This window comes from Embleya sp. NPDC020630, from assembly GCF_044334985.1.
Classification (GTDB): Bacteria; Actinomycetota; Actinomycetes; order Streptomycetales; family Streptomycetaceae; genus Embleya.
In genome coordinates this window covers 1-57,671 of sequence record NZ_JBIRUB010000015.1, presented here as the reverse complement: position 1 = coordinate 57,671, position 57,671 = coordinate 1, and the positions used below count along the sequence as shown (strand labels likewise).

44 protein-coding genes and 1 pseudogene (1 of these 45 running past the window's edge) are annotated in these 57,671 nt (G+C 71.4%); 31 read left to right on the top strand and 14 right to left on the bottom strand.

Features of this window, described 5'->3' with window-relative positions; all coding sequences use genetic code 11:
• From ACH4XV_RS35875 to ACH4XV_RS35865, 3 genes are all read right to left on the bottom strand, one after another.
• Positions 1-7, bottom strand: partial view of a hypothetical protein gene (locus ACH4XV_RS35875; protein WP_395796636.1) — the start only. The gene continues 1,109 nt to the left of window position 1, outside the view; 7 of the gene's 1,116 nt are visible here — the first part of the coding sequence; it begins with the start codon at positions 5-7; the stop codon falls past the left edge of the window.
• Positions 8-150: 143 nt separating this feature from the next.
• Complete coding sequence (locus ACH4XV_RS35870; RefSeq protein ID WP_380000404.1) at positions 151-510, bottom strand: hypothetical protein; 360 nt, start codon at positions 508-510, stop codon at positions 151-153.
• Between the two features lie 37 nt (positions 511-547).
• Positions 548-928, bottom strand: coding sequence for a hypothetical protein (locus ACH4XV_RS35865; RefSeq protein ID WP_395796634.1), 381 nt, complete (start codon positions 926-928; stop codon positions 548-550).
• Positions 929-1,396: 468 nt separating this feature from the next.
• Here ACH4XV_RS35865 and ACH4XV_RS35860 point away from each other — a divergent pair, with 468 nt between their 5' ends.
• The 7 genes from ACH4XV_RS35860 (at position 1,397) to ACH4XV_RS35830 (ending at position 13,822) form a co-directional block, all read left to right on the top strand.
• Positions 1,397-3,703 carry a TOMM precursor leader peptide-binding protein gene (locus ACH4XV_RS35860; RefSeq protein ID WP_395796632.1) on the top strand — a complete coding sequence of 769 codons (2,307 nt, stop codon included), beginning with the start codon at positions 1,397-1,399 and terminating at the stop codon, positions 3,701-3,703.
• Between the two features lie 183 nt (positions 3,704-3,886).
• Positions 3,887-5,353: a SagB family peptide dehydrogenase gene (locus ACH4XV_RS35855; protein WP_395796630.1), complete on the top strand. Its 1,467-nt coding sequence runs from the start codon at positions 3,887-3,889 to the stop codon at positions 5,351-5,353.
• Entirely contained in the window at positions 5,350-6,165 is an 816-nt protein-coding gene (locus tag ACH4XV_RS35850) for an HlyD family efflux transporter periplasmic adaptor subunit (protein ID WP_078978916.1), read from the top strand. The genes ACH4XV_RS35855 and ACH4XV_RS35850 overlap by 4 nt, the downstream gene beginning before the upstream one ends.
• Positions 6,162-8,423, top strand: a complete 2,262-nt coding sequence (locus ACH4XV_RS35845; protein ID WP_395796628.1) for an NHLP family bacteriocin export ABC transporter peptidase/permease/ATPase subunit — start codon at positions 6,162-6,164, stop codon at positions 8,421-8,423. The genes ACH4XV_RS35850 and ACH4XV_RS35845 overlap by 4 nt, the downstream gene beginning before the upstream one ends.
• A 113-nt stretch (positions 8,424-8,536) precedes the next feature.
• Positions 8,537-11,524 carry an NHLP bacteriocin export ABC transporter permease/ATPase subunit gene (locus ACH4XV_RS35840; RefSeq protein WP_395796627.1) on the top strand — a complete coding sequence of 996 codons (2,988 nt, stop codon included), beginning with the start codon at positions 8,537-8,539 and terminating at the stop codon, positions 11,522-11,524.
• A 79-nt stretch (positions 11,525-11,603) separates the two neighbouring features.
• Positions 11,604-12,989 carry a cytochrome P450 gene (locus tag ACH4XV_RS35835; protein ID WP_395796625.1) on the top strand — a complete coding sequence of 462 codons (1,386 nt, stop codon included), beginning with the start codon at positions 11,604-11,606 and terminating at the stop codon, positions 12,987-12,989.
• A complete protein-coding gene (locus tag ACH4XV_RS35830) occupies positions 12,986-13,822 on the top strand; it encodes a class I SAM-dependent methyltransferase (protein ID WP_395796623.1) in 837 nt (278 codons plus the stop codon). Before ACH4XV_RS35835 ends, ACH4XV_RS35830 begins: the two co-directional genes overlap by 4 nt.
• Before the next feature lie 43 nt (positions 13,823-13,865).
• On the opposite strand, the gene ACH4XV_RS35825 is transcribed toward ACH4XV_RS35830, so the two are convergent.
• A complete protein-coding gene (locus ACH4XV_RS35825; RefSeq protein WP_395796621.1) occupies positions 13,866-17,096 on the bottom strand; it encodes a LuxR C-terminal-related transcriptional regulator in 3,231 nt (1,076 codons plus the stop codon).
• Between the two features lie 214 nt (positions 17,097-17,310).
• Here ACH4XV_RS35825 and ACH4XV_RS35820 point away from each other — a divergent pair, with 214 nt between their 5' ends.
• Together ACH4XV_RS35820 and ACH4XV_RS35815 are read left to right on the top strand one after the other, a co-directional pair.
• Complete coding sequence (locus ACH4XV_RS35820) at positions 17,311-17,544, top strand: DUF397 domain-containing protein (RefSeq protein WP_395796619.1); 234 nt, start codon at positions 17,311-17,313, stop codon at positions 17,542-17,544.
• Positions 17,545-17,659: 115 nt separating this feature from the next.
• Positions 17,660-18,586: a helix-turn-helix domain-containing protein gene (locus ACH4XV_RS35815; protein ID WP_395796617.1), complete on the top strand. Its 927-nt coding sequence runs from the start codon at positions 17,660-17,662 to the stop codon at positions 18,584-18,586.
• A 19-nt stretch (positions 18,587-18,605) separates the two neighbouring features.
• Here the strand turns inward: ACH4XV_RS35815 and ACH4XV_RS35810 are convergent, their stop codons facing one another.
• The 3 genes from ACH4XV_RS35810 to ACH4XV_RS35800 form a co-directional block, all read right to left on the bottom strand.
• Positions 18,606-19,418, bottom strand: a complete 813-nt coding sequence (locus ACH4XV_RS35810; protein ID WP_395796615.1) for an SAM-dependent methyltransferase — start codon at positions 19,416-19,418, stop codon at positions 18,606-18,608.
• A 201-nt stretch (positions 19,419-19,619) separates the two neighbouring features.
• Positions 19,620-20,228, bottom strand: a complete 609-nt coding sequence (locus tag ACH4XV_RS35805; protein ID WP_395796613.1) for a hypothetical protein — start codon at positions 20,226-20,228, stop codon at positions 19,620-19,622.
• Positions 20,218-21,246 carry a helix-turn-helix domain-containing protein gene (locus ACH4XV_RS35800; RefSeq protein WP_395796611.1) on the bottom strand — a complete coding sequence of 343 codons (1,029 nt, stop codon included), beginning with the start codon at positions 21,244-21,246 and terminating at the stop codon, positions 20,218-20,220. Before ACH4XV_RS35800 ends, ACH4XV_RS35805 begins: the two co-directional genes overlap by 11 nt.
• Positions 21,247-22,193: 947 nt before the next feature.
• On the opposite strand from ACH4XV_RS35800, the gene ACH4XV_RS35795 reads away from it, so the two are divergent.
• The 10 genes from ACH4XV_RS35795 (at position 22,194) to ACH4XV_RS35750 (ending at position 36,302) form a co-directional block, all read left to right on the top strand.
• Entirely contained in the window at positions 22,194-22,712 is a 519-nt protein-coding gene (locus tag ACH4XV_RS35795; protein ID WP_395796609.1) for a hypothetical protein, read from the top strand.
• A gap of 121 nt (positions 22,713-22,833) precedes the next feature.
• Complete coding sequence (locus tag ACH4XV_RS35790) at positions 22,834-23,370, top strand: hypothetical protein (RefSeq protein ID WP_395796607.1); 537 nt, start codon at positions 22,834-22,836, stop codon at positions 23,368-23,370.
• A 1,068-nt stretch (positions 23,371-24,438) separates the two neighbouring features.
• On the top strand, positions 24,439-29,664 hold the full coding sequence (locus ACH4XV_RS35785; RefSeq protein ID WP_395796605.1) for an SDR family NAD(P)-dependent oxidoreductase: 5,226 nt from the start codon (positions 24,439-24,441) through the stop codon (positions 29,662-29,664).
• Position 29,665: 1 nt separating this feature from the next.
• Positions 29,666-30,646 carry a spirocyclase AveC family protein gene (locus tag ACH4XV_RS35780; protein WP_395796603.1) on the top strand — a complete coding sequence of 327 codons (981 nt, stop codon included), beginning with the start codon at positions 29,666-29,668 and terminating at the stop codon, positions 30,644-30,646.
• 24 nt (positions 30,647-30,670) lie between these two features.
• Entirely contained in the window at positions 30,671-32,071 is a 1,401-nt protein-coding gene (locus ACH4XV_RS35775; protein ID WP_395796601.1) for an FAD-dependent oxidoreductase, read from the top strand.
• A gap of 229 nt (positions 32,072-32,300) precedes the next feature.
• A complete protein-coding gene (locus ACH4XV_RS35770; protein WP_395796599.1) occupies positions 32,301-32,744 on the top strand; it encodes a hypothetical protein in 444 nt (147 codons plus the stop codon).
• A gap of 453 nt (positions 32,745-33,197) precedes the next feature.
• Positions 33,198-33,641 (top strand): DUF6325 family protein, encoded by a 444-nt coding sequence (locus ACH4XV_RS35765; RefSeq protein WP_395796597.1) that lies wholly within the window; start codon positions 33,198-33,200, stop codon positions 33,639-33,641.
• Between the two features lie 42 nt (positions 33,642-33,683).
• Positions 33,684-33,968, top strand: a complete 285-nt coding sequence (locus ACH4XV_RS35760; protein ID WP_395796595.1) for an SHOCT domain-containing protein — start codon at positions 33,684-33,686, stop codon at positions 33,966-33,968.
• A 291-nt stretch (positions 33,969-34,259) separates the two neighbouring features.
• Positions 34,260-35,504 (top strand): hypothetical protein, encoded by a 1,245-nt coding sequence (locus ACH4XV_RS35755; RefSeq protein WP_395796593.1) that lies wholly within the window; start codon positions 34,260-34,262, stop codon positions 35,502-35,504.
• Positions 35,505-35,918: 414 nt separating this feature from the next.
• The gene (locus ACH4XV_RS35750) at positions 35,919-36,302 is read left to right on the top strand and encodes an SHOCT domain-containing protein (RefSeq protein ID WP_395796591.1); all 384 of its coding nucleotides are present in this window, start codon (positions 35,919-35,921) and stop codon (positions 36,300-36,302) included.
• 57 nt (positions 36,303-36,359) lie between these two features.
• Here the strand turns inward: ACH4XV_RS35750 and ACH4XV_RS35745 are convergent, their stop codons facing one another.
• Positions 36,360-37,976 carry an MFS transporter gene (locus ACH4XV_RS35745; protein WP_395796589.1) on the bottom strand — a complete coding sequence of 539 codons (1,617 nt, stop codon included), beginning with the start codon at positions 37,974-37,976 and terminating at the stop codon, positions 36,360-36,362.
• 160 nt (positions 37,977-38,136) lie between these two features.
• Between ACH4XV_RS35745 and ACH4XV_RS35740 the strand changes: the two genes are divergently transcribed.
• The 11 genes and pseudogenes from ACH4XV_RS35740 (at position 38,137) to ACH4XV_RS35690 (ending at position 47,872) form a co-directional block, all read left to right on the top strand.
• Entirely contained in the window at positions 38,137-38,802 is a 666-nt protein-coding gene (locus tag ACH4XV_RS35740) for a GAP family protein (RefSeq protein WP_395796587.1), read from the top strand.
• Positions 38,803-38,988: 186 nt separating this feature from the next.
• Positions 38,989-39,405, top strand: coding sequence for a hypothetical protein (locus tag ACH4XV_RS35735; RefSeq protein WP_395796585.1), 417 nt, complete (start codon positions 38,989-38,991; stop codon positions 39,403-39,405).
• Between the two features lie 193 nt (positions 39,406-39,598).
• Positions 39,599-41,002, top strand: coding sequence for a diacylglycerol/lipid kinase family protein (locus tag ACH4XV_RS35730; protein WP_395796583.1), 1,404 nt, complete (start codon positions 39,599-39,601; stop codon positions 41,000-41,002).
• A gap of 482 nt (positions 41,003-41,484) precedes the next feature.
• On the top strand, positions 41,485-42,858 hold the full coding sequence (locus ACH4XV_RS35725) for a rhodanese-like domain-containing protein (protein WP_395796582.1): 1,374 nt from the start codon (positions 41,485-41,487) through the stop codon (positions 42,856-42,858).
• Between the two features lie 41 nt (positions 42,859-42,899).
• Entirely contained in the window at positions 42,900-43,259 is a 360-nt protein-coding gene (locus tag ACH4XV_RS35720; RefSeq protein ID WP_395796580.1) for a rhodanese-like domain-containing protein, read from the top strand.
• On the top strand, positions 43,256-44,002 hold the full coding sequence (locus ACH4XV_RS35715) for a sulfite exporter TauE/SafE family protein (RefSeq protein ID WP_395796578.1): 747 nt from the start codon (positions 43,256-43,258) through the stop codon (positions 44,000-44,002). Before ACH4XV_RS35720 ends, ACH4XV_RS35715 begins: the two co-directional genes overlap by 4 nt.
• A gap of 87 nt (positions 44,003-44,089) precedes the next feature.
• A pseudogene (locus tag ACH4XV_RS35710) lies at positions 44,090-44,328 on the top strand (rhodanese-like domain-containing protein); the annotation flags it as partial.
• A gap of 82 nt (positions 44,329-44,410) precedes the next feature.
• The gene (locus ACH4XV_RS35705; protein ID WP_395796576.1) at positions 44,411-44,677 is read left to right on the top strand and encodes a metal-sensitive transcriptional regulator; all 267 of its coding nucleotides are present in this window, start codon (positions 44,411-44,413) and stop codon (positions 44,675-44,677) included.
• A 379-nt stretch (positions 44,678-45,056) separates the two neighbouring features.
• A complete protein-coding gene (locus ACH4XV_RS35700) occupies positions 45,057-46,640 on the top strand; it encodes a hypothetical protein (protein WP_395796574.1) in 1,584 nt (527 codons plus the stop codon).
• 54 nt (positions 46,641-46,694) lie between these two features.
• Positions 46,695-47,081 (top strand): hypothetical protein, encoded by a 387-nt coding sequence (locus tag ACH4XV_RS35695; RefSeq protein ID WP_395796572.1) that lies wholly within the window; start codon positions 46,695-46,697, stop codon positions 47,079-47,081.
• Between the two features lie 212 nt (positions 47,082-47,293).
• A complete protein-coding gene (locus ACH4XV_RS35690; RefSeq protein ID WP_395796570.1) occupies positions 47,294-47,872 on the top strand; it encodes a hypothetical protein in 579 nt (192 codons plus the stop codon).
• 115 nt (positions 47,873-47,987) lie between these two features.
• Here the strand turns inward: ACH4XV_RS35690 and ACH4XV_RS35685 are convergent, their stop codons facing one another.
• The 3 genes from ACH4XV_RS35685 to hutH form a co-directional block, all read right to left on the bottom strand.
• Positions 47,988-48,725, bottom strand: a complete 738-nt coding sequence (locus ACH4XV_RS35685) for a hypothetical protein (protein ID WP_395796569.1) — start codon at positions 48,723-48,725, stop codon at positions 47,988-47,990.
• Positions 48,726-49,109: 384 nt separating this feature from the next.
• On the bottom strand, positions 49,110-49,901 hold the full coding sequence (locus ACH4XV_RS35680) for a sigma-70 family RNA polymerase sigma factor (protein ID WP_395796567.1): 792 nt from the start codon (positions 49,899-49,901) through the stop codon (positions 49,110-49,112).
• Positions 49,902-50,603: 702 nt separating this feature from the next.
• Positions 50,604-52,193 (bottom strand): histidine ammonia-lyase, encoded by a 1,590-nt coding sequence (gene hutH / locus ACH4XV_RS35675; protein ID WP_395796565.1) that lies wholly within the window; start codon positions 52,191-52,193, stop codon positions 50,604-50,606.
• A 664-nt stretch (positions 52,194-52,857) separates the two neighbouring features.
• Here hutH and ACH4XV_RS35670 point away from each other — a divergent pair.
• Complete coding sequence (locus ACH4XV_RS35670) at positions 52,858-53,670, top strand: SAM-dependent methyltransferase (RefSeq protein ID WP_395796563.1); 813 nt, start codon at positions 52,858-52,860, stop codon at positions 53,668-53,670.
• 286 nt (positions 53,671-53,956) lie between these two features.
• Here ACH4XV_RS35670 and ACH4XV_RS35665 read toward each other — a convergent pair whose 3' ends face one another.
• From ACH4XV_RS35665 to ACH4XV_RS35655, 3 genes are read right to left on the bottom strand one after another with little or no spacing between them, the layout of a single operon-like run.
• On the bottom strand, positions 53,957-56,257 hold the full coding sequence (locus ACH4XV_RS35665; RefSeq protein ID WP_395796806.1) for an FtsX-like permease family protein: 2,301 nt from the start codon (positions 56,255-56,257) through the stop codon (positions 53,957-53,959).
• 20 nt (positions 56,258-56,277) lie between these two features.
• Positions 56,278-56,958 carry an ABC transporter ATP-binding protein gene (locus ACH4XV_RS35660; RefSeq protein ID WP_395796561.1) on the bottom strand — a complete coding sequence of 227 codons (681 nt, stop codon included), beginning with the start codon at positions 56,956-56,958 and terminating at the stop codon, positions 56,278-56,280.
• The gene (locus ACH4XV_RS35655; RefSeq protein ID WP_380000465.1) at positions 56,955-57,479 is read right to left on the bottom strand and encodes a PadR family transcriptional regulator; all 525 of its coding nucleotides are present in this window, start codon (positions 57,477-57,479) and stop codon (positions 56,955-56,957) included. Before ACH4XV_RS35655 ends, ACH4XV_RS35660 begins: the two co-directional genes overlap by 4 nt.
• Positions 57,480-57,671 lie beyond the last annotated feature (192 nt).

Below are 57,671 nucleotides of genomic sequence, written 5' to 3'. Positions count from 1 at the left end.
CGGGCATGGGTCTCCACCTCGGGTCAGTGGCCGGTCGAATTCCGGGGCGGGTTCCGGAACTGCGGGACGCCACGGGCCGGCCCGTGGGGCGGCTCCGGTGTCGCGGGAGGACGGGGTCTCCCGCGCACCGGAGCCGCCGGGCCGGGCCGATCAGGTGCTGGTGCAGCACGGTGAGCAGGAGCAGCTGTACGCGTCGCCGCCCGCCACCGAGTCGAGATCGGCTTCGGACAGCTCGCGCGTCTCCAGCAACGGCGAGTCCAGGACCCACAGTTCGTACCGACCGGTCTTCGTGCCCTCGGCCCACGCGTGCACCTGCGCCTCGAGGTCGGGTTCCCCTCCGGCCTCACGCGTGATGCGCACCGTGGCGCCTGCGGGCAGTTCGAAGCCCATCTCCGCGAGGGCGGCTCGCGGGTCCGATTCCAACCGGGCCGCGTACTCGTCGTCCGACCACGCCGCGGTCAACACCTTGGCGTAGAAACTGACGAACGCGGCCCTTTCCCTGGGCTCCATGAGCCGTCCTCTCGCTACGCGGTGCCGCGGCGCGCCGTCAGGTGCAGCAGCAGCACGGGGAACAGCAGCAGCAGTACGTGGTGTCGTCGCGCGTTTCGATGGTGCCGCCGGCGACCGATTCGAGGTCGGCCTCGGACAGTTCGCGCAGTTCGATCTGCGGCGAGTTGGGCACGCGCAGCTCGTACGTGCCGGAGACGGTGCCGGCCTCCCACAGGGTGACCTGGCCGTCGAGGTCGGGCTCGCCCTCGACGTTGCGGATGATGCGCACCGAGGCGCCGGCGGGCAGTTCGAGGCCGTGTTCGGCGAGGGCGGCGCGCGGGTCGTTCTCCAGCCGGCTCGCGTACTCGTCGTCCGACCACGCGGCGGTGAGCACCTTCGTGTAGGACCTGACGAACGCGGCCCTGTCCCTGGGGTCCATCTGAGTCTCCCTCGTTGGGTCCGACTTCGGGATCTGCAGCGAATTCCGCCCGCTCGGCTTCGGATTCACATCGGATTCGAGGCACGTTCGGATCGGGTCCGGATCGGTTCGGCTGCAATACCGGAAGCATGCGGAGCACGCCGAGGAACCGTCAATGCCCGAACTCCTAATTGCCGGGTCCCAGGATTTCGGCACCCCTCCCCCAAGCCCTGCGCCCCGTCTCCCGTACGCCAAAGCCGCCTGCCGGCAGGACAAACGGGGGACCCCCCAACGTTAGGCGGGCACCTCCGATAGAACTCGCCCGGACACCCCCCTACCCCAATGCGAACGCACCGGAGAAACAGCGGAATTTCGCCGGAACGACCTTGTCCCGACGCCCGGGACGCCGCTAACAATTACCGGGCGACGGCCGCAGGGCACCGCTTCCAGAAAAGCTGCCGGAAATTCGACTACGCCGGGAGAGAATTCGTGGACCTGCCTCGACTCAAGGCACATCTCGTCCCTCGCCCCTTCGGTACGGATCGGGTCTTCCTCCTGTGCGAGGAGGGCCACTACCTCGTCCAGGGCAAGGCGGTCGCGGCCGTGTTGCCGTATCTCGACGGCACGCACACCATCGCCGAGATCACCGAGAAGCTCGCCGAGCGCTTCACGATGGGCGAAGTGGTGTTCGCGATCTCGAAGTTCCAGCGCTTCGGCCACCTCGTGGACGGCGCGGCGAGCGACGACCGGGCCGGGGCCGCGGCCTGGGAGAGCCTGGGCCTGGACGCGGTCGAGGCGACCCATCGGCTGCGCGGGGCGCGGATCGAGGTGGCCGCGCTCGGCACCGTGGACGCCGCCGCCGTGGTGGCGGCGCTGCGCGAGATCGGCGCGGCGGTGACCCCGGTGACCTCGGCCGAGACCGGCGCGGCGACCGCCGAGGGCGGACACCGGCCGGACCTGACGGTGGTGCTCACCGACGACTACCTCGACCCGCGACTGGCCGCGATGGACGCCCGGTTGCGGGCCGCCGGGCTGCCCTGGCTGCTCGCCAAGCCGACCGGGGCGGATGTGTGGACCGGCCCCTACCTGGTCCCCGGGCGCACCGGTTGTTGGCACTGTCTGGCCCACCGCCTGGCCGGCAACCAGCAGGTGGAGACGTTCCTGCGGCGGCGCCCCGACGGCACCGTCGACGAGGAGCCGATCCGCACCTCCCTGGCCGCCACCGCCTGGTCGGTGGGCCTGTCCGCGCACCTGGTCGCCGCCGCCGCGGCCGAACTCCTCGCGGCGGACGGGCGTTCCGGTTACGAGGGTGTCCTGGTGTCGCTGCACGTGCCCAGCCGGCGGCTGGAGCAACACCGGTTGATCCGGCAGCCGCAGTGCCCCGCCTGCGGCGATCCCACGCTGCTTTTGGACCGCGACCCCCGGGTCGAACTCGTGGACCAGGCGGTGCGGTTCGACGACGAGGGCGGGCACCGTACGATGCGCCCCGACGACACGTTCAAGCGGCTGGAGAAGCACATCAGCCGACTGCTCGGCGCGGTCAGCGCGCTGCGCCTGCTCAACGACGTGGACAACGGCGTCACCTTCAGCTACTCGGCCAGCCACAACTTCGCCGTACCCGGACCCAATATCGGCATGTTGCGCCGCAACCTGCGCGGCCAGAGCGGCGGCAAGGGCCGCAGCGACGTCCAGGCCCGGGTCAGCGGGGTGTGTGAGGCGATCGAGCGCTACTCGGGGGTGTGGCGCGGCGACCGCCGGACCGAGCCGGGTTCGTTCGAGGAGTTGGGCGCCGACCTGGCCGTGCACCCGTACGACCTGCTGCTCTACTCCGACACCCAGTACGAGACGCGCGAGGAGTGGAACCGCGAGTCGGCCGGGCGTCTGCACATCGTGCCGGAACGATTCGACGAGAAGCGCCGGTTGAACTGGACCCGGGCCTGGTCGCTGACCGAGGACCGACCCCGCCTGGTGCCGGCCGGCTACTCGTGGTTCGGCCACCCCGACCTGAACGAGCACTTCTACTGCTTCAGCGACGGCAACGGCAACGCCTCGGGGAACACCCTCGAAGAGGCGATCATGCAGGGGCTGTTCGAGAGTTGCGAGCGGGACGCGGTCGGCCTGTGGTGGTACAACCGGGCGCTGCGCCCGGGCTTCGACCTGGACTCGCTGCACGAGCCGTACGTGGACAGCCTGCGCGACTTCTACGCCGGGATGCAGCGCACCCTGGAGGTCGTCGACATCACCACCGACCTGGGTGTGCCCACGTTCGCCGCGGTCTCCCGGCGCACCGACCACCCGGTGGAGGACATCCTCCTCGGCTTCGGCGCCCACCTGGACGTGCGCATTGCGGTGTTGCGCGCGCTCACCGAGGTGAACCAGTTCCTGCCCGCGGTGATCAACCGCAACCCGGACGGCAGCACCGCCTACTGGGAGGACGACCCGCACACCCTGGCCTGGCTGCACGCCGCCACTGCCGAGGCACAGCCGTGGGCACTGCCCGCGCGGCATCTGCCGCAGACCACGCTGGAGGGTTACGGCATCCTGCACAGCGGCGACATCGCGCGCGACATCCGCGGCACGGTGGAGCGGTTGCGCGCGGTCGACCTCGAGGTGATCGTGCTCGATCAGACCCTGCCCGACCTGGAGTTGAACGTGGCCAAGGTGATGGTCCCCGGGCTGCGGCACTTCTGGCGCCGGTTGGGTCCGGGGCGGATGTACGACACACCCGTGCGGCTGGGCTGGCTGGCCGAGCCGGTGCCCGAGGCCGACCTCAACCCGTACAGCGTCTTCTTCTGAGCACGTCCCGTGCCCTGGCCCGGGATCCGGGCCGACCGTCGGCGTGCGCGAAGCGCCCGGTCGGCTCGGCCGGGCCGGGCCGGCCCCCACCGCACCGCCTGTTCCGCCCGCTCCGCCCGCTCCGCCCGGGCCGCTCCCGCCGCGTAACCGATCCGGCCCGGCCCGACCTGCCCCGGAGGTTCCATGACCAGCCTCGGTATCCCGCCGACCGCGGCCGGCGCCGCGACGACGGTGCCGGTGGAACGCATCGCCCTGCATCCGAACGCGCGGGCGAGCACCAACGACGCCGGCGCCACCCTGCTCTTCCTCGGGCCGCGCGGTCTGTCCCTGGGCGTGTTGACCCCGGGCATCGCGGCCGCCGTCGCGCTGCTCTGCGAGCGCCCGAGCAGCGAGGACGACCTGCACCGGGCCGTACTCGACCGCGACGGCGAGGGCGCCCTGCTGAAACTGCCCGCGCTGCTCCAGCGGTTGCGCGCAGGCGGGTGGCTGGGCACCACCCTGGAGGTGGCCGGCCGACCCGTCCTCGCGCTGCGTCCGCTTGCCCCACCGGCCCCGCTCGCCCGCGGCGCGAGCACCCCCGATCCGGCGACCCGGCGGTTGTCCCGCTTCGCGGTGCTCCGCCGCGAGGGCGAACACACCGTCCTGGAGTCGCCGTTGGCCCCGGTCGCCGCCGACCTGCTCGACCCGGCGCTGGCCGGACTGGTGGCCGCGCTGCCGCACCACGATGCCGGGGCGCTGCCACCCGGCGGTGCGCGTGCCCTCGAACTGCTGGCCCGGAACGGCCTGTTGGTCGATCCGGAGCAGGAGGACGCCGATCCGGACCGGGCCCGGTGGTCGCCGCACGAGTTGTGGTTCCACGGGCGCACCCGGGCCGGCCGGCACGACCTGCCCTACGGCGGCACCTACTGGCGGGCCGCCGCCGAGCCGCCCCTGCCGGTGGTCCGCCCGGCGTTCGACGGACCGACCGTCGACCTGCCCCACCCCGACCTGGACGCCGTACGCCGTACCGATCCGCCGCTGACCGAGGTGCTGGAGGGCCGTCGCTCGGTGCGCGCGCACGACGACACGAGGCCGCTGACCCTCGCGCAGCTGGGCGAGTTCCTGTACCGCACGGCACGCAACCGCGCCGTCCTGCACGAGGATCGCCAAGAGGTCGGCGACCGCCCCTACCCGTCGGGCGGGCGCTGCCACGAACTGGAGCTGTACCCGCTGGTGAACAACGTGGTCGGGGTGCCCCCGGGCCTGTACCACTACGACCCTCGCGATCATCGCCTCGAACACGTCGCCGACCCCGGTCCGGCGGTCGGCCGGTTGTCCGAGATCGCCCGCGCCACCGCGCTGATGAGCACGCCGCCGCAGGTCGTGCTGCTGGTGAGCGCGCGGTTCGGGCGGGTGATGTGGAAGTACCAGACGATGGGTTACGCGCTCGTCCTCAAACACGTAGGGGTGCTCTACCAGACGATGTACCTGGTCGCGACCGCGATGGGCCTGGGCGGGTGCGGGCTCGGCGGCGGCGACTCCGACCTGTTCGCCCTCGCCACCGGCAACCGGTGGGAACGCGAGGGCACCGTCGGCGAGTTCCTGCTCGGCACGATCGGCCCGGAGCCGAACACCGCCGTGCCGGGCGGGCCCGGAGGGGGACGGCCATGAACTTCCGTCGCGAGGCCCTGGAGGGACTGAAGGCCCCCGAGGAACTCGACGCGCCCATCCGCCTGGTCCGCACCCGCGCCTGGGCGCTGCTGCTCGCCCTGGCCCTGCTCCTCGGCGCCACCGCCGCCTGGTCGGCGGGCGGCACCCTGCCGCGCAAGGTCGAGGTGCCCGGCATCCTCACCCACCCGCTCGGCGTCTCGCGCGTGCAGAGCCCGCAAACCGGCCTGGTGTCCAACCTGTTCGTCGACTCGGCCACGCTCGTGCCCAAGGGCACCCCGGTGCTCTCCGTGGTCGACGCGCAGGGCGCCACCCAGATCGTCCGGGCGCCGTTCGCCGGCCGGGTGATCGGCCTGCTCGTCTCCAGCGGCCAATACATCTCCGTCGGCACCACGTTCATGACCGTCGAGCGCACCGACGCCAACGACGACCGGCTCCTGGCCACGCTGTTCGTATCCCCGCGCAGCGCGGGCATGTTGCGCCCGGGCACCCAGGTGGACGTATCCGTACAGTCCGCGCCCTCCCAGGCGTTCGGGCTGCTGCGCGGCCGGATCACCGCGATCGACCAGTTCCCGTACACCGCCCAGCAGGTGGCCGACTTCCTCGGCGGCGACCAACAGGCCGCGGGCCGGCTGCTGTCCGCCGGCGGCGCGGTCCGGGTCACCGTCGACCTGGAGACCGACCCGCGCACGCTCAGCGGCTACCGCTGGACCAACAAGTCGGGCCCGCCGTTCCGGATCGACTCGCAGACCCCCATCACCGGCTTCGCCCGCCTGCCCGGCGAGCGCCCGCTCGATTGGCTGCTTCCTGGATGACCACCACCAGTTCGCCACCGCCCGCCGGGGCGCCGCCCGCCCCGCGCGAGCGCGGTCGCCGCCGCCGCGAGTCCGCCGAGCGCCGGATGTCGGTACGCACGCCCACGGTCATCCAGCTGGAGGGCGTCGAGTGCGGCGCCGCCGCGCTGGCCATGGTGCTCGCCCACCACGGCCGCTTCGTCCCGCTGGAGGAGTTGCGACACGCGTGCGGGGTCTCCCGCGACGGCGCCAAGGCGGCGAACCTGCTGCGCGCCGCGCGCTCGTACGGACTGATCGCGCGCGGCATGCAGATGGAGACCGCCGCACTGGCCGGGAATCGGCCGCCGGCAATCCTGTTCTGGAAGTTCAACCACTTCGTCGTCTACGAGGGCATGACCCGCCGACTCGGGCGGCCGATGGTGCGGCTCAACGACCCCGCGCAGGGCCGCCGGTCGGTCACCACCGAGGAGTTCGACGTCGCGTTCACCGGCATCGTGCTCACCTTCGAGCCGGGCCCGGACTTCCGGCGCGGCGGGCACCCGCCCCGGCTGCTCGCCGACCTGCGTGCGCGCTATCGCAGCAGCGGCGGCGCGCTGCTGCTCGCGCTCCTGGCCAGCCTGCTGCTGATCCTGCCCGGCCTGGCCGCGCCCGCGTTCACCCGGGTGTTCATCGACCGGGTGCTCACCGGCGGTGACCACTCGTTCCTGCCCGCGCTGCTCGCCTCCATGGGGTTGGCGGCGGCGGTCACCATCGCGCTGACCATGCTGCAACAGACCCATCTGCTGCGGGTCGAATCCGCGTCGTCGATCCGCAGCTCGGTCCGCGTGGTGCGCCATCTGCTGCGGCTGCCCGTGGTGTTCTTCACCCAGCGCAACCCGGCCGAGATCAGCAAGCGGGTCTCCGCCAACAACACCATCGCGCAGATCCTGTCCCGCGACGTGGCCACCACGGTGGTCAGCATGCTGCTGGTGGTGGTCTACGCGGGCCTGCTGTGGACGTACGACGCGCAGTTGACCCTGGTGGGGGTCGGCGTGGCGATGCTCAACATCGTGGTGCTCAAACTGGTCTCGCGGATGCGCACCGACACCGTGGCCCGGCTGCGCGCGGACCGCTCGGGCCTGGTGTCGGCGTCGTTCAACGGCCTCCAGTTGATCGAGACGCTGAAGGCATCCGGCGCCGAGGGCGACTACTTCAAGCGCTGGGCCGGATTCCAGGCCCGGGTGGTCTCCGGACAGCAGGCACTGGGCGCGCCCACCTCGATCCTGGCGGTGGTACCGCCGCTGCTCGCCGCCGTGGACAGCGGTCTGCTGTTGTGGATCGGGGGCCTGCGGGCGATCGACGGGCACATGTCGATCGGCCTGCTGGTCGCCTTCCAGACCCTGGTCAACTCGTTCAGCCGGCCCGTGGCCCAACTGACCAACCTGGGTCCGAGGTTGCAGGACGTAACCGCCGATCTCAACCGGCTCAAGGACATCGAGAAGTTCCCGCCCGCGCCCGAGTTCCTCGACGACGAACGGGACCGTCGGGCCCGCTCCGGCGCCGAGGAGCCGGCCACGGTGCTCGCGGGCCGGGTCGAGTTGTCCCATGTCACCTTCGGCTACAGCCCGTTGGGGAAACCGCTCCTCGACGACTTCTCGCTGCGGGTGGGCCCCGGGCGGCGGGTCGCCCTGGTCGGCGGCTCGGGCAGCGGCAAGTCGACGGTGAGCCGGTTGATCGCCGGGCTGTACGAACCGTGGAGCGGCGAGCTGTTGTTCGACGGCCGGCCGCGCCGGGACTATCCGCGAGATGTGATGGGCACCGCGGTGGCGTTCGTGGACCAGGACATCTTCCTGTTCGAGGGCACCGTGCGGGACAACGTCACGCTGTGGGACGACTCGATCCCGGACGAGACGGTGGTCGCGGCGCTGCGCGACGCGGCCGTGTACGACGTGGTCGCGGCCCGGCCCGGCACCATCCACAGCGCGGTCGCGGAAAGCGGCAAGAACTTCTCCGGCGGCCAGCGCCAGCGCCTGGAGATCGCCCGCGCCCTGGTCCGCAACCCCAGCGTGCTGGTCCTGGACGAGGCCACCAGCGCACTCGACGCGCAGACCGAGGCGACCATCGACGACAACCTGCGTCGCCGCGGCTGCGCGTGCGTGATCATCGCGCACCGGTTGTCCACGGTGCGCGACAGCGACGAGATCGTGGTGCTCGAACAGGGCCGGGTCGCGCAGCGCGGCGACCACCACACCCTGGCGGGCATCCCAGGCCCGTACGCCGAACTGATCCGCGACCTGTAGCCCGGCGCGCCGCACACCCACCGACCGCCCGAACACCCCCGACGCCGGCCGCGCTCCCCACGAACCGGGCGTCCCCCCACGGAGCTGTCCCACCACGGAAAAGAGGAGGAAGGATGACCGAGCCCACGCAGGGCTTCGAGCCCGCCGAGCCGCCCGACGACTCGCCGCCGGACCTGCACGCGCTCGGTGCCGCGCTCGGCCCCGAACTCGCCGGGGCCTGCGCGCTCGACGGCGCCCTCCAGGTCTGGTTCGTCACCGCCGGCATGGTGGACGTGTTCGCCACCACCCGGGAGGAGGGCGGCCGTTGGCAGTTCCTGTGCCGGGTGGGGGCCGGGACGGTGCTGTGCGGGGCGCCGGCCGGCGGTACCGCGATGTTGGGCAAACCGTTGCCCGGCGGGACGGTGCGGGCCGCGCCGCTGGCCGACGTACTGGCCGCCGCCGCGGCCGACGCGGCGTTCGCGGGCTGCTTCGCGGCGGGCCTGGACCGGGGCCTGGGCGCGCTGGCCGACGCGGTGCGGATGGGCCTGCCGCCGCGTACGTTCACCGCCCTGGAGGCGGGCGAGGGCGCCGAGTTGCCCGCCGGCGGCTCGGCCCGCTCGGTCGCCGGCACACTGTGGGTGCGCGTGTTGTCCGGGTCGGTGGCCATCGGCGGGCCGGACGAGGCCGACGCGGACGCCGCGGCCGACGACGTCCCCGACGCGGGCGCCACGGTCGGCTTCGGCGGCCGGCTGGCGATCGGCGCGGCCGACTGGCTGTACTCGGTCGGCGGCGCGCTCGTGCACGTCGTCCGTACCCTGGACGTGCTCACCGAGGCCCCGTTCGCCCGCGACCTCGCCCACCACCAGCACACCCTGATGCAGCGCGTGGACGAACGCCTGCGCGGCCGGCGCGGCAACGCCTGCCGGGAACTGGACGCGCGCCGCGAGGTCGACGCCGACGCGCTGCGCCGCTCCTCGCGCGCCCTCGGCGCGGTTCTGGACCCCTACCGGCCGGTGCACCGAGTCGGCCTGGACGCGGCCGACCAGGACGACTACCTCGCGGTGGCCCGGGTGGTCGGGCAGGCGAGCGGGGTGACGATCACCCGGGGCGGCACCTCGGAGGCCGCCGACGCCCGGCTGGACCCGCTGGAGCGGATCGCCGTCTCCTCCGGCTTCCGGGTGCGCGATGTGGCGCTCACGGGTCGCTGGTGGCGTACCGACTCCGGCCCGCTGGTCGGGCACACCCGCCCGGCGGACGGGGACCCCGACACCCGCCGTCCGGTGGCCCTGATGTGGCGGCGTCGGCGCTATCACGTGCTCGACCCCACCGGCACCGACTGGACGCCCGTGGACCGCGCCCGGGCGGCCCGCCTGGAGCGCCGGGCGACCATGTTCTATCCGGCCCTGCCCGAACGCCCCGGCGGCGCCCGCACCCTGCTGCGCTTCGGCCTGCGCGGCAGCACGGTCGACATACTCGTGCTGTTCGCCTGCGGCCTGGGCGCCGCGCTGCTCGGGCTGGCGGTACCGGTGTTGACCGGGAAGGTGCTCGGCGTGTTCGTCCCGCAGGGCGACCGTGTCCTGGTCACCCAGATGTGCGTGGTGCTGCTCGCCTCCGCGCTCTTGGCGGCGGTGTTGTCCGCGGTGCAGAACCTCTCGCTGCTGCGGGTCGAGGGGCGGTTCGAGGCGATCGCCCAGGCCGCCGTGTGGGATCGGCTGTTGCGCCTGCCCACCGGATTCTTCGCGTCCGTCTCGTCCGGGTCGTTGAGCAGCGCCGCGCTGGGCATCAGCGCGCTGCGCGAGATCCTCAGCGGGGTCACCGCGCTGTTCGTGCCGGCGTGTCTGATCTTCCTGGTCAACCTGGGCCTGCTGTTCTTCTACAGCGTGCCGCTGGCGCTGCTCGCCCTGCTGCTCGCCGCCGTGGGCGGCGCGGTGTGCGCGGTCGCCGGGCTGCGCCAGATGCGGCGCCAGCGCGAACTGATGGCCGAGGAACACGAGTTGTCCGGCCGCATGTTCCAACTGCTCACCGGCCTACCTAAGTTGCGGGTCGCAGCGGCCGAGGACCGGGCCTTCGCGTTCTGGGCGATGGGCTTCGCCCGCAGCCGGGTGTTGTCGGTGCGCACCCGTCGGCTCCAGAACACGGTCACGGTGTTCAACTCGGGTTATCTGCTGCTGTGCACACTGCTCCTGTTCGCGATGGTCTCCGGCCCCGCCGACGGGGAGTTGGACGTCGGCGGGTTCCTGTCGTTCAGCGTGGCCTACGCCCTGATGCTCGGCTCGATGCTGCAGATGACCGCGAGCATCACCATGATGGCGGCGGCGGTCCCGCTGTTCGAGGGGGTGCAGCCGGTGCTCGCCGAGTTGCCCGAGGTGCTGGAGTCCAAGCAGCCGCCGGGCGATCTGTACGGCGGCATCGAGGTCAGCCGGCTGTCCTTCCGCTACGCGCCGGACGCCCCGCCGGTGCTGGACGACGTGAACCTGCGGGCCCGGCCCGGGGAGTTCGTCGCGATCGTCGGGCCCACCGGCTGCGGCAAGTCCACCCTGCTGCGGCTGCTGATCGGCTTCGAGCAGCCGACCACCGGCTCGGTGCTCTACGACGGCCAGGACCTCGCGTCGCTGGACGTGGCGGCGGTGCGCCGGCAGTTCGGCGTGGTGTTGCAGAACGGGCAACTGTTCGCCGGCAGCGTGCTGCACAACATCTGCGGACTGCGCAACTACACCCTGGACGAGGCCTGGGAGGCGGCCGAGATGGCCGGTCTGGACCAGGACCTGGGCCGGATGCCGATGGGCATGCACACCGTGCTCTCCGACGGCGCGGTGACCCTGTCGGCCGGCCAGCGGCAACGGCTGATGATCGCCCGGGCGCTGATCGGCCGGCCGCGCATCCTGTTCTTCGACGAGGCGACCAGTGCGCTGGACAACCGCACCCAGGAGGTGGTCACCCAGAGCACCCGACGGCTGAACGCCACCCGGATCATCATCGCGCACCGGTTGTCCACGGTGATGCAGGCCGATCGCATCGTGGTACTCGACGCCGGACGGGTGGTCCAGTCCGGGCCGCCGGACCAGTTGCTGGCCGACGAGGACGGCCTGTTCCACCAGTTGGTCCAGCGTCAGATGACCTGAGGCCGTGGGCGGTGGCGTCCGCCGCCCACGGCACCGACCCGCCCGCGAGTTCGGCCGCTACCGCACCCAGGAGGCCCCCGTGCCCGGATCGCCCGTCCACGCCCGTCCGCCCGGCCCCGCCGACGACCTCGACCTGGCCGGCATCCGGGTCGACCCGCTCGCCTTCCTCACCACGCTCGCCGCCGAGTTCGGCGACCTGTGCAGCCATCGCACGCGCGGCGAGGTGGTGTGGTTCGTCAATCGTCCCGACCTGGTCCGGCACATCCTCAAGGACAACTACACCGCGTGGACGAAGGCCGGCACCCCGGACGACTTCATGCTCACCCCGCTGCTCGGCAAGGGCCTGTTGACCAGCGACGGCCCCGCCTGGGAGCGGCAACGCCGGTTGTGCGCACCGGCCTTCCGGCCGCGCCGGGTGGAGGAGTTCGACTCGCTGATGACCGAGGCGGCCGTGGACCTGGCCGACGCGTGGGAGCGGGCCGCCGGGGAGGGGCGGACCATCCGCGTCGACCACGACTTCACCGCGCTCACCCTGCGGATCGTCGCGGACGCGCTGCTCGGCGCCGATCTGGCCGCGGCGGGACGGGGGTTCGGCCGCGCGGTGGACGACATCAACCGCTTCATCGGCCACTTCGACGGCGAACCGGGCACGCCGACCGTCGCGGACGCGGACCTGGCGCTGCTCCGCCGGCGGTACACCGCCGCGCAGACCTTCCTGGCCCGCGTCGTCGGCATGCTCGTCGCCGCCCGGCGCTACACCGGCCCGCCGACGGATCGGCCCGCCGACCTGCTGGACGCGATGCTCGGCGCCCGGGACGCGCACGGGGACGCGCTGAGCAACCGCGAACTGCACGACCAGGTGCTGACCATGGTGATGGCCGGGCACGAGACCACGGCCAAGGCGCTGAGTTGGACCGTGCACCTGCTCGACCGTCATCCCGAGGCCGCGGCGGCGGTCCGGGCCGAGTTGGCCGAGGTACTGGCCGGCCAGCTGCCCCGGGCCGCCGACCTGCCCCGGCTGGAGCTGACCCGGCGCTGCCTGGAGGAGGCGATCCGGCTGTATCCGCCGGTGTGGTTGATCTCCCGTCGGGCCGCGGCGGACGATGTGCTCGACGGCCGCCACGTACCCGAGGGCACCCTCGTGTGCATCAGCCCGTGGACCCTGCACCGACACCCGGCGGTGTGGGAGGAGCCCGAACTCTTCCGCCCGGAACGCTTCACCGCGACCGCCCGGGCGGCCCGGCCCGCGCACGCCTACGTGCCGTTCGGCGGAGGGCCCCGGGTGTGCATCGGCCAGTCGTTCGCCCTGACCGAGGCGGTCCTGGTGCTGGCCACGGTGTTGCAGCGGCTGGAGTTGCGCGGTGTGGCCGGGCATCCGGTGGTGCCCGAGGCGCTGGTGACCCTGCGGCCCAGGGACGGCCTGCTGATGACCGCACACCCGTTCGCCGCCGGCGGTCGGTCGTGATCGGCCCGGCCCGCCCCGGAGGCAGCTATCGGCCGCAGGCCGAACTCGGCGGGGTGACGGCCGAGGTGCGCCGGTTGGAGATCCAGGCCGAGTTGAGCTGGGCACACGAGTGGCGGGTGTTGCGGGACACGGCCCCCACGGTCGCCGGCGCGGTGCTGGACGCCGGTTGCGGAACCGGGGCGGTCACCCGCCGACTGCGCGCCGAACTGACTGATCCACACACCCGGTTGGTAGGTCTGGACGCGGACGAGCGACTGCTGGCGGTGGCGCGAGCCGAGGTACCCGCGGCGGGAATCGACTACGTGGCGGGCGATCTGACCGAACCGCCGCTGCCGGCGGGCTCGTTCGACCTGGTGCTGGCCCGCTATGTGTTCCAGCACCTGGCCGATCCGGTGGGCGCCGCCCGGGCGCTGGCCGCGCTGCTGCGGCCCGGCGGCGTGCTGGCCGTGATCGACGTGGACGCCGGGCTGTGGGGCTGCGCGGACCCGGACCTGTCGGCCCTGTCCGCCGACGCCTACCGCGCGCTCGGCACGGCCCAGGCCGCCGACGGCGGGGATCGCCTGGTGGCCCGCCGGCTGCCCCGGATCCTGCGCCGCGCGGGCCTGACCGGGATCACCGTGCGCCCGTTCGCGTACACCAGCGACGAGGTCGGCGGCGCGGCCGCGCTCGCCCCGCAGTTGTCCCCCGAGCGTCTGCTCCCGCTGGTCGAGCGCGGCGCGCTGGGCCTGGGGACCTACGCCCGGGCGATGGCGGCGTGGGAGCGTTTCGTCGCCGCCGACGGCTTCACCCTGCTCCTCGGCTTCGCGGTGGTCGGCCGAGTACCCACGTCGTAAGGGAGGTTCGCTCCGCGAAGGCGTCGGGTGACGCGCGTCACCGTCACTGCGTCGAGGCCAGTCTCGTGGACAGCGCGGCACGGCCCGAGATGCCCAACTTCCGATAGACGTGCGTCAGATGCACCTCCACCGTGCCGCGCGTGACACACAACGACTCGGCGATCGCCCGGTTCGTGTGCCCGGCCGCGGCCAGTTCCGCGATCTGCCGCTCCGAGGGGGTCAGCGAGCCGGGGCCGGACAGGCTGGTCCGGCGCAACCGGCCGCCGCAGGCGAGCAGGTCCTTGTGCGCCCGCTCGACCAGCAGGTCCCAGCCGCATTCCTGGGCCAGCCCCATGCCGCGCCGCAACGCCTGGCGGGCCGCCGCCGGTTGGCCGGCCAGCGCGTACACCCGGCCCGACTCCACCAGGGACTCGGCCAGTTGCAGCCGCGCGCCGGAGGGCTCCAGGATCGCCACCGACTCCTCCAGGAGCCGGATGGCGCCGCGCGGACCCTCGATCCGCGCCCGGTTGCGCAGCGCCTCGCCGATCGGGGCGGGCGCACCCCAGCGGCGGGCGATCTCCAGGCCCTCCTCGAACAGCGGCGCCGCCTCGGCCCGCCGGTCCAGGTCCACCAGGGCCAGCCCGGCGCCGCCGCGCCAGTCGCTCAGCGCCGGGTTGACGATGCCCAGCTCGGTCAGCCGTCGGCCGCATTCGAGGTGGTCGGCCAGGGCCCCGCGCGGGTCCCCGGCCGCGTACCTACATCGGGCCCGCACACCCAGCGCGGTGGCCCGTGCGCGCGGCACGCCCAGGGCCCCGCGCAACATCGTGGTCGCCGCGTCGTACTGGCCCAACACCACCCGAATGCGAGCCAGTTGCACCCTGGTCAGCTGGGTGAGCGCGGACAGTTCGGGGCCGCGTGCAAGCCGGCCGGCGGTGCGTGCCTCGGCCAGCGCCTCGGCCAGGTTCCCGGCGCGCAGCGCGATGTCCGCGCACAGGCAGTGCGCGACCACGGCGGGCAGGCCGATCCGCGAGTGGGCCGGGCCGGTCGGGATCGCCGCGGTCAGGCTGCCCGCCCACGCCCGGGCCTCGTCCAGCCGGCCGGCCCAGGCGAGCACCACCACGCTGCGCAGCAGAAGCAGCGCCGACGCGCTGCCCCGAGGCGGCTCGCCCGCCAGCGCGCGTTCGATCAGGTCCAGCGCGATGCCGCTGGGCTCGGCCCGGCACGCGCTGTCCGACGCGAACGCGGCAAGCAGTTCGCGCTCGCCCGCGGTGACCCCGGTGACCTCGGCGGCGGCGCGGTCGAGGGCGGATCGGGCCTGCCGGTCGGATCGGGCCTCGGCGGCCGGTTCGCCCAGGTGCGCGATCGCCCGAAGCCGCAGCCGCACGTCCGGGTCGGGGCAGTTCCGCTCGGCCAGTTCGCCGAGTCGCGCCGCCGCGTCCCGGGCGGGCCGCATCACCGCCTCCACGCTGTCCCCTTGGCGCAGCACGTGCGCGTGGCACAACTCCAGGACCGCCTCGGCCCGTTCACCCGGATCGGTGAGCAGCCGCAGCGCCTCCTCCAGGTGCCGCGCGGCCGCCTCGGGCGCGGTGGGCACCTCGGCCCGGCCCAGCAGCACGAGCAGGCGCGCCCGGTGTTCGGCGGCCGGGTCGTCGCGCAGCGCGCGCCGGGCGTATTCGGCGCAGCGCAACGTCGCCCCCGCCTCCAAGGCGGCCCGGCCAGCCTCGTAGAGGACCGCCCCCGCCCACGCGTGCTCGTCCACGTGCAACGTATCGATACGCAACAGGTGTTCGGCGACGCGCGTCGGCGGCGCGCCGTAGTCGCCGAGCCGGCGGGCGGCCCGCACATGTCGATCGCGCAGCAGCGTCTCGGGGATGGTGTCGTGCACGGCGTCGCGCAGTTCGGGGGTGCGGAACGACAACCGGCCGCCCGGGGGTGTGCCGCGCAGCACGCCGACCCGGACGAGTTCGGCCAGAGGTCCGTCCAGCCGGTCCGGCCCGGTGCCAAGCAGGTCGGCCACGATGTCCAGTTCGGCGCCGTCACCGAACAGCGCGGCCGTCTGGGCCAACGCCCGGACCCGCTCGGGTTGGCGGGCCAGTCGGGTGGTCACCGCGGTCGCCTCGATGCGGGCGGCGATCCGGCGGATGTGATCGGCCCGGGTCTGCCGGGGCCGTCCGTCGAGGTGTACGCCGGAGCGGATCGGGCCCAGCTCCGGCGGCAGTCCCGCCTGGAGCTGGGTGTCGATCAACCGGACCAGATACGCCGGCACCCCGCCGGTGACGTGGTGGCACAGCCGCACGAACGGGTCGTCGGGGACCCGGCCGGCGTAGGCGCGTTGCACCAACTCCCGCGCGCTGTGCACGGACAGCGGGCGCAGCGTGCTCTCGTGGCAGGCGGCCTGCGCGCCGATGTCGTCGAGCGCGTCGCGCGCGGGCAGATCGTCGTCCACGCGCACACCGAGCACCACGAGCAGCGGCAGTCGGGTCAAGCGGCGCACCAGGTGCGCGAACCACCGCAGCGACGCATCGTCCATCCATTGCGCGTGGTCGACGACGATCACCCGGGGGCAGCGCCGGACGGCCGGCAGCAGCACCTCGTACAACTCGTCGAACAGCGGCCGCCCGTGGTCCTCGGGCACGGTGTGCGGGAGCGCGCGGCGCAGTTCGTCGAACCGGTCTTCCCCGGCCGGTTGCGCAGCGTCGCCGAGTCCGGCCAGCAACTGGCGCAGCGCGGCGAAGGGTTCGCGGGCGTCGCGGTGCTGGCACGAGACCAGCACGGGAGCGGCGCCCGCGCGGCGTTGGCGCTCGGTGAACTCGACGAGCAGTTCGCGGCACCACATGCCCGACGCGGTACGGATGATCACGGCGCGTCCGCCGGCTCCGGTCCGCGAGGCGCGTGCGTGCGCCAGTAGATCGGAAAGTTCGGATACCCGCTCCGGTTCCACTGAAGCGACCCCTTCCCCCCAGCGCGGCCCGCACCGCGACACCCTGCGGGGAGACCGGGCAGCCCGATTGTCGTCGGGAACGCCGCCGACGGCTCCCCGCGGGGCCGCAGCGGTTGGACACGTACGTTCTCGACCACCGTCCCCCCGGGGCCGGCCGTGCGCTTGCGGTTCCGTTCCTACCGCGCGGGCCCCCCGGTCCGACGCGGTGCACGGCGGCCCGAAAATCGGGATGTGGGGCACGCCGATCAACTGTGTCTCCAGCAGCGGGTTCCTTGTTACGCCATTGCGGTGGCGTGCCACAAGACCCGATCTCCAACTGTACGCAAGGATCTTGTGACCGTCCGTCGAACGCATTTCAACACCATCCGACACGGCGTAAAACCCGCCGATCCGGGCCGAAATCGCCCCTTGACGCGGGGAATCGGGCCCACTTGGTTCGGCGATTCCCGTGACTGCGCCCGCCATCGGTTCCATGATGCGAATGCACCTGGTTTTGCACGAACAGCGGAACCGTCCGTGGTCGCGCCATACGGGGCAGTGATCGGACGGAAGCGGGAAGGTGATGACGATGCGTGCCGGCAACGGGGATGCGGCGGACTCGTTCGGGTCGGTGACCTGGGTGAAGAGCAGTGCGAGTACGGCCGAGGGCAACTGTGTGGAGGTGGCGCTGCTGCCCGGCGGCGCGATCGCGGTCCGCGACTCGCGGCGGGTACGGGGTCCGGCCCTGGTCTACTCCCGGGCGAGCCTCGCCGGCTTCGTCGGGAACCCCGGGCTCCGGGGGTGTGCCGGGCCGATCGGCTGACCCGGAGCGCGGCGCGGTCCGCTGCCCCGGACCGCGCCGCGGTCGTGCAATCGACGGACACGCGGGATCCCGTCTCGGGATAATGGCGGACGTCCGTCTGCCCCTTGGAGTCCCCATGTCCGCCGAACACCCGGCCCGTGCACCGTCGATCGCACCCGTGGTGTCCCTCACCCAGCAGACCAGTCCGGCCGCGGCCGTCAAGGTGCTCGGCGCCACGCTGCGCAAGTTGCGGCTGGACAACGGCCGGGGGCTGAAGGACGCGGCCGAGGCGATCCGGGCGTCGATGTCCAAGATCAGCCGACTGGAGCGCGGCGAGAGCCCGCCGCGCCCCCGGGACGTCTTCGACCTGGTCCGCTACTACGGGGTCAGGGACGAGGAATCCCTGTCCGAGATAGAGGAGTTGCTGAAGAAGGCGCTGGAGCGGGCCTGGTGGAGCCACTACAGCGACGTAATGCCGGGCTGGCTGGCCCGGTTGATCGGGATGGAGGACTCGGCGACCAAGATCGACACCTACGAGGTGCACGTGGTGCCGGGCCTGCTCCAGGTGCCCGAGTACATCCGCGCCGTGGTGCGCTCGGGCCTGCCCCGCGCCGCGCCCGAGGAGGTCGAGCGTCGCATCGAACTGCGGCTCCAGCGCCAGGCGTTGCTCGCGGACGAGCATCGCCCGGATCTGACCGCGCTGTTGGACGAGGGCATCCTGCACCGACCCGTCGGGGGTCCGGCGGTGATGGCCGCGCAGATGCGACACCTGTTGGCCGAGTCGGCGCGGGAGCGGATCAACATCCGCGTGGTGCGCTTCGATCGGGCCGCCGGTGTCGCCCCGCCGTCGCCGATGACCTATCTCCGCTTCGCCTCGGGCGGGCCGAGCGAGATGATCTACCTGGAGCAGGCCAACAGTGCGACGTACCTGAGCAGGCGCGCGGACATCGACGCCTATCGGGAAATCCTGCTCCGCCTGTGGGCGGCGGCCGAGAATCGGGACTGCAGCGAACGTATGTTGCGCGACGCCGAACGCCACTTCACCGCGGCCGCCGAAGGCTGACGCCTCTGGGGCATCCGGTTCAGGGCACCCGGGCCAGGCCGCCGTACTCGATCCACTCGTCGGTCTGTTGGCGCGCGGCGACCTGCGAGTCGGGGCGCCAGGTGGACACCTCCACCAGCCCGGGATCGAGCACGGTCAGCCCGGTGAAGTAGTCGTCCACCTGGGCACGATCACGCACCCGACCCCAATTGCCCCCGGTGGCCTGGGCCATGAAGTCGCTCACGCCGTCCCGGATCGCCGGGTCCTCGCTGACCAGTTGGCAGATCACCATGAAGCTGCCCGGGGGCAGTCGGTCGGCGACCCGGCGAATCATCGCCCCTGGCTCGGCGGACTCGGGCAGGCAGTGCAGGACCGAGACGAACAGCGCCGCGACCGGTTCGTCGAGCCGGATCAGCCGCTCGACCTCGGGGCGCCCGAAGATGCCGTCGGTATCGGTCATGTCGGCCTGGACGACGGCGGTGTTCGCGTTCTCCTCCAGCAACATCCGCCCGTGCGCCAGCACGATGGGGTCGTTGTCGACGTAGACCACCCGGGACGCGGGGTCCACGCGCTGCGCCACCTGATGCACGTTGTCCCGGGTGGGCAGCCCGGATCCGTGGTCCAGGAACTGCCGTACGCCGTACTCGGCGGCCAGCACCCGGACCACCCGGCGCAGGAACGCCCGGTTGTTCAACGCCAGTTCGCGCGTGCTGGGGACGATCTTGAGCAGTTCCTCGCAAGCCGCGCGATCGGCCGGGTAGTTGTCGGTGCCGCCGAGATACCAGTCGTACATCCGTGCGGCACTCGGTGTGTCCACGTCGATCTCGGGCATCGGTCCGTCCGCGTTCCCCATCGCGCCCCCTCGTGCGTCCGCGCTCGCCGGAATCCACCGCGGTCTTCCGGTCGCCGCCCGTGCGCGCACCATGCTAGATGCGTGACGTGCGCCGGGGCGGGCACTCGGGCCGGGAAGTCGGGAGTCCGCACGCGGCGCGAAACGGCACGGTGGGGGGAGAAGCGGGTCGCGCGGCACGGGTTGCGCACGACCCGCACGCCCTCATCCGCCGCCCGGGCCGTCGGGGCCGCGGGGGTGGATCGGGGCGTCGCGGCCGTCCGGACGCGGCGCGGCGTCGGGACGGCGTTCGAGGGTCCTGACCACGGCGGTGGGCAGGCTGCGCTCGGCCAGGACCAGTTGGGCGGCCACCTCGGGCGGATCGGTGCCCATCAGGTCGGCCGCGGCGGTCAGGGTCATGCCGAGCCGGTAGTGCAGCACCACCGCGTCCGCCTGCGGCCACGGCAGGGCGTCGTACAGGGTGCCCCGGGCGGGGGCGTGCGAGGCGGTGACGGCCCGGCCCAGGATCCGCCAGGCCCCGGCGGTCGGATTGGGCCCGCGCAGCATGTCGGCCCAGGTGCCCGCGAGTTCGGCCACGGCCGACTGCACGGCCCGCTCGCCCCGGACGGGATCGCCCACCCGGTGCCGGGCGTACTGCGCCCACCGCGCCCGATGCAGCAGACAGAACGCGGCGAAGTCGATCGGCGCCCCGGCCGATCCACCGGACCCGGCCGGCTCGCCATCGGCGCGATCCGACTCCGGCGCGGCGGATATCGGCGCTTCGGCGCGCGTCCGGACGGCGGTGCGCGCCGCCGCACCCCGGTCAGCCGACATCGCCGTCGCCGGTGTGCGTCCCGGTCACCGGGTCCGGGCGCGACTCGGGCCCCGGCAGGGCGGCGAACGGCAGTCCCCCGGCCGGGAATCCGGCGTCGCCGAGGCGGATCAGCACGCCGTAGTGCACCTGCTTCCACAACCGCCGGATCACGTCCGGGTGCGCGCCCAGTCGCTCCACCAGCAGCTCGGCAACGGCCCGGTCCGGGATCAGCTCGCCGGCCAGGACCCGCTCGACCGTGCCGGGGCGCAACGGATCACCGTCGATCCGATCCGATGCCGGCTGCCCGGCGGCCAACCACAGGCCGCGCACCATGGCGGTCAACAACGCGGCCAGGTCCGGAAGTTCGCGCCGGATGCCGTGGTCGACCCCGCGCGAGCACTCCCACAGGGCACGCAGCTCCGCCGCCTCGCCGCCCTGCTTCGCGGCCAACGTCTCCACCACCGGCCAGGACGCGAACACCTCGCCGGCCAGGATTCGGGCCAGGAACTCCTCGCTGATCCCGGCCTGCCAGGCCAGGTCCGCGACGGTGAGCCCGGAGGTGCGGCGCAGTTCGCGCAACGCCGCCGCCAGCCGCTCGCCGGCGTGCTGGGACGCCGACAGGTCCGCGTCCCCGCGCGCGTCGTCGCCCGGATGCGACCGGGCCCCCAGACGCGCGGCCAACTGCGCGGACCACTCCGGGCGCAGCCGTACCGCCGTGCCGGGACGGGCCTCCCCCACCACCGCGCGATACCGCTGGGTCTCCCCGCTCAGCCGGTCCGCGTAGGCCAGCCGGACCCGCAACGGCTCGCGCGTACGTTCGGCCTCCTCCAGCGCGCAGGCCACCCGACGCAAAATCGCCACGATGCCCGCCTCCAGCCCCCGAGGATCGGCGGCCCGCGGCGCCTGCCGCTCCCGCGCCGTGCGCGCCCGTCGCCGGCACCCGGGGGCGCAGTAGCGCCGCTTGCGGTCGCCCGTGTCGCGCCGCGCGAAGCGTCGACCGCACGCGGCGCACGTGGTGATGCCCCTGCGGGCGTTCATCCCGTGTCTCTCCCTCCGGTCCCGGGCGTGGCCCCGGAGCCGGCCCGCCGCCGCACGCCGAATGCTTTCCCCGAACGGAAAGCGGGGAATGCCGTTCTCGGGAATCGCCGGAGATCGTCCGAAACTCCTCCGGCGGATAAGTCGTCCACCATGTCGATTCCTTGATCGTTGTTCCCTCGCGACCCCGGGGCGACGACCGCCGATCCGGATCGTCCGACGCTCCGGAAGCTACCCCGAGAGTTTCCCGAACGCCAAGGAAACCCAAGAAATGCAAATGCACGGCCGGCCATCCGACGCCTCGAAGCCGCCCACGAACCCCGCCGAATCCGCCGACAACGATCCCACAGCGCCCAAAGAAGCGCAGGTCACGCACCACAACCCGACAACGACCCGGAGAAACCCGATCGGAAGACGTCACCACGGAAAAACATCCCGATTTCTCCGATCCATCACCCCAAAGCCCACCCGGACCACGAATCCACCCCTGCGAGTGACACCCATGCAATTGCATATGCAAAGAAATCACCCACCGCTCCACCCAAAAACCCCCGCCCCCAAATCAACCCGCCCCACCGCCACCCCCCATCCCCCACCGAGGCGAATCATCCAGCCGTCGCCGTCGGGATCTTCATAGTCGTGGTGACCGGCGCGGGGTGCCCTCCCGTGAACAACGCACACCGGCTCCCCGCTCGTCCCGTCACGCCGCCGGTCGGCGCAGGACGGGCCGGGCTTGCCTGTGGGGACATCCCAGGACGTCGTTGGCGTAGGCGATGACCCGGGCGGCGAGGAAGCGTAGACGCCGGACCCCGGAGCGATTCGAATCACGTGCCCCGGGCCCGACCATCCGGCTCGTTCCGCGCCTTCGCGCGGCGGTTCTTGGCCATTCGTGCGTCACGACGGCTCATCGCGGGCTAACGTGCCGGACACCAGGGACGTGGGGGTGGCGGATGGGGCCGGTCGACGACGCTCGAAGCCGGGAGCACGAGATCGAACAGATCAATTTCGCGGAAGAGCGGGAGCGCCTCAGGCTCTCGGGCATCGAATCGCGCCGGGGCGTTGGGATGACTCCCGAGCTCACCGCCTTCGTGGCCGACGTAGCCGGGCGGCTGCCGCCACGGAAGCTCGTACCACTGTTCCTGCACGTCGACACTCGCCAGGAGAAAGCCGGCCTCTTCGGCCGCAAGACACACGTGGTGCGGGTCTTCGAGGAGGTCGGGAAGGGCTGGGAACTGGCGACGTTCGCACCGGAGACCGGCTCCAGCGAACACAGCCTCGTGCTGTCTCCGGACGGGCGTCTGTTCGAAGCGCGCAGGACCGACGCCGCATTTCACCGCGGCCTCCCCAAGGGAGGCGGGTTGGCGTTGGTCCCGACGAGCGAGGACGTCATCGCCCTGACCCCGGATCTGCAATCGCTGTTCTTGGACTACCTGAACTCGCGAACCGCCACCCGAACACAACCCGCGTAGCATCATGGAAAACCGCTTCCCCAACGGTGCCGATGCCGAGATTCGCGACATCCGAACCGCACCCGAGGTCTAATCTGCGGACATGTCGCGCTACCCCTGCGGCTGTGCGAGGAGGTGTTCCGTGTCATCGCCCTGCGATCCTTTACATGCCCCTGTCGGCGACGTGGGTGCGGCGCTCATGATGGTGGACTCTCGGCTCAAGAGCATCCAAGGCGACCGAATCGACACCGACCCGGAACAGCAGGAGTTGACGGACCGGTTCGTCGCGTCGGTGGGCCCCGAGGGAGCGGCGGCCGTGTTGGACGGCGCATGCACGCTCATCCTCCTGTTCATGGAGTGGTTGCGGGTCGCCTATGCGGAGCACGAAATGGACGCCATCGAACGTGTGGTGCCCAACCTCGTGGCCACACTGCGCAGGATGCCCATGAGCATCCGTCCCGAAGCCATCCCCACCATGGCCGGCCTGGTCGTCGCCGCGGGGACGGGCCTGAGCCCAAGTCTGTGGCGCGCACAGTACGGAAGCTGGACCGAGGACGAGATGACTCCCTTGGAGGCAACCGCCTTTCTGCTCGCGGCACACATCAATCACCTCACCGACGACCCCGACTTCGCCACCCGCATGGTCGCCGACACGCTGTCCGCATCGGACCGCGACTGACATACCCCGACGGGCCCATGCCGGTGATCGTCGAGGCCGGCCCCCGCCGCGGTACCTCCCGCCCGGACCGTCACGATCGCGATCGGCGCAGCGCCGTATCGGGCCCGGACCGGACACCGGACAGCCGGGTCGCGACCGCGGCGGCGGGCATACGGGTGGACGAGGCTCCACCACCGGCCATCCGCCGGCGCCGTCCCGGCGGATGGCCGGTCGTCGGCGGTGCCGTGGTCGAAATCCCGAACGCCGGCACTATCGCTACGAGTTGGACACGGCTGTCGCGGCCGTCGGGAACCGGACCCGACACCCGCAGGGTTGGCACAACCGGTCATCCACCGCTGTGCTACTGATCCATGGCTGGAAGTTACGTTCCGCGCAAGGTTTCGTCGAATCCCATGGACGCGACGGCCTCATCGAAAGATGGCCGATACCGATCAGGGGGCTCGGCGCCCCGTTCATCGAACTCGTCTGCGGTCGGCTCGGGTTCGTGCCACCGGTGAGCGCACCCGCAGCGGATCCACACGTTGCCCCGGTGAAGGACGGCCGGCCGGTCTCGGCGCGCGGAAGAGGGAACCTCTCCGTCGGGGACGAACACCACGGACCCCGGGTCGGCCGAAGTCCATGGTGTTCCGGACCACGTCGGAGGACTCGCTCTCAAGGAGTTGCAACCCTTGCCACGCCCCAGGGTCGTCGGCCGCGTGCTGCTGCACCCGAATACTCCGAATGGCTTGTCTCTGGCCATGTCCAAGAAAGACAAGAAGCAGTAGATTTCGGCCATATACGTCTCCGCTGTGCGGGGATGCGCGCCTGGTACCGGTAGGTGGTCAATGTGGCAGCCGCAACGACGGGGCCGCTCCGGCTCGTCGCCTCACGCGGGGGCCCGTCGGAGTCGGCATGTGTACCGCGTGCCGCACGGCCGCACCAGTGCCCCCAAGGGCGTGCCCGCCGACCGCGGACGTCATCAGAGTCTCGAGCCCATCGATACACCGCGCCCTGGCGAGAGCACGGCCGGCGCGGTACCGATTCGTCCACGGCCCGGAGACTGCCGCTGCGCCGAATAGGGGACTTGCCATGTCCGCCCGCAACGAAACGTCCATCGCCATCGTCGGGATCGGCTGCCGGTTCCCCGGCGGTGTGACAAGTCCGGGCGGGTTGTGGCGGTTGGCGGCCCAGGGGCGCTCGACGGTGGGCCCGGTGCCGGCCGATCGGTGGGATGCCGCCCGCCTGGCCGGGGTGCACGACCCGGAGCTCGCGGTGCGGGCCGGGTACGGCTGCTTCCTCGATGGCGATGTGTGGGCCTGGGATCCGCAGGCGCTGTCGGTGGCTCCGGTGGAGCAGGCGTGGGTGGATCCGCAGTTTCGGGTGCTGACGGAGGTGGCCTGGGAGGCGGTGGAGCACGCCGGGATCCCCCTGGGACGACTTCGCGGCTCGCGGACCGGCGTCTACATGGGTACGTATGCCCCGGACAACCTGTTCCGGGAGGCCCAGCCGGTCGAAGACGCGCCCAACAGCCCTTATTTATTCGGCAACTTCACAGCGAGCGCGGCCGGTCGGGTGGCGTTCGCGATGGACCTGCGCGGTCCGGTGATGGTGGTCAGTACTCATTGCTCCTCCGGGTTGGTCGCGTTGGACACCGCTTGCGGGGCGCTCACCCTGGGCGAGTGCGACACGGCCCTGGCCGGGGCGGTCCTCCTGATGCTGTCACCCGAGACGCACTACTACGAGGCTCCGCTGCTGCTGTCGGAGAGCGGGGCGTGCCATGCCTTCGACTCGCGTGCCGACGGTTACGTGCGGGGCGAGGGCGCGGGTGTGCTGGTCGTGAAGCGGCTGGCCGATGCCCGGCGGGACGGGGACCGGGTCCTGGCGGTGATCCGCGGTTCGGCGGTGAACAACGACGGCCAGGCGTCGCGGCTGACCGCGCCGTCGACACGGATGCAACAGCGGCTGTTCCACGAAGCGGTCGCCAAGGCCGGGATCGACCCGGGTGCGGTGGGCCTCGTGGAGGCGCACGGCCCGGGCACGGCGGTGGGCGACCCGATCGAATACACCTCCATCGACGCGGTCTACGGACGCGGCCGGGGCCGGTGCGCCCTGGGGTCGATCAAGACGAACATCGGGCACTCGGAACCGGTGTCCGGCATCGCCGGAATGATCAAAGCCGTGGAGTGCCTGCGTCGCGGCTCCATCGCCCCGAACGCCGGCTTCACGACGTGGAACCCCGCCATCACGCGCGTGGAGGCGTCCCGGCTCTTCGTTCCCACGGAACTCACCACGTGGCCGGTGGACGGCGCGGCGCGACTGGCGGCCGTCTGCTCCTACGGGGTGACCGGCACCAACGCACATGTGGTCCTGGAATCCGCCCCCACTCCGCGTGCCCAGCCCCGCCCGGCCCGGCAACCCGGGGGCAGGGCTCGGGTGTTCACCCTGTCGGCGAGTTCCCCCGCATCCCTGTCCCTGGCGGCCTCGCGCCTCGCGGACTGGGCCGAAGGTCCGGGCTCGGCGGTGGCGCTGTCGGACGTGGCACACACGCTGGCCCAGCGCCGCTCGCACGCCGACCACCGACTGGCCATCGTCGCCCGGGATCGCCGCCAACTCGTCGCCCGGGCACGTGCTTTCGCGGTACAGGAGTCGGCCGATGGTGTGGTGTCCGGCACGCCGCTGCTGCCGCCCGAGCACCCGGGCGCGGTGTTCGTGTTCACCGGCCAGGGGTCCCAGCGACCCGGCATGTGCCGGGGCCTGCTCGCGGAGGAGCCGGTGTTCGCCGCAGCCGTCGAAGAGTTGGAGCCGCTGATTCGTACCGAAGCCGGGTTCTCTCTGCGGGAGATGATCGAACACCCCGATCACATGGTCGGGCTGGACCGTATTCAACCCACTTTGTTCGGTGTCCAGGTGGCGCTCGCCGCCGTCTGGCGCTCGTGGGGCGTCCGGCCCGCCGCGGTCGTAGGGCAGTCGCTGGGTGAAGTCGCCGCGGTGGTGGTGGCGGGTGGTCTGGGCTTGGCGGACGGAGTGAAGGTGATCTGCCGCCGCTCCGCGCTGCTCGCCACGATCTCCGGTGGTGGGATGGCCTCGGTGATGCTCGACGCCGCCCGGGTGCAGGCGACGATCGAGGCCGCCGGAGCGGATGGCGTGACCCTCGGCGTCCTCACCTCGCCCGGCATCACCGTCGTGTCGGGCGACGCCACACAGATCGCCGCGCTGGTCCGGCGGTGGACGGCGGAGGGGGTGGTGGCGAAGACGATCGACGTCGAAGTGGCGTCGCACTCCCCGCAGGTCGACCCCATACTCGCCCGGCTGCACACCGCCCTGGCCGATGTGCCCGAGGCGCATCCCGGCATCCCGTTCTACTCCACCGTCTCGCCCGACCCCCTGCGGCCGGGACCGCTGGACGGGGCGTACTGGGTACGCAACCAACGCGACCCGGTCCGGTTCCACACGGCGATCTCCGCCATGCTGGCCGCAGGACACCGACTGTTCGTCGAGTGCACCGCCCACCCGCTGGCGGTACGCCCGATTCTGGATATCACCCGGCACGACGCCATCCCCGACACCGTAGCCGTCGGCAGTCTGCGGCAGGACACGGACGACTGCGAGGCGTTCCTGACCCACCTCGGCACGCTCCATGCGGCCGGATACGACGGCATCGACTTCGCGTCCCGCTACGGCGACGGGCAGCTGTGCGACGTCCCGGTCACCGCCTGGCACCGCTCCCGCCACGGCGGCGGCGAGCCGACCCACCGCGTGATCGCCCGCGCTCTGCCGGGCGCCACTCAGCATCCGCTGCTCGGCGGCCACGTCCACGATCCCGACAGCCCGGGGCGTCACCTGTGGCAAACGCCCGTCGGCCCGCGGCTGTTGCCCTGGCTCGCCGACCACGCGGTGGCCGGCGTACCGGTGCTGCCCGGCACCGCGGTGGTGGAGATGATGCTGGCCGCCGCCGCGCATGCGTTCGATGTCGAGCGCGTCACCGCCTCGGAGATCAGTGTGCTCAACCCCCTCGTCCTCGACCCCGAACCGCGGGTCACCACCCGACTGGTGCGCGACGGCGACATCGCCCACGTCGAGATCGTGACCGCCGGCGCCGCGGGCGTCACCGTGCATGCCCGCGGCATCGTGCGACCGTTGGGTCCCGATCATCCCGAACCGCTCGCCCCCGCCGACCTGGCCCCGGCGGACCTGCGGGACCACGACATCGCGGCCCTGCACCGCACATTCCGCGACCGGCACGACGTCTTCCACGGCCCCGCCTTCACCGCCCTGGACCGCATCCGGGTCCATCCCACCGAAGATCGCGCTCTGGGCATCCTGCACACTCACGACGCCGCCCGGGTCTCCGCCTGGACCATGTCCCTGCACCCCGCCCTCGCCGACCAGGTGGTACAAACCGCGGTGGCGGTCTGGCTCGCCCACCACACCCTCACCCCCGGTCCGGTGGTCGTCACGGGATTCGACGAGGTGCGCGTCCACGCGCCGACCGCCCATGTCCGCGCGGCCCTGGTCGAACTCCACGAGGCCGACGATCTGGGCTGCACGGCATCGGCCCGGCTGACCACCGCCGACGGCACCGTCGTTGCCGAGATCCGCGGACTGCGCGTCGCCAACATCACCCCGCCGACCGAGCGGTTCGCCGCCCGACTGAGCCACCAGGAGTGGGTCGCGGCCCCGGTATCCGAAGCGCGTCCTCGGAATTCGGACGGCAGGTGGACCGTCCTCACCACCGGCGACGATGCGTGGGCCGCCGCCCTCGCCGGGGAACTCGGGAGACAAACGGCCGGCTGCCGAATCCTGCCGCCGGACTCCGCCCTCGGCGCGGCGTCCGCGGCGGCTCCCGGCACGGGAGTCGTGCTCACACTCGGCGACGCGCACCCCGGTGAGACACCCGGCGATTCCGCCCTCGGGGCCGTCCATCGGGTCGTCACTCTCGTGCGGCACCTGGCCGAGCAGGACCGGCCACCCCGGCTGTGGGTCCTGAACCGTTCGGACCAGGCGCGGTTGACTGCTGCGGCCGTCCGCGCACTGCTGCGATCCGTGGCGTACGAGCATCCGGAACTGCGGGCAGGCACGCTGGAGTTCACGCCCGACGACAACCCGTACCCGGGCATCGTGAGCGAACTGCTGGACGACCGGCAACCGCTCACCGAGATCGCGCTGCTGCCGGACGGGCGTCACGTCGCCCGGATCCTCACCGGCCCCGGCGACCCGACCCGGGAACCCTCGGAGCCGGTACGGCCGGGCGCCGCCTACCTCGTCACCGGCGGCCTCGGTGGCCTGGGGCTGCTCACCGTCGAATGGCTCGCTCTGCGCGGCGCGGGCCGGATCGTCGTCAACGCACGCTCCGCGCCCACCGCGCAAATCGAGGCTCGACTGCGCGCACTGCGCGACGCGGGTACCGGTATCGAAGTCGTGCGCGGCGACATCGGCGACCCGGCCGTCGCGGCGCGGGCGGTCGCGGCGACCGGCAAGGAGGGCCACACGCTGCGCGGGCTCTTCCATGCGGCCGGGGTCGTGGAGGACGCCACCGTCGCCAACCTCGACGACGCCCTCCTGGAACGGGTCTGGCGCGGAAAAGCCGCAGGCGCCTGGGCCCTTCACCAGGCCGCCGCCCACAATGACCTCGACCACTTCGTCCTCTACTCCTCCATCGCCTCCCTCATCGGCTCCCCGGGACAGGCCGCCTACGCCGCCGCCAACGGCTTCCTCGACGGCCTGGTGGCATACCGCCTCGACCGGGGGCTGCCCGCCACCGGCATCCACTGGGGTGCCTGGAGCGAGGTCGGCCGCGGACGGCACCTGGCCGACCGGGGGTTCCTCACCATCAGCCCCGCCGACGGCATCGACGCGCTCGAGCGCATCCTGACCGCCGGTCACCGGCAACCGGCCTACTCTCCCGTGGACACCGCCCGGTGGATCGCGCCCTACCCGAGCCTGCGTACGTCCACCCTGCTCGCCCCGCTGCTCACCGGCGAGGAAACCGAGGAGGCCGGGGAGGAGGAGACCGCAGTGCGCGACCGCCTCCTGGCCGCCGACGGAATGCCACAACGCCGGGCGATCCTCCGGGAGTTCGTCATCGAGACCGTGCGCGACCTGCTCGGTGGCAGCACCCGCCATATCGGCCCGCACACCAGCATGGTCATCCTCGGACTCGACTCCCTCGGCGCGGTCCAACTCCAGCAGCGTCTCCAGCGCGCCTTGCGCACGGAGCTGAAACCCGGAGTGATCTGGGTCAAGCCCACCCCCGCCACCCTCGCCGACCGGCTGCTCGACGCCATGGGCCTCGACATCGGCGAACAGGATCACTGACATGACGGAACAGTCGGCACGGACCGCCTCCGGCTCCGCGACCCCGGGCAACGGCCGGGTCCCGGCCGCGGGTCGCCGGCGCGGCCCGGTGGTGTATTGGGGCGCCTTCGGCCTGGCCTGTCTGATCCTGCAGGCCGTGGTCTTCACCCGCTGGATCGTCGGTGGCGACGCGCACGCCCACTCCTCGGGCGACTACACCATCCCCCACACGATGAAGGTCGTCACTCACATCGGGCAGGTCGGCGCAGGGCTGCTCTTCCTCGTGCTGGCCGCGGTGTGTCGGCGGGAGTGCCGTACCCAAGGCCGCATCACCCTGAACACCGCCGTGTTCATCGGGTTCTGCTTCTCCTTCTGGAGCAACCCCTACGTCAGCCAGTTCCACTACGCGGCCGGGAACAACCGCTACGACCTCAACGTGGACACCTGGGGGCCATATCTGCCCGGATGGCGGGGAGACACCCCCGCCGTCGAGTCCTTCCTCATGGAGATCGCCTATCCGGTGATGCTGCTGTGGATCATCATCGCGTTGGCCGTCGTTCGGCTGTGCGCCGCCCGACGGCCGCTTTGGAGCCGACGTCGCACGCTCGCGCTGACGATCGTCGTCATGTTGGTGTGCGAGCCCCTCCTGACCGGTGTCTACCAGCGGCTCGGCGGGTTCGCCTACCCGCGTGCCCTGCCCGGCAACCTCACCTTCTTCGAGGGGCGGTGGTACCAACTACCCATCACCTCCACGCTCGCCGTGGTCGGCTTCTTCATCGCGCCGGTCCTGGCCATGGCCGTGCACGCCGAACCCGGCCGTGAAGCCCACCTCTTCCGCAGCACCGACCGACTGCCCCGGCGGACCCGTCCGTGGAGCCGACTGCTCGCCGGCATCGGATTCATGAACGTCTGCACCCTGGGGTTCCAGGTCACCATGGCCCTCGCCTCGCTGATCAGCCACCCCATCGACCTGCCGAGTTGGTGGGACCGGCCCACCGGCTGACTTCTCCCCTCGGGAGCCGCGCACATGAAACCTGTGAGCCGACGCCATCTCGACCATCCACCCGGGCCAGAGCACGCCGTCGTCATCGGCGCCGGCATCGCGGGACTGCTCTGCGCACACGTGCTCGGCGACGCGTTCACCCACGTCACGATCATCGAACGCGACCGTCTCACCCCCGAGCCCCGCCCGCGCAAGGGAGTGCCGCAGGGACGCCACGCACACGCGTTGCAGGCCCGCGGCCACCAGGCCCTGGAACGGTTGCTGCCCGGTATCGGGGACGAACTGGCCGCGGCCGGCGCGCCGTCGGCGGACTTCTGCCTGGACGGACACCTGCACCTCCCCTACGGCTCGCCACCACCGCTACGCTCCGACATCCACATCCGGATGGTCAGCCGCCCCCTGCTGGAAACGCTCATCCGCGCACGGGTCCTGAGTGTCCCCCGGGTACACATCCGCGACGGATGCGCCGCCACCGGCCTGACACTGAGCAATGATCGCCGGCGCATCACCGGAGTGCGGCTGCGACCGTCCACGGCAGGCCGCGCGTCCGCCACGGAGACACTTCGGGCCGACCTGGTCGCCGATGCCACCGGCCGCGGCTCGCACCTGCCCGGCTGGCTCACCGACCTCGGCCTTCCCGGGGTTCGCGAGAGCACCGTCGACGCCCGCGTGGGCTACGCCTCCCGCACCTACCGAGCGGCCCCGGCACTCCGCGGCGACTGGCTCGCCCTGTTCGAACTCCCACACGCCCCGCTCTTCTCCCGTGGCGCCTTCGCCCTCAGAACCGAGGGCGGCCGGCTCGTGGTGAGCCTGCAGGGCGCAGCAGGCGACCACCCGCCCGGCGACGAAGGCGGGTTCGAGGCATTCGCGAGATCTCTCGCCGGCGGCCTGTACGAGACCATGCGGAGATCAGAGCCGGTCACCCCGGTGGTGCGATACGCCCACACGGCCAACCGGCGCCGCCATCTCCACCGCCTTGCACCCTGGCCCGACGGGTTGATCGCGCTCGGCGACGCCGTCTGCGCGTTCAACCCCATCTATGCCCAGGGCATGACGGTCGCGGCCCTGGAAGCCCTCGTCCTGCGCGACATGCTCACCACACGAGGGGGCCGACTCGACGGCATGGCCGCCGAGTTCCAACGGCGTTCGGCCCGTGTGGTCAGCCGGCCATGGACCCTTGCGACCCTGTCCGACCGTGCCTGGCAGGACCAACGGCCGCCCGTGCTCGTCCGCCTGGGCGTGTGGTACTTGGAGCAGTGGTACAAACGCGTCCCCACGGATCCGCGCATGTTCTACGACATTGCCCGCGTCACCAACATGACCGGCAATCCCTTGCTCCTCATTCATCCACGGCACGTCACCCACATCGCGATCAACGCACTCCATCAGTCACGCCGTTCGTCCCACACGAAACCGTCACGGTAGACGCGTGTCGGGCGTGGCCGCGGGCTGCGGATCACCCTCCGCCGGTCGCGGTCTCCACGACATGATCACGCATCAACCCGCCCCTCGGACCACCGCTCGGCCGCGACGGTGACAGGCGCCGTTCGCTTCCGCCTTTTACTGTGAAGTCATGGCCCGCTCCCACAAACCGTCCGAGAGATCGCGAGGCTCAGGCGCGACGCGCACGTCCCGGACCGACTACGCCGGTGCCGTGTACGGATCCCTGCTCGCGGCCTCCGTGGTGGCCACCGCCGGGACCCTGGGCCAATATCCACGACTGCAACTCAGCCTCCTGCTCATCATCACCGGTCTCGTCTTCTGGGCCGCCCACGTCTACGCGCGCCTGGCCGGCGAACGACTCCACGGCCCACGACCCGACTTCGTCGAAGTGCGCCGCGTCGCACGCCACGAGCGGTCCATCGTCGAAGCCGCCGTGATCCCCGCCGCGGTTGTGGCCGGGAGCCCCCTGCTCGGCCTCGGCCTCGGCGCCACCGCGTGGCTTGCCCTCGGTATCGCCGTGACGCAGCAGGTCGTCTGGGCTTCCCTCGGCGCCGTCGCCGCCGGCGCCCGCCGTATGCAGGTGGTCGCCGAGGGGGTCGTGAACCTCGTCCTCGGCCTGATCATCGTTGCCGCGAAGGCGGCGTTGGGCCACTGACCGCGCCCCGCCAGGAAGGCTCAGCCAACCGACAAGGGCCCGGCGCTTGCGGCCACGGCGGGCCCCCCGGGCCTGTTCGGCCCCGAAGACGTGGAACGGGGAAACCGGCGGCCTTGCCCCATGGGCGCTTCGAGCACCGAGGCGGTGGTTTCCTCGCATGGAGCACCGACGCCGCACCGACCTTCGGATTCCCTCGTTCGGCTCCGGAGCAGCCTGTCACGGGCCACACCGGCTCGCCTGGGGTTCGCCTCCCTCGACGCCGACGCGGCGAGGATCGTCCCGGCCAGGGGAGTCGAACGTGAGCCGAGATGCGTCGCCGGCCGTCCGCTGCTGAAATGACGAAGGCGACGGTCACCGTCGGTCCCGGCATCGTCGCACACCGCGAAGGCGCGGGGGCGCGGGGGCGGACCCCACCCGACACACGTCGACGACCTCACCGGACAAGGAGCCGACATGAGTAACGAACCCTACGAGCCCGGCCCGATCGACTACCTGGTGATCGAGTTTCCCGGAAGTCGGATGACCGGCGAGGGGCTGCCCCTCCTGATCGATCTGGTCGACCGTGGCATCATCCGGGTGCTGGATCTGCTCTTCGTCCGCAAGAACGCGGACGGATCGGTCCAAGGAGTCGAACTCGCCGACCTGACCGGCGACGACAACCTCGACCTCGCCGTCTTCGAGGGAGCCTCCTCGGGACTGCTCGGCCAGGACGAGATCGACGACGCGAGCAAGGTACTGGAGCCCGGCAGCGCGGCGGCCGTCCTCGTCTACGAGAACGTGTGGGCGGGCCCGCTCGCAGCGGCCCTGCGGCGTGGCGGAGCCCGGCTCGTCGCCAATGGACGTATCCCGGTCCAGGAAATCCTGGCATCGCTCGACGCCGCCGAGAGCACGGCCTGAGTCGCTTCGACGTCGTTCCCACCCCAGCAGAGGAGACAGATCATGCCAGGGCTTCTTCGCGGCATCGCCCGCACCGCCGTCGTCGCCGGAACCGCCACCGCGGTCTCCAACCGAGTCTCCCGGCGCCAGGCCGGTCGCTGGGCCCAACAGGAACCGCAGCAACCGGCAACCGGACCCGCCTACGCCGCCGAACCCGCACCATCCGCACCGGCGGACGACATGGGCAGCAAGCTCGCCCAGCTCAAGGAATTGGGCGAGCTGAAGCAGCAAGGCGTGCTCAGTGAAAGCGAGTTCGAGGCCCAAAAGGCCGCAATCCTCGGCTCCTGACTCGCTCGACACGAGTCGTCACGAGTCGTCACGCGCCCGATCCCCCGTCCCGCGCGGAAGACACCTCAACGGGCGAGCCCCGCCCGAAGGCTCGGTCTCCGACCATGCCGGCAGGCGTAACTCAACATGCGCGACCCCACACGCCCCGCGCATATTCGACTTGTATGGCAATCCTTCCACCGTCGCCCGGAGAGTGGTATGAGCACGCCGTCGGAGCCGCCCAACACCGGGTCTGCCCGGGTCGTCCGCACGCCGGTCCATCGTCGGGGCTCGCGCGCGGGGCGCATCGTGATGAGCGTCGTTTCGACCGTGTTGATCACACTCACCTGCGTCCTGGTGCCACTCTCCCTGATCACCGTGTGGGTGCACGACATCGTGCTGGACACCGGCAGGTACGTCGAGACGATCGCCCCCCTCGCGTCGAACCCGGCGATCGAATCCGCCGTGGCCGAAAGGATCACCAAGGCGGTCGACGTTCGGGTCGACGGCAAAGAGGTCACCGCGGACCTCGCGGCCTGGTTGGAGTCCCAGGGGTTGCCGCCTCGAGTCGGCAACGCCGTGAAGTCACTGGCTCCGCAGTTGGACGACGCGGCAACCCAGGCCGCCCACAAGGCGGCGACCCGCTTCACCCAAAGCGACAGGTTCGAGACGGTCTGGAAGAACGCCAACCGAACCGCCCATTCGGCGCTCGACCACGCGCTCACCGGCAAGGGCCGGGGCGCGGTCGGGGTCGACGAAGGTACCGTCACCCTCGATGTCGGGGCCGCGGTGGACGCGGTCAAGCAAGATCTCGTCAACGCCGGGGTCAGCCCCGCGGACAAGATTCCCGACGTCGACAAGCAGATGGTGCTCATCCAGTCCGACAAGCTGCGGAAGTTCAAGAAAGCGGCACACGCGCTCGACGTGCTCGGCAACTGGTTGCCCATCATCGCCGTTGTGCTCGGCGCGATCGGGGTATTCCTGGCCCGGCGTCGCCGCCGGGCCCTGGTCACCACCGCTCTGGGCGTCGCCTTCGGCTGCCTGGTCGTGGCCATCGCCCTGGCGATCGCGCGGCGCTTCTATCTGGATCACCTGCCCGCCCAGGTACAGTCCCCCGCCGCCGCCTCGGCGATCTTCGACACGCTGCTGCGCTTTTTGAAGAACAGCGTCCGCACCGGGATCGTCCTGGGCCTGGTCGTCGCCCTCGGCGCCTACCTGTCCGGAACGGGCCGACTGCCGCGGGCCCTGCGCGGATCGATGGAGCGCGCGGCCGACTCCGTCGCGCGGTGGGCCGACACGCACGGGCTGCACACCGGAAAGACCGGCACCTGGGTAGCCGCCCACCGGCGGTGGCTCGCCATCGGCGCGCTCCTCGTCATCGCCCTGTGGTTCGCCCTGTGGAATCGCCCGACCGCGTGGACGATCCTGCTGCTCGTGGCCGTGCTTCTCGCCCTGCTCGCGATCATCGCGCTGTTGGCCGCGACGGGACGAACGACGCTCTCGCGGACTCCCGCCCACAACGGGCGGCCGGGCCCGGTCGGTGGCGGTGCGCCGTGATGCCCCCGCCCCGGAGCCGGTCCGGTCACGAGTGTGACGGCCCGTCGGGCAATTCGTCGGTGCGCGCCGGATGAGGCGATCGGGTGAGGTCCCGCCGTAAACTGGAGATTGGGCCACCATGACGGTGCGGACATCGGGTACAGCGCCCCTGGCCCGTTGCCGACACGCCGAGGAAGGCGCGGCTCCGAGGCGACGTCCGGTGGCGTGTCCCACGGATATCCGCCGCCGTGCCGGTGGGCGGTGGTCGCCGATCGCGACGCGTACACGTCCCGCGCGGGCATCGTGCCCCATCCCGTGTGAGCAGAGCACACTCCCAGCGCTCTGGGCCCCACCCGCAACGGCGAGGTGGGCGGCGGCTCCGCCTTCCCGGACGGCCCCGCGGATCCCGTCGGGATTGATCGAAGGAGATCGATCATGGACTACCCACTTCTCAACGCCTTTTGGACCATGCTCTGGTTCTTCTTGTGGATCCTCTGGATCATGCTCCTCTTCCACGTGTTCCGGGACATCATCCGCGATGACTCCCTCAGTGGATGGGGCAAGGCGGGCTGGCTGGTTCTGTGCGTGGTCCTGCCGTACCTCGGCGTCTTCGTGTACTTCATCGCGCGGGGGCGCGGCATGGGCGAACGCGACCGGCGCAGGGTCGAGCAGCAGCAGGAGGAGTTCCGCTCCTATGTGCGGGACGCAGCCGCCACGCCTGGCACGTCCGACGAACTGGCCCGCATCGCCCAGCTCAGGAACGACGGTGACATCACCGTCGATGAATACGAACGAGCCAAGGCCAAGATCCTGGCCTGAGATCGCGGTCCGGCGTCCGACACGGGATGAACACATCCGCGCGTTCGTCCGCTGTCGCTACGTCCGTGCCGAGCGGGGTTGGGTCGTGGGGATGCGTCCGGTGAAGAACAGGGCGAGGAGGGCCGCGAGGGCGAGGACGGCGAGCGCGGCCCGCAGGCCGTCGAGCCTGGCCGCGTCGTTCGCCTCGATGGCCGCGTGTTTCACCTCCGTGCTCGTGCCGGCTTTGTCGAGGGCGGAGGTGAGCTGCTCGTCCGACAGGAAGGGGACGCCGCCTTCGAGTTCCACGGTCGCGCGGCTCGCGACGGATGCCGGGATCGCCGGATTATGCTCGATGGCGCTCAGGAACGACGAGGTCATGGCGGCGATCAGGAGCGATCCCGCGAGCGCCGTCCCGATCGAGGCACCGAGGTTGGTGACCGCGTTCTGCACGCCGCCGACCTCCGCGCTCCGCTCGTCGGGGACCGCGGATACCGTGACCGAGCCGAGCTGCGACGCCAACGCGCCCATTCCGAGTCCGATCAACAGCAGGGGCACCGTGACGATCTCGGGGCCCGCGTCCGCGTCCAGCGCGGCCATCATGGCCACCGCCCCCGCGAGCAGCGCGAGGACGCCGAGTCGCACCACGCGTCGCGGCGAGACGTCCGGAAGGAACCGCGGGATCAGGATCGCGGCCGCCAGCAGCGTGAGCGAGAGCGGCAGGATACGGGCGCCGGTCGCCAACGCCGACAGGCCCAACGCGATCGACAGGTAGAGCGGAACGACGAAGAACACGCCCATCTGCACGAGGTACTGGAAGAAGAACATCGTCAGGCCGCCGGTGAGTTGCCGATTGCGCAGCATCATCGGGTCCACGAGCGGATCCCCACCCCGGGCCGACAGACGGGTCTCCCAGGAGAGGAAGAGCCATACGAGGGCCACTCCGGACAACATCAGCCACACGACCAGCGACACCCCCAACCAGGCGGGCGCTTCGGGTTTCGGTCGAAACCACCCCCACTCGGCCGACTTGAGCACGCCGAACACGAAGACCCCGAGCCCACCGGCGGACAACACGGCGCCGACGACGTCCAGGCGCTCTCGCGCCGCGACGGGCGCGTCGGCGACCCGGGCCGCGAGTACCAGGATCACCGCCACGAGCAGGACTTCGCCGGCGAAGACCCAGCGCCACGAGAAGTACGTAGTGGCCACGCCCCCGATCAGCGGACCCGCGGCGATCGCCACCGCCCCCGCGGCGGCAACGAGCCCATATGCGGAAGGACGACGCTCCGCCGGGAAGTTTCCCGCCACCAACGCCACGATCGCGGGCAGGATGAGCGCCGCACCGACTCCTTCCAACACCGCCCAACCGAGCAGCAGCACCGGCAGATTCGGGGCCAGCGCGGTGGTCAACGAACCACACCCGTAGATGCCACAACCGATCATGAACGCACGCCGACGACCGATGAGCCCGCCGACCTTGCCCCCCGGAATCATGAGCATCGCCATCACGAGCGTGTAGGCCGTGATCGCGCCCTGGATCCCGGTCACCGTCGTACCCACGTCCTCGGCCACCGTCGCGATCGACACGTTCATGACCGAACTGTCCAGGGCCATCAGAAACTGCCCCAGGACCAGCGGGACCAGCACCAGGCGTGTCCCTGTGGAGCGCACCGGCCTGCCCATCGCGGCTGTCATGACGACATGGTTCCAGCGCCCGACAAGAGCCCGGATCCGCCGCGCCGCAGCGTCAGCCGGATGGCGGGCACGGGCTCCGAAATGTTGTGTAGCGGGACCCGACGGGTGGTACCGAGGGCGGTGACACGCTCTCGCGCGACCCTGATCCACATTCACCCACATGGGGACAGCCATGGTCCTTGATCTCGTCCTCATCGCAACGGCCATCACCCTGGGACCGATGCACAACTCCGCGTTCATCCTGTTGTTGTCCGCGGACAGAGGGTTGTTGAAAGGGCTTGTGTTCACCCTGACCTGGCTCGTGGAACTCGTCGTGGTGGTCGCGGGGGTGTTGCTGTTGACCGGGGGCGCTCCGCCTTCGAGACACAGTGCGCCCTCGACGGCGGGTCTCGTGGTCAAGCTGACCGTGGGCATCGCGCTGGTGGTCTACGGCGAGCGCAAACGACGCCGAGGCGCCACCCGCTCCCGAGGAAATCCGAGGTGGATGGCGCGGCTGGATCGCGTTTCCGGATGGACCGCGGCCGGCCTCGCCATCCTGCTCCAACCGTGGGCGATGGTCGCCGCGGGCGGGGCCACCGTGATGAACGCGGACCTGTCCTCGGCCGCCACGTTCGTGGCCTTGATGAGCTACTTCCTGCTCGCCACGGCCACTTTGTTCGCGATGGAGTTGTACGCCACGTTCGCGCCGGCCCGGGCACACATCGAGCTCGATCGGCTACGCACGGCCCTCACCACCCACCAGGACCAGGCCATCGTCGTGTTGTCGTTGCTGCTGGGCCTGTGGTTGGCCGCCAAGAGCACGTACGAACTCGTCAAACTCTCGTAAAGGTCGCCGCATCGGCGCTTGTCCGCCTGTGGCGGCAACGATCCGGTGGCGCCTTTCGTACGCGAGAGAGACGGTGGAAACGTGACGTCCGCATGCGCGGCACACACGCATGCGGCCGTGATCCAGGGCGCCACGGCGCAGGCAGCGGCCGACGCCTCGAAAGCCGAAAGCCAAGGATGATCAGCGATGACCAATCACACAAGCACGCGACATCACACCCCACCGTCCACCGCCGCAAGCGGATGGACGGTGTTCGCAGCGGTCATGATGATCGTCGGCGGGGTGTTGGCGGTATTCCAGGGGATCGCGGCCATCGCGAAAGACGACGTCATCCTCAGAACCCACAACTACACGTTCGGCTTCAGCGTCGCGGGTTGGGGCTGGATCCACCTGATCCTCGGGATCGTGGTCGCTCTCGCCGGCCTCGCGTTGTTCGCCAACGCGCTCTGGGCGCGCATGCTGGGCGTGCTGCTGGCGGGGCTGAGCATGATCGCCAACTTCGCATGGCTGCCGCACTATCCGCTGTGGTCGACGATCCTCATCGCCATCGACATCGCCGTCATCTGGGCACTGTGCACGGGACCGGCCAAGAATCGGTATTGAACGTTCGTGGCAACGTCGAGGTGGCAGGAGACCGCGGTTCGACACCGGTCATCAGCCCTCTCCATCACACGAAACCCGCGACGAGCGTCCTTGGCACGGGCGGAAGACACCGTCACCCGGTCGGACGCGGTTCGACCGCACGGCCGACTTTTCCGTAGGCGTCGGTCGGGCGGAGCAAGCCGGGAGGCACACCATGGGCCGGCACGCAACGGCCTCGTCACGGCGAGCGCGCGTCGATGGAGGCAGGGCCGCACGCTTTTTGGCGCGTCTGGCGTTGCTCGCCGTCGTCGGCGTGGTGGTCGTCCTCGTGATCGCACTGCGCGAGGCCGGGTTCCTGATCGTGGGCGCGGCGTTTCTCGGCCTGGCGGCCTGCGCCGTCGGTCTGTGGTGGTTCCTCGCGCACCGGGGCGCGGTCCGGCTGGTCGGCGCACTGATCGCGGTGGGCGCGCCGGTGGCCGTCCTCGTGCTCCTCGCCTTCGACGGCCTGTGGCTCGACGCTGTGATCCTGGGCGCGTGTTGGGCCGGTACCGTGGCGTGCGCCCGAGCGGCCCTGCGCACGTCGGACCCGGATCGTGTGCAACCGGCCGCGCCCGCGGCCCGGCCCGCGAGGCCGTTCCTGATCATGAACCCGAAGTCCGGGGGAGGCAAGGTCGGCCGCTTCGGCCTCGTCGAACGGGCCGAGGAACTCGGCGCGCGGGTCGTTCTCCTCGACCCCTCCACTCCCGCGGACGTCGCCGAACTGGCCCAGGAAGCCGTCGTCGACGGCGCGGACCTGCTGGGCGTGGCCGGTGGTGACGGCACCCAGGCGCTGGTGGCAGCGGTCGCCGCCGAACACGACCTGCCCTTCCTCGTCATCGCGGCCGGGACTCGCAACCACTTCGCGATGGACCTCGGGCTCGACCGCGCCGACCCGGGTCGGTGCCTGGACGCGCTCACCGATGGCGAGGAGTTGCACGTCGACCTGGGCGACGTCGCGGGCCGCGCCTTCGTCAACACGGTGTCCTTCGGTGCGTACGCCGACGTCGTGCAGCGCCCCGAGTATCGCGACGACAAGGCCGCGACGGCGCTCGGCCTCCTGCCGGACCTGTTGGTCGGTGATGGTGGCGTACGGCTCGACGCGCGCGTCGACGACACCGTCCTGACCGCGCAACAGGCCCTGCTGATCAGCAACAATCGGTACAACTCCCCCAGTGAGATGGCAGGCACCGGCCGACGCCCGCGCCTGGACGACGGCGAACTCGGCGTGCTGGGCATCCACGTTCGGGGCGCGGTCCCGGCCGCCGACCTGGTCGTACGCGGTGAGCGCTCCGAGGCGTTGACCGTGACGAGCGCCCACCGCGTCGAGGTCACCTCCGAGGCTGCCGAGATTCCCGTCGCGGTCGACGGCGAGGCTCTCCGAATGGGTACACCGGTCGTGTGCACCCTGCGTCCGGCCGCGCTACGCGTTCTCGTCCCGCGCGATCGCCCGGGCGTTCCCCGACCTACCCGCCACGTGGACTGGCGTCGCGTACTCGCCTTGGCCCTCCCCGCTCGGCGGACACGCGCCGTCGGCCCCCGCAGTTCACGAGAGCGAGCGAACAGGCCGCCCGCTTCGTGAAGCGGCGCCGAGCCCACGGGCCGGCCCGTGGGCGCCGCAATCCACCGACGATCACCGCGAGCCCGTGAACGATCAGCCCGCCGAGCACTCCCCGTGACGATCACGCGAACCGGTCGCACTCGTGTCGATGACGAGGTTTTATCCGCACACCGCGGCGGCGGCACCGGGGGCGACCGAGTGGTGACGAAGGCACACACAGGCGCGACGGTCATCGATCCCCCGACCGGCGAGATGTCCCGGTCACCGTAGTTGGTCGAGCGCCTCCGCGAAGAGTCGGGCGTGGCGAGCCTCGTCCTCGGCGAAAGCGGCGGACACCGTCCGCCTCTCGTCCGAGCGCCGCAAATCATCCATTCCGAGCGCGGGTTGCCGCACGCCCTCGCGAGAGCGGGTTCCCACTGTCGGCCAGAAATACCCCCGGGGGTACTCGTGGTACGCTCGAAATATACCCCGGGGGGTAAATCTCAGCCGAAAGGGGCAACCGCGTGTTCTTCATCGACACCATCGAAACCGAGGGCCTGGGCAACCGCGGCTACCTGGCAGGCGGTGCGCGCAGTGCGGTGGTGGTGGACCCGCCCCGCGACGTCGACCGGGTCCTGGCGGCGGCTGCGGCGCGGGGGGTGCGGATCTCGCACGTGGCGGAGACCCACGTCCACAACGACTACGTGAGCGGCGGCCTGGACCTCGCGCGCCTGACCGGCGCCGTCTACCTCGTGCCCGCCGACGCCCGGGTCGCGTTCGCCCGTACTCCCGTCGCCGACGGCGACACCGTCGAGGTCGACGAGGACGTCACCTTGCGGGCGATGGCCACTCCCGGCCACACCCCCCATCACACGTCCTACGTCCTCGAGGAGCGGGGCACGGTGGCGGCCGTGTTCACGGGAGGGTCGCTGCTGATCGGCTCGGTGGGCCGCCCCGACCTGGTCGAGCCTCGACTGACCGAAGCACTGGCGCGCGCCCAGCACGCTTCCGCCCACCGGCTTGCGGCCGAACTCCCCGACGAGACGCCGATCCTGCCCACGCACGGCTTCGGCAGTTTCTGCTCCTCCTCCCGGTCCGAGGGCGACGCCACCACCATCGGCAAGGAGAAGAGCGGCAACGACGCCCTGGTCAAGGACGTCGACTCCTTCGTCGCCGAACTGCTCGTCGGCCTGGAGGACGTGCCCGCCTACTACACCCACATGGGGCCGGCCAACGCCGAGGGCCCCGCGCCCGTGGACCTGACCGCACCGCCGGTGGCCGATCCCTTCGACATCGCCGCACGTCTGGCAGCCGGGGAATGGGTGGTGGATCTGCGCAACCGGATCACGTTCGCCGAGGGCCACCTCGCGGGATCCGTCAACTTCGAGGCCGAGGGGAAGATCGCCACCTACCTCGCCTGGATGATCCCCTGGGGCAAGCCCGTCACCCTCCTCGCCGAATCCCCCGCACAGCTCGCCGCCGCCCAGCGCGAACTGGTCCGCGTCGGCATCGATCGCCCGGCCGCCGCCGCCACCGGTGGCCCCCGCGACTGGATATCCGACGGCGCGAGCCCTCGTTCCTTCCCCCGCGCCACCTTCGCCGACCTCGCCGCCCACGATCCGCACCCCGACGTCGTCCTCGACGTGCGCCGCGACTCCGAACGCGCCAAGGGCTGGATCACGGGCTCCGCGCACATCCCCATCCACCAGCTCCATCGGCGCCTGGACGAGGTCCCGTCCGGCACGGTGTGGGTGCACTGCGCCGGCGGGATGCGCGCGGCCATCGCGGCCTCCCTCCTGGACGCCGCCGGACGCGACGTCGTCGCCGTCGACGACACCTTCGACGCCGCCACCGAAGCCGGCCTCCCCCTCACCACCGGCACCGACACCGGTCGCTGAACCGCCCACAGCCCCACCCCCGAGACCGGAAGGACGACGGAATGTTCCTCTTCCGTCGCGGCACGGCCCGCGTCACTGCCACCAAGGCCCACGAGCGCATCACGTCCGGCGACGCCGTGCTCGTAGACATACGCGAGCGGGCCGAATGGAACGCCGGGCACGCCCCCGGCGCCGTCCACGTCGCGCTCTCCCGCCTCCTCGCCGGCCAGGACCTGCCCCCGGCCGCGAAGGGCCGCCCGTTGGTGGTGATCTGCCGGTCGGGTCACCGCTCCCGGCAGGCCGCCGAGCTCCTCTCCGAGCGCGGGGCCGACGCCGTCGACGTCAAGGGCGGCATGAACGCCTGGGCGTCGGCCGCGCTGCCGATCGTGGACGAGCACGGAAGCAGCGGCCGAATAGCGTGAGCGCCCTCCTCCTCGCCCTCGCCGCCGGGGCCGTCGTCGGCCTGGCCCTCGGGGCGCTCGGAGGCGGCGGCAGCGTCCTGGCCGTCCCCGCCCTGATCTACCTCCTCGGCTTCACCCCGGCCGCGGCCACCACCGCCTCGCTGATCATCGTCACCGCCACCTCCGCGACCGCCCTCTACACCCACGCGACCTGCGGCAACGTCCGTTGGAAGACCGGCATCCTGTTCGCGGCCGCCGGCATCGGGCCCGCCATCGCCGCCGGCCTCCTCGCCGCCCGCCTGCCGGAAGCCGCCCTGACCGCGGCCTTCGCCGCGATAGCAGCCCTCGCCGCCGCGGCCATGCTCAAATCCCCCGCCACCGACCCGCCGTCGCACCCCGTCCGCCCCGCCCGGGCGGCCGGAGCCGGGGTCGGGCTCGGCACGGTCACCGGCTTCCTCGGCGTCGGCGGCGGCTTCCTCGCCGTCCCCGCGCTCGTCTCCGTCCTGGGACTGCGGATGCGGGCCGCCGTGGGCACCAGCCTCCTGGTCATCACCGTCAACTCCCTCGCCGCGCTCACCGCCCGCGTCGGCACCCCCACATCCCTGCACTGGGCGGTCATTGCTCCCTTCACCGGCGCCGCGATCCTCGGCGCCTGGGACGGCAAGCGCCTCGCCGCGAAAGTCTCCGGCCCCACGCTCCAGCGCACGTTCGCCGTCGTGCTCCTGGCCGTCGCCGCCCTCATGCTCGCCGACGCCCTCCACTGACACCACGCCACGACCACACCAAGCGCCCCCGGGCGTCGCACTGCCCATATCCAGGCACCATCCGAAAAGAAGGACGGACCCCGCATCATGACCAACCCCCGCACCCTGGACACCGACCAGGCAGGCAGCCGCCTGCACGAACTCGTCGTCCTCGACGTCCGCCCCCCGGCGAATACGCCACCGGCCACCTCCCCGGTGCCCTCAACATCCCGCTCGACCACCTGGACCGCGCCCTACCCGACATCCGCGACGCCGCCCGGCGCGGCGACATCCTCATCGTCTGCGCCTCCGGCACCCGCTCCGAGCACGCCTGCCGCACCCTCGCCGCCCTCCGCGACCACCGGCCCTCCGAACACTGATACCCCCTGGGGTACCATGAAGCAGAGCACACAAGGCCAGGAGGCACCGGTGAAAGTCGACGACGACGCAGTCAACGCAGTCCTCAACCGCCTGCGGCGCGCCCAGGGACAACTCGCCGGCGTCATCGCCATGATCGAAGCCGGCCGCGACTGCAAGGACGTCGTCACCCAGCTCGCCGCCGTCTCCAAAGCTCTGGACCGCGCCGGCTTCAAAATCGTCGCCAGCGGCATGCGCCAGTGCATGAACAACGCCGACGAGAACCAGGACCCCATGACCGAGGAAGAACTCGAGAAGCTCTTCCTCGCCCTTGCCTGACAACCGGTGCTCGACCACGACAACCGGCCGACGGGGTCTGCATTCTCGTTGCTCTTCCATTTTTGTGCAGCCCCTTTGCGAGGAGCCGGGAGCGATCGAACGACAGCGAACCGGAAGGTCGGATTCTGTCTCCTGATGACGATTCTCATCGCTTCGACGAACATCCCGACTATTCCGTCCTCGCGCGCTCCATGCGAGTAATGTCGCACCCAGGGGTATTCTCCGGTTCCGGAGCGTCGGGGGGCGATGGGGTGTGCGCTGTAATTCGTGTGGTCACGAGAATCCCGAAGCAGCAGATTTCTGCGGTGGCTGCGGTGCACGGGTAAAGCCTGCGAACCCCGTGCCACCAGGGCCGTCGGCCCGAAGCGACACCGCGATCGTGACTGGGTCCCTGGAGATACCCGCACAGCCGGCGGCCCCGCCGCCGTCGGCGCGGGTGGTCCACCACCCTCCCCGAGGACGGGTAGGCGCACCGAACGCACCGAGTCCAACGACGGACGAGGCGACGCGCTACCTGTGCGCGGCCGTTCATCTGGACAGCAAGCTGGCCGAGAAACTCGTCGAGGACGTCCTCGAGGAACCGCTCCGCGCGGTGGTGCGTTCCCCGGGCGTCGACCTCGTCGCGGTCATGAAGCACGCCATCGCCGCTCGCGCCCGGCATCTGGCCCGGGACGCGGCCCTTGCCGTACTGCTGATCCTGGCCATCGTGAATTTCGTGAGCGTCGGAGCGCTCCCAGGCATCCTCGTGGTCATGGCGTCCTGGGTCGTGGTCGTCGCCGAGGCGTACGTCGCGCGCTGGGGAGCGCTTGCGCAAACGCTGCGGCGCGGAACGTTCGACGCCTCCCGAGCGCCCGATCCACAACTCCAGGTGACGCGGGACCAGATCGACCTGGTCGCCGTCTACGCGGCGGGCAACGTAAGCACCTACAGCGGATTCGACCCGTTCCTCGGCCACGGATGGACGCTGGACAGCTGGTCGTTCGCCCTGGACACGACGGTGGCGTGCGACGACGAACCCGTCGTCTCCTTCACGGCCTCCGAGCTGCGCGAAAGGCTCGCCTCCAGGATCGCACTCCTCGACCTTCCCGGGCTGAGCGTCCATGACCGGCTGTTCATCAACGGTGCCGACATCCACCACGACAGCCGATTCCTGACCGGTCGGAACCCGCGCCCGGTCGATCGAGTCTCCGAAGCGGTCGTCGCGTACCTCACCGAGCATCCCGAGGACCGGGCCCGCCCCTATCTGGTGGTGGAGATCGTCGGCTGGGGCGGGCAGCTCGTGTACACGCTCTTCCTGCGGGTGACCGTTGGTTCCTCGCATCTGTTCGTCGAGGTGAACCACTCCCTGCTGCCACCTCTGCACTGGCGCTACTACGAGATCGACGACCTGCTGCTGCACCCCACGTTCGGAGAGTTCGCGCGGCTCGTCGTGGCCAGTGGATTCCGCTGGTTCGGCCTGGTGTTCCGCTGTATCCCGCGCACCCTCAAGCGGGTCTTCGCGGGTCCTCGACGGCGTTGGAAGCAGGCGCGCCAACGGCGGATGGTCGCCAGGCGCTTCACCTTCAACCACGGTGCCCTGCTGAGCATCCGGCAGGAAGCAAGCGATCTGCGCTCCCGTGTCCCGGACCGTTTTCCCTCGCTGGGCCCCGTCCTCGACCCGATGCTGAGCCCGGTCATTCGAACAATCCTCCGGCTCGGCCTCGACTCGAACGGGCTCCTGATCGGCTATCACCGATATTTCCAGAAACTTGATCAGGAAATGTATACGAAGGTCGTGGAGAAGAGGATCTTCGACACTCTCGTCGACTTCCTCGAAGAAAAGAACATCGACCCCGCGGAACTCAAGCGGCGCGCCGAGACGATCGTCAACAACAGCCTCACGGTAGGCGCCGGAGCCACCGTCACCGGTTCGGCATTCAGCGTCGGCCGAGGAGCCTCGGCCACCTCGAACGGAAAACCCTAGAAACCGCCCGCCCCGAGCCGGAACCGAATCCGACACGAAACGAACGGAATCGACATGAGCAAGGAAACAAACAAGGTCGACATCGGCGAGAACGCGAGCGTCAGCGAGTCCGCGATCGCCGTCGGCCACAAGGCCCGGGCGGAACAGACCACGGCCACCGGATCGGCCACCCCGTCGGCACCGCGAACCCCGGACGAACTGCTGGCCGCGGTCGACGAACTCATCGTCCGGATCCGGGCGACCGAAACCACACTGACCGACCGCGAACAGGCCCTCGCCGACGCCGAGGAGCTGCGCCACGAACTCACCCTGACGCCACCGAGTCGCGTGCGCCTGAAGCGAACCGCCACGTCCCTCCGCGACGCCGTGGGCGGCGCCACCGCGTTGAGCGGGACAATCGCACTCGTCATCCAGGCGATCAACGCCCTGTTCGCGTCCTGACCGACCGCCGAGGGGCGAACTCCGCTTCCACGGCGCGGAATCGACTCCCCGAGAGGCGAGCCATCATGATCACGTGCGCCCACTGCGGGGCCGTCCTCTCGGCGGCGGCACTGCGCTTTTGCACCACGTGCGGCGGTGAGGTAGGCCCCTGGAACGCCGAAACGATCGCGCCCGCGAGCGCCCCCGCGGACACGGGGAGTCGGCGCGTCCTCATGGCAATCCTGACCACCCTCGGCGTGGCCACAATCGCCGTCACGATTCTTCTTCTCCGAGAGAGCGACTCCGGCTCCGACACCACCACCGCGGCAACCACGACCGCCGAAGCCGCCATCGCCCCCGCAACTCGCACACCGCTCCCGCCGACCCCGGTGTTCGTGCCAAGGACGGCAGCCGCCTCGTTCTCGACCGGCCCGTCCCCGGGCGCGTCGTTCCCACCAACGCGCCCGGCCCCGGCCGGCACAACCGCCCTCGCCCCGACGAGCACTCCGGCATCGAACCCGGCCACCGTCGTCGCCCACTACTACGACGCGATCAACCGAGGCGACTACACAACGGCCTGGACCCTCGGCGGCAGCAACCTCGGATCGACCTACGCCACGTTCGTCGCCGGCTTCTCGGACACCGTGAGCGACAGGCTGACCATCGACTCCATCAGCGGCGACACCGTGCAGGTACGAGTCGCCGCACAGCGCACCGACGGCAGCGTCCGCCTGTACGCGGGGTCGTACACCATACGAAACGGCACCATCACCAAGGGCACCCTGCGCGCAACCGGCACCACACCCCCGTGATCCCGCGCCGACCAGGACGAACGAGATGGTGGAGGTTGGTCGGGCGTGTCGGATCGTGGCCCGGCACGCGTTCGACCGACGCTCCGACGTGGGGATGCATGACACCGACTCCGGTTCAGTCCCGTCGGATGGCGAAGACGTAAGCGGTGCCGGTGAAGACCACGGCGTGATCGGTGCCCACCGGCCGCGGCCTGTCCGAGACGACGCGTTGGAGGACCGCCTTCGTGCTCAGGTCGACCGCCATCGAGGGGCGCTCGCCGGAGTACAGGACCGGGCCCACGACGGCGACCGGTTCCAGGCGGATCTCGTTCTCGGCCTGTTGCCACAGCAGCGTGCCCGTGTCGATCCGCCAGGCGGCGACGGTCCTCGTCGTCGTGACCACGACGACGACTACGTCGGCGTCGGCGAGCCCGGACTCGGGCGTACCCGAAAGCGTCGGGCCTGTCGCCGGCAATCTGCCGGTGACGGGTGCGTTCACGCCGTAGGTGACGGTGGTGGGCGACGCGTCGAGGTCGTACCAGCCGATGACCAACCTGCCGCTGTCCTGCTTGACAAGGTCGGGCTGCGAGGTGGCGGCTGCTCCGACCGGCCGGGCGAGGTCCCGCGGCGCCCACAGGAGGGTTCCGGTGGCGGCGTCGAAGCCCGTCAGAGCCTGCATCGTGCGAAGGTCCGATCCCGCGATGTCGCGGTGATGGACGACCACTCCGGAGGCGACGGTGGCGCTGTCCTTGATGCAGGACCATTCCCCGCAGGGGATCCGCCAGCCGGGGGCGTCACTGCCGGCGTCGCTGATCACCAACACGCCGGGGCCGCTTCCCTTGCCGTGCTCGGTGACGATGCGCCGACCGTCCACGACCTGTGTCGCCTCGGTCGCACTCGGACGCCGGCGGTCGTAGACCCCGTGCGTCGTGTTTCATCACCCACCACCGTCGGCGCTGCGGGCCCAGCGCCGCGGCGGGCGGACTCACGCCGGCGACTCTTCCCGTACGGGTCGCCTTCCCAAGGCCGATCCCGATGCGGCGGGCAGCCGCCCCACGGACACGGGAAACCGGAGCCGACACCGGCAGCGGGCCGGGCGGGCCTGGATCTTCGCGCAGAAGTACAGGGCCATCAGACGTCCCGACCGTGTTTCCAGGTGCGCGTGCCGTTCCTCGCGTACACGCTCGGCGAGTCCAAGTCGCGTGGAGCCAGTCCCCAGTCCTCCCGGTCGAGGAGCCGGCGGAGGGGTCGAGGCTGGTCAGGTGGTGGCGAGCATGCCCGTGCGCAGGGTGGTGAAGGTGCGGGTGAGTAGTCGGGAGATGTGCATCTGGGACAGTCCGAGTCGTTCGCCGATCTCGGCCTGGCTGAGGTCGTCCCAGAAGCGGAGCTTGAGGATGCGGCGGTCGCGTTCGCCGAGTTCGGCGATCAACGGGCGCAACGATTCGCGGTCGACGACCAGGTCCAGGGCGGGGTCGGGGGCGCCGTGTCGATCGCCTCTGGAGGCGCCGTCGTCGCCGCTACCGGTGGTGGGGGCCGGGGCGTCGAGGGAGTCGGCGCGCAGGGCCGCGCCCAGTTCCAGGCCCGTGCGGACCGTGGCCTCGTCGGTGTCGAGGTGTGCCGCGAGTTCGGCGTGGTCCGGCTCGCGTCCGAGGCGGGCGGAGAGGTCGTCGCGGGCGCGGACCAGGCGCAGGTACTGCTCCTGTTCACCGCGGCGGGCGTGGACGGCCCAGGTGTGGTCGCGGAAGTAGCGCTTCAGCTCGCCCGCGATGGTGGGGATCGCGTAGGCGAGGAAGCCTGAACCGCGGTCGGGGCGGTAGCCGTCGACGGCCTTGATGAGCCCGATCGCGGCAACCTGGCGCAGGTCCTCGCGCAGGTCGGCGCGATGGGTGTAGCGAGCGCAGGCGTGTGTGACGAGGTTGAGGTTGTCTTCGACGACCTCGTTGCGCAGTCGGGCGTGGGCATGGGCGCCGGGTTGCAAAGTGGCCAGGAGTGCCAGGTTGCGGTCGGTGGCGGCGCGCAGTGTGGCCAGGGCGTCGGGGTGGTCGGTCATCGTGGGAGGGGCCTCCGAACGAAACGTGTCGGACGCCGGGGGACCGCGGGCGTGAACGGGCGATGCGGCCCGGGGCGGGGCCGACTTCGATCCCTTCCACCCCACGGCCCGCCCACACCGCAAAACGAACAGGAGGATGCGCGGGCGGCGCCCGGTGCCACGTGTCCGGTGAGGGCGCGGCCCATTACACGGGGCGCCGTCGCAGGGCCGCCATGTCACGCCATTCGCCGAACCAGTGCACACAGGGGACGATTCCAGAGAAACACATCCGAATCACTACTTCTCGGTGAAACGGCGGTACCTGGCCATGATGGCCTCCGCTCGGCACTGTCGGTGAGGCTGGTCCGCGTCACACTGGGGGGATGGACGTCCCCGTGGCCACATGAATCTGCCGGGTTCCCGGGACACGGCGTCTACATCGTTTGGGTGAACCACCCCATCGCCCGACCCTCGAGGACATCCGTGTCGTGGGACCCAACGCAGAGCCCCGGGAAGGGAGTGCTCTCCGGTCGCCGCCGAGTCCCGGCCTCGCGCTCGCATCGCGCGAGGCCGGGACTCGGACCGTGCGAGGAGACCGGCGTCGGGCCCATTGCGCACACGATGAGCCCGACGGCGCTCCCCTTCGGCTCGCCGCACGGGGCGAGCAGGCGAAGTCATGGTGTCGCCGCTCGCGTCGAGGGCGGTCGGTTGTGCTGTGGGGCGTCAGCGTGGGTGCGGTAGGGACTGCGTGTGGGTGGCCGGCTGCGGGTCGGTGCGCAGGTGTTCGTGGGTGACCAGGTGGACGGCCTCGTCGACGTCGGGCGTCATCCATCGGTCTTCGCCCAGTTCGGGGATGTGTTGCCGGAAGCGGGCGTGGAGTTCGGCGGTGCGCTTGCCCAGGGCCAGGCCGCCCATCTGCGGGCGGGCCGCGTCGATGCCCTGTGCGGCCAGGAGGAAGTGCACGGCCAGGATGATCTCGGCGCGTTCGAGGTTGTCGTCGAGGTTGCGCTCCGATGCCATGGCCATCGTGTTGTGGTCCTCCTGTCCGAACTTCTCCGGGCGGGACAGGACTCCGGCGGGCACGGCCCGTACCTGCATCTCGGGCACGAGTGCCGCCGCGACGGTCTGCGCCTGCACCATTCCGGAATTGAGGCCGACCGGCGGGCCCGCGAGGTTGTCGGGCAGGCCGTAGCTCCACTTGGCGGCGATCAGGCGCGCCGACAACTCGTGGCTGAGCACCGCGACGTCGGTGACCTGGGCGTTGAGAGTGTCGATCGCGTGACCGATCTGGGCGTCGTCGTAATTGCCCCCCATCACGAACTCGCGGCTACCGTCGGGGCGTTCGAACACGAGGGGGTTGGACGTCGAGGAATTGGCCTCACGCTCGATGATCGCGACGGCCTCCGCGAGGGTCTGCCGCAGCGTGCCGGCGATGTGTGGTGTGGAGCGCACGGACACGGCGTCCTGGATGCGCGGCGTCGTCTCCCCGTACTGGGTGCGACCCTGCTCGGTCATCCACTGGCTGCCCTGGGTCAGCGCGCGCAGTACGCCGGCCTCGTGCTCCTCGGCGGGGATGCGGCGTTCCGCGTGGGTCCGGGCGTCCAGGGAGCCGGCCTCGGCGCGGGTAGCCTCCATGAACAGGGCGAAGGCGCCGCCGAATTGGTCGAGGAAGGCCTCGGAGCGGAGCACGGAGGCGACGTAGCGCGCGGTCAGCACACCGCTGCCGCTGATCAGCGGCAGCGCCTCGCCCGCCTGCAACTCGAACGTCCTGGGCAAGCCCGCGCGGGCGAGCACGTCCCCGGCGGGGCCGGGTTCCCCGCCGCCCAGCCGAGCCGTCGCACCGTCGCCCGTGAGCACGAGCCCGGCGGCGGCCATGGGTTGGAGGTCGCCCGTACCGAGCGAGCCGATCGCGGGCATGACGGGGGTCACCCCGGCGTTGACCAGCGCGAGCATGCGCCGAACCGTCTCGGGACGGACTCCCATGTGCCCCCGGGCCATCGCGTTGGCACGCAGGACCAGGGCAAGGCGCGCGACGCCGGTGGAGAGTTCGGGACCCGTGCCGGCCGCGTGCGAACGCAGGATGTGCTTTTGGAACTCGACCTGTTCGGCGTCGGTGAGCGCCTTGTTCTTGAGCGGGCCGAGGGCCTGGTTCCAACCGTAGACGCGTTGTCCTTCGGTCAACGACGCCAGTGCGCCGTCGCGGGTCCGGGTCATGTCCGCGGCGGCGCTCTCGGAGAGTGCTACCGGGCCGGACGTGCCGCGGAAGACCGCCGACATCTGCGCCATCGTCAAGTGCGCGCCGTCCAGGGCCACGGTCGCACCCGTGCGATCCTCGACGTCACGAGCCCCTCCCCCGGAGGGATCACCGCCCGCCGGCGCGTAGTCCGCATGGGCCGAAGCCCGCGAAGGCGGCGCCACGGAGGCGGCCGAGCCCGACACCAGAGCGAGTACGCCCGCCACGGCCACCGCCATACGGGCGGCCCGGGGCAGGGGAAGCCCGCGGAAGCGACGCCTGACGGGCCGAGATGCCGAGGTGTGGAGCGGCGCCGAGGTGGCGCCGTGGCAATCTGGAATGATTTTCATGCTTATCGCGTCGACCGGACACTCCGCACGCTGAAGGTCGACGTCCTCATTGCCCCCGAACGCCGGCCTCCACGCGGCGAGCCACTGCCGGCCGACCTCGATCGCGCGACAATGCCGCACAGTCACCCGCTACTCGGCACGAGCGGCCACCTGCGTCGCGCACACCTTCCCGGGGCGGGCTCTCGATTCGCGGGATGGCGTCACGGTTCACCGCCGCAGCCTCGACCGACACGAGCGGGGCTCGACACGCGGGGCGACACGCCCGGTGGGGCGGTGAACCGATTGGTGGGTGGGTGGCACAATGGGGTGGGAACGGGTTCGAAGGCGCTTGGGCGCGCAGCCTTTCGTTCGGGATGCACCGGGTGAACGGCGGACAGGAAAAGGGACCACCGCCGTGAGCGAGAATCGACCGTCCGAGGGCCAGCCGATCTCGGGGCCCGACGTCGCGCACAACGCCCGGGTCTGGAATCACTGGCTGGGCGGCAAGGACAACTACCCGATCGACCGCAAGGTCGGCGACCACGTCACAAGCATGTTCCCGAGCATCGGCGAAGTCGCGCGCGCGGACCGGGAGTTCCTGGGCCGCGCGGTGCGCTTCCTGGCCGGCGAGGCCGGGATGGACCAGTTCCTCGACATCGGCACCGGGCTGCCCACCGCCGACAACACGCACGAGGTCGCCCAGCGGGTGAACCCCACCGCGCGGATCGTCTACGTGGACAACGACCCGCTCGTCCTGGCGCACGCCCGCGCGTTGCTCACCAGCACCCCCGAGGGCGCCACCGACTACATCCACGCCGACGCGCACCACCCCGACGCCATCGTCGCGGACGCGAAGGCGACGCTGGACTTCGACCGCCCCGTCGCGGTGATGCTGCTCGGCAGCCTCAACTTCATCCTCGACACCGACACCGCCGTGGACATCGTCGGCCGGTTGATGGCCGCCGTACCGTCGGGCAGCCACCTGGTGATCACCCATCCGACCACCGAACTCGGCGGTGAGGGCAACGTCGAGGCCATGCGGTTCTGGAACGAGAACGCCACCCCGCCGATCACCGCCCGCAGCCTCGCCGAGTTCACCCGCTTCTTCGCCGGCCTGGATCTGCTCGACCCGGGCATCGTCTCCTGCGCCCGCTGGCGAGCCACCCCCGTCGACGGCGAACTCCCGCCGATCGTCCCGCAGTTCGGCGCGGTCGCCCGCAAGCCCTGACCCCCTCGCGCGCAGGTCCGACGAACACACTACGGCGGCGGGGGGGGCCCGCGGGGCCGGGCCCCCCCCCCCCCCCCCCCCCGACCCCACCCCCCCCCCCCCACCCCCCCCCCCCCCCCCCCCCCCCCCCAACCCCCCCCCCCCCCCCCCCCCCCCCCCCCCCCCCCCCCCCCCCCCCCCCCCCCCCCCCCCCGGGGCCCCCAAAACCCCCCGGGGGGGGGGCGGCCCGGGCGGGGGCGGCCCCCCCCCCCGCCGCGCCGGCCTTACCGTGCGCGATCCCGTCCGGCTACTCCGTCCGCAACCCGTCCGGCCGCATCATCCGCCACAGCGGCGGCAGACTCAGCGCCGTGACCAACAGCACCACACCCGCGCCGATACCGGTCATCGACGCCAGCCCGGTCCAGTCCACCCCGAACGGGCGTTGCGCCATGCCGAGCAGCGCCGCGCCCAACGCCACCCCGGTGCCCGCCGCGAGGAGCAGGCCGAGCACGACCGGGATCGCCGTCTGGTACAGGATCGACCAGCTCAACGTGCTGCGCCTGGTGCCGAACGCGACCAGGACCGACAACAACTTCCGCCGCTCGCGCAGCTGTTCCAGCATGGTCACCAGCAGGCTCGCGCCGATCATCAGCAGTACCACCGTCGAACCGATGAACAGCGCGGTGCGCACGTTCGCGAACCGCCGAGATTCGTGGGTCTCGCTCAGCGTGTACACCTGCGCCAACGGATCCACCCGGGCCATGGCGTTGCGTGCCAGGTCGCTCGCGTCCCGCACCGCCGGGTCGAGCGCCAAGGTCATCGAGTAGGTCAGCTGCCGGCTCACGGCCGCCGGCACCGCGCCGGGCGTCGCCAACACCCCGTCGGGGGCGATCCCGCTCGCGTCCGCCCGACCCGGAACCGTGCGCGCGGCCGCGGGGATCACCCACGGCGTGAGCACGGGCGTCGTACGCGGGCCGCGGCCCATGTCGATGACCACGTTCTTCCCGGGCACCGGCCGCATGCCCCCCACGGAACCCGACGTGCGTGGGTCGACGACGAACGTGTCCCCGTCCGTACATCCCTCGATCCGGGCCAACTCGCGCAACGTGTCACACGTCCCGATCGTCAACGACGCGCCCGGACCGGAATCCTCGCCCGGCTCGGCCAGGCGGGTGCCGGATCGCCAGAATGCGCTGCGCACCCCCGTCGCCTCCCGGATCTGCCCGGCGATGCGCTCGATCCCCTCCGTGCCCAGCGGCGCGTCGGAGCTCACCGCGAGTTGCGCCCGCGTCGTATCCGCGCCGGTCTTCTTGGTGTAGTCGTTCTCGATCCCCAGGAAGAGCATCTGGAGCGCGATCGCCCCCGCCACCGCGACCGCGATGCCGTTGACCGCCCGGGCCGCCGAGGTACTGCCCACCTGAAGCCGCCGGACCGCCAGTTGCCACGGCACCCCACCGGCACCGAGCCGGGCCACCACCGCATCCACGAGCCAGGGCAACATCGCGGTGACCCCGAGCAGGAGCAGCACCACGCCGAGCACGACCTGTCCCCGGTTGAACTCCCCGCTCTCCGATCCCCGGCGGATCAGCGGGTACAGCGCGGCCAGTCCCGCGAGCGGCAGCAGCAGGCGCCACCACACCCTGCGCCGAGGGGGCGTGGCGGTCCGGACCACGCCCAGCGGTTCGATCACCACGGCACGCAGCGCGAACAGCGTCACCGCGACCGCCGAGAACGGCACCGCCAGCGCCACGAGCACCGCGAGCGGCACGCTCGGGTCCAGGTCGGACGGGAAGATGCTCAGGTCGAACGCGGAGGCCACGCCGGCCAGTTGCCGCCCGATCAAAAAGAAGCCGAGCCCGAACAGCAGACCGAACAGTGATCCCGCGAGCGCCTCCCCCGCCGCGATCCACCGGGTCGTGCGCGCGTCGGCGCCGACCAGCCGCAGCGCCGCGAGCCGCCGGTCCCGCCGCTCGCCGCCGAACCGCACGGCCGTGGCGATCAGCACCGCGACCGGCATCAGCAGCACCACGAACATCACCACGACCAGCAACACCAGCCGGGGATCCATCGGGTCGGCGGGAAACGAGCTGCCGAACGCGGTGATCCGCTGCACCGAACTCCATCGGTCGCCCGCGGTCACGGTGTCGTTCCCGGCGTAGAAGGCCAGTTCGTCCGGGCCGATCAGGCCCTTGTCGCCGATCGTGCCGACCGTGCGGTACGGGAACCGTTCCCGAAGCAGCCGCCCCCGGCTCGAATCGAGCAGGTCGGCCAGCGCGGGCGAGACGACCATCTCGCCCGCCCCCGGCACCTTGGCCAGCCCCGGCGGGATCGGCGCCTTCGGGCCCTCCGCCCGCAGGAGCCGACCCCGGATCTCGTCGCCCTTGTAGCTGGTGTCGGCATTGGCGATCAGCAGCGTATGGTCGCCGGCCTGCGCCGCCTGCCCGCGCTGTTCGTTGCGATCGCGGCCCCGCTCGTCCCGCGCGGACAGCGCGCTCGGAATCGCGGTGGTCAGCAGGAGCAGCGCCACCCCGAGGCCCACGCCGATCGCGGTCAGCAGTGTGCGGATCCAGCCTTCCCGGCCGCCGGTGACCGCGAATCCGGCGCCCATCCTGAGATCACGGAACACGTTCACGCGGCGCGCGCCATGTCCCGGGACCGGCCGTCGCGCACGACGATCTCCCGGTCGGAGTACGCGGCGATCCGCGACTCGTGGGTGACCAGGACGATCGCGGCGTCGGTGGATCGGGCCGCCCCGATCAGCAGGTGCATCACCCGTTCGCCGTTGAGCGAGTCCAGCGCGCCGGTCGGCTCGTCCGCGAAGACCACCCGGGGGCGGATCACCAGCGCGCGGGCCACCGCGATGCGCTGGCCCTGACCGCCGGAGATCTCGCCGGGCCGCTTGCGCGCGAGGTCGGCCACCTCCAGGCGCTCCATCCACTCCCGCGCCCGGGCCTCGGCCTCCTTGCGCCCCACCGCGTTCAGCCGCAGCGGCAGCGCGACGTTCTCCAGGCAGGTCAGTTCGGGTACGAGTTGGCCGAACTGGAAGACGAAGCCGAAGTCGCTGCGGCGCAGCGCGCTGCGCCCGCCGTCCGACAGGGCGGTCAGGTCGCGGCCGTCGTAGCGGATGGTGCCGGAGTCGGGGCGCACGATGCCGGCCAGGCAGTGCAGCAGCGTCGACTTGCCCGATCCGGACGGGCCCATGATGGCCACCACCTCGCCCGAGCGGATGGTGAACTCCGCGCCGGCGAGGGCGGGCGTCGATCCGTAGGTCTTGTGCAGGTCGTGGCCGCTGAGCAGGGAGTCGGTCACTTGCGGATCTCCAGGGTGAGTTCGCCGAGCCGGGCGGCGGTGAGTTCGAGCCAGCGCAGGTCGGCCTCGAGGTGGAACAGCGCGTGGTCGCAGATCAGTCGGTCGCTGAGATCGCCGTCGATCTTGCGCCGGGTCAGCTCGCGCATCATCGTCAGGTGTTCGGCCCGCTGGGTGTCGAGGATGTCCGCGGCGTCGCGGCCGGTCAGCAGCGCGAGGACGACCTTGGTGTAGAGCGTCGACTGGAGATAGGGCTCCGGCGTCTCCGGCCGGCCGAGCCACTGTTCGACGTCGGTGACACCGGCGTCGGTGATCGCGTAGCGCTTGCGCTCGGGACCACCGCCCGATTCGAGCCCGTCTATCTCGACGAGGCCGTTCTTCAACAGCCGCGACATGGTCGAGTAGACCTGGCCGTAGGCGAGGGTACGGTCGCGTCCGAAGCGCTCGTCGAAGCTGCGCTTGAGGTCGTAGCCGTGGCAGGGTCCGGACTCCAGGAGCCCGAGCAGGGTGTGACCGATTGACATGCCGAGCACTATACGCACCAGGTATACCTCGTGTGTATAGCAGGGTGCCGTAGGCCCGTCACCGCGTGCGGTGACGGGCCTACGGCAGGAGGAAGCGCTAGTGCTGTGACCGGAAACGTTCACCGGGTGGCCGGGGTGGTCAGGCTGCTCGGGTGAGGGGGCGTCCGCCGTAGCGGACGCCCTTTTCGCTGC

Coding starts and splice junctions, on each gene's coding strand:
- ACH4XV_RS35870 (WP_380000404.1), bottom strand. CDS start 510: ATGGAGCCCAGGGAAAGGGCCGCGTTCGTCAGTTTCTACGCCAAGGTG.
- ACH4XV_RS35865 (WP_395796634.1), bottom strand. CDS start 928: ATGGACCCCAGGGACAGGGCCGCGTTCGTCAGGTCCTACACGAAGGTG.
- ACH4XV_RS35855 (WP_395796630.1), top strand. CDS start 3,887: ATGACCAGCCTCGGTATCCCGCCGACCGCGGCCGGCGCCGCGACGACG.
- ACH4XV_RS35850 (WP_078978916.1), top strand. CDS start 5,350: ATGAACTTCCGTCGCGAGGCCCTGGAGGGACTGAAGGCCCCCGAGGAA.
- ACH4XV_RS35845 (WP_395796628.1), top strand. CDS start 6,162: ATGACCACCACCAGTTCGCCACCGCCCGCCGGGGCGCCGCCCGCCCCG.
- ACH4XV_RS35840 (WP_395796627.1), top strand. CDS start 8,537: ATGACCGAGCCCACGCAGGGCTTCGAGCCCGCCGAGCCGCCCGACGAC.
- ACH4XV_RS35825 (WP_395796621.1), bottom strand. CDS start 17,096: ATGCGTTCGACGGACGGTCACAAGATCCTTGCGTACAGTTGGAGATCG.
- ACH4XV_RS35820 (WP_395796619.1), top strand. CDS start 17,311: ATGCGTGCCGGCAACGGGGATGCGGCGGACTCGTTCGGGTCGGTGACC.
- ACH4XV_RS35815 (WP_395796617.1), top strand. CDS start 17,660: ATGTCCGCCGAACACCCGGCCCGTGCACCGTCGATCGCACCCGTGGTG.
- ACH4XV_RS35810 (WP_395796615.1), bottom strand. CDS start 19,418: ATGGGGAACGCGGACGGACCGATGCCCGAGATCGACGTGGACACACCG.
- ACH4XV_RS35805 (WP_395796613.1), bottom strand. CDS start 20,228: ATGTCGGCTGACCGGGGTGCGGCGGCGCGCACCGCCGTCCGGACGCGC.
- ACH4XV_RS35800 (WP_395796611.1), bottom strand. CDS start 21,246: ATGAACGCCCGCAGGGGCATCACCACGTGCGCCGCGTGCGGTCGACGC.
- ACH4XV_RS35795 (WP_395796609.1), top strand. CDS start 22,194: ATGGGGCCGGTCGACGACGCTCGAAGCCGGGAGCACGAGATCGAACAG.
- ACH4XV_RS35785 (WP_395796605.1), top strand. CDS start 24,439: ATGTCCGCCCGCAACGAAACGTCCATCGCCATCGTCGGGATCGGCTGC.
- ACH4XV_RS35780 (WP_395796603.1), top strand. CDS start 29,666: ATGACGGAACAGTCGGCACGGACCGCCTCCGGCTCCGCGACCCCGGGC.
- ACH4XV_RS35775 (WP_395796601.1), top strand. CDS start 30,671: ATGAAACCTGTGAGCCGACGCCATCTCGACCATCCACCCGGGCCAGAG.
- ACH4XV_RS35765 (WP_395796597.1), top strand. CDS start 33,198: ATGAGTAACGAACCCTACGAGCCCGGCCCGATCGACTACCTGGTGATC.
- ACH4XV_RS35760 (WP_395796595.1), top strand. CDS start 33,684: ATGCCAGGGCTTCTTCGCGGCATCGCCCGCACCGCCGTCGTCGCCGGA.
- ACH4XV_RS35755 (WP_395796593.1), top strand. CDS start 34,260: ATGAGCGTCGTTTCGACCGTGTTGATCACACTCACCTGCGTCCTGGTG.
- ACH4XV_RS35750 (WP_395796591.1), top strand. CDS start 35,919: ATGGACTACCCACTTCTCAACGCCTTTTGGACCATGCTCTGGTTCTTC.
- ACH4XV_RS35745 (WP_395796589.1), bottom strand. CDS start 37,976: ATGACAGCCGCGATGGGCAGGCCGGTGCGCTCCACAGGGACACGCCTG.
- ACH4XV_RS35740 (WP_395796587.1), top strand. CDS start 38,137: ATGGGGACAGCCATGGTCCTTGATCTCGTCCTCATCGCAACGGCCATC.
- ACH4XV_RS35735 (WP_395796585.1), top strand. CDS start 38,989: ATGACCAATCACACAAGCACGCGACATCACACCCCACCGTCCACCGCC.
- ACH4XV_RS35730 (WP_395796583.1), top strand. CDS start 39,599: ATGGGCCGGCACGCAACGGCCTCGTCACGGCGAGCGCGCGTCGATGGA.
- ACH4XV_RS35720 (WP_395796580.1), top strand. CDS start 42,900: ATGTTCCTCTTCCGTCGCGGCACGGCCCGCGTCACTGCCACCAAGGCC.
- ACH4XV_RS35695 (WP_395796572.1), top strand. CDS start 46,695: ATGAGCAAGGAAACAAACAAGGTCGACATCGGCGAGAACGCGAGCGTC.
- ACH4XV_RS35690 (WP_395796570.1), top strand. CDS start 47,294: ATGGCAATCCTGACCACCCTCGGCGTGGCCACAATCGCCGTCACGATT.
- ACH4XV_RS35680 (WP_395796567.1), bottom strand. CDS start 49,901: ATGACCGACCACCCCGACGCCCTGGCCACACTGCGCGCCGCCACCGAC.
- ACH4XV_RS35665 (WP_395796806.1), bottom strand. CDS start 56,257: ATGGGCGCCGGATTCGCGGTCACCGGCGGCCGGGAAGGCTGGATCCGC.
- ACH4XV_RS35655 (WP_380000465.1), bottom strand. CDS start 57,479: ATGTCAATCGGTCACACCCTGCTCGGGCTCCTGGAGTCCGGACCCTGC.